The sequence below is a fragment of the Listeria sp. ILCC792 genome, from assembly GCF_900186135.1.
GTDB classification, from domain to species: domain Bacteria; phylum Bacillota; class Bacilli; order Lactobacillales; family Listeriaceae; genus Listeria; species Listeria goaensis.
The window spans coordinates 115,344-173,014 of the sequence record NZ_FYBO01000004.1 but is presented as its reverse complement, the minus strand read 5'-3'; the positions used below and the strand labels follow the sequence as shown (position 1 = coordinate 173,014).

Here is a 57,671-nt window from a genome sequence, read left to right as displayed (position 1 = left end):
AAGTACGCTTAAACAATAATCTGATGAAAATAAAACAAAATGCGAAAAAAAGTCCCATAAATACGGCGAGTATAAGCAACAAAGTTTTTTGAGGCGCAATCGGCGTTTCGTTGCCTAAAAACTGGGCTTCTGATAAAGTAGTCACATTATCGACTTTCATGATACTCGGCATTTCTTTAGTGAATACCTTAGCAGTGGAATTAGCAATTTGAGCGGCTAGTTTTGGATCTGGATTTTTAACACTTATATCAATGACCTGTGAATTAGTCGCGTTTGTTACCTGAATCATTTCTGCCAGTTCCTCTGTGTCATAAAGATTTCCCAAGTCTTGCTCAATGCCATTTAAAATCCGCGGACTTAAAATAATTGAGCTGTACGTGTCTACCAGTTGCAAGTCCGCCTGCACAGTTTGTGAATCTAAACTATCATTTGGCGAGCTTTCAGACTGATTAACTAAAATTTGTGTGCTCTTTTGATAAATAGGAGTGGCGATGTACTGGAGATAGATGAACATACAAAGAACTGTCATTGTGACAATTCCAACAATCCACCAACCATTTTTGCGAATAGCAAGCATAATTTGTTTTAAATCAATTTGTTCGTTCATAATATTCTCCTAGTTTATAAAGCTTTTGCTTCTTTTTTTGTCAGTCGGAAGATGGCCAAGTGTAAAGTGCTGTTCAAAAGCATTTTTTCTAGAAATACAATTCTTTGTATCGAATAAAATGGGGGTTCTCATACCATGAATGATGTTATCAGGCATCGCCTTAAATGCATCATGGTCAGTTAAAACGAGCGCTAAGTCACTCCCTAAAAGAGCCGATTCAAGGCTATATGTATCTGAACTTGCTACATAAGGGTCAAATGTACGAATGTCATACGCCGTTAAGGTTTGCAGCTGGTTTACAATTTGGAGGGCGGGGCTTTCACGCGTGTCGTCTATATTTCCTTTGTAGGCTAAGCCTAATACGGTTATCGTTTTTCCATTATTTTCCTCCATAATTGTGAGTGTTTTTTGGAAAATAAAATTAGGCATATTACGATTTATTTGCCTTGCTTGGCGGATAAGCCGTGCTTCGTTCGGGGCCTCTGCAATGATGAAATGTGGATCAACGGCTAGGCAGTGGCCGCCTACGCCAGGACCCGGTTGGTGAATATCTACCCTTGGGTGTTGATTGGCCAGCTCGATTACGCTTAGCGCATCAATGCCGAGTTCATCGCCGATTTGGACAAGTTCATTGGCGAGCGCAATATTGGTGTCGCGATATGTGTTTTCCATCAGCTTAGACAATTCTGCGACACTCGCAGTCGCGCTCAGCAATTTGCCTTGCACAAAAAGGCCGTATATTTCTTTAACCTTTTCGGTGCACTTCTCTGTGACCCCGCCAATAATGCGGTTATTGTAAACAAGTTCGTGCAAGATTTTCCCCGGAAGAACACGCTCCGGACAATGCGCCAGAAAAATATCTTCGCCAGTAACAAACCCTTCTTTTTGGATTAAAGGTTGGATAATGTCCTCCGTTACGCGCGGTGAGATGGTAGATTCAACGATAATCGTATTGCCCGATTTCAAATGTGGCAGAATCGACTCCATCGCCTGTTTGACGTACGTTAGGTCGCAACTCCCGAATTCATCTTCCACATTCGGCGTCGGAACGGCAATAATAAACACGTCACCGGTTTCAGCTGTTAAACTCGCTTTAAATTTCTGCTTCGCCAGCGCGTCCGTCAAATATTCCGCTAAACCATACTCTTCAATGGGCACCTGCCCAGCGTTTAAAAAGTCTACCACCCGCCTAGAAACATCCACCCCAACGACATCCGCCCCGTGTTTCGCGAACATAAGCGCAGTCGGAAGTCCAATATAGCCCAGTCCGATTATGACAATTTTCATGATTCCTCCACATCCCACTCAGCCAATTCTTTATCTAGTGGTTTATAAATAAGTTTCGTCGCCGTTTGATTTTCCGGAATTGCAAAAGAAGCTTTGCCTTCAAGTGTTTTGCCTGGCTTAATTTCATCGCCGAACATCGCCATCGAAGGATCGACCTCAATTTCCTTACCATCTTTCGTTTTTAAAACAAAATCCACCGCACCCAGTCCTTTATTGGTAGACGCCATATTCTCACCAGAAATTGTAAAAGTATATAATTTCTGCGTTTCTTTCTCCGTCACTTTTTCATTTACTTCCTGATTCTTGATTACAATTTTAAGCCCGTCTACAACCGTATCCTTTGTTTCAGCTTTTGCCTTTTGTTCAGTTTTCTCTGCTTTATATTCTTGATTCCCGTCACTTGAACACGCCGTTAGTAGTAATACACTACTTAGGCCAATGCTAATTAAAGCTTTTTTCATAAAAGTTGCACCTCATTTGTTTTAATAAACGGTTCGCTAGCCGCAACTAGCGAACCAATCACTTACTTACGGATTAACAAGCGTCACTACTTTTGTGTCTAAAATTTTGGTTTCACGTGTAGTTGTGCGATACATCGCTTGAATCTCAACTTCATCGCCTGATTTAATATAGTTTGGTGAGATGAAGAAGCTAAAAGTTCCATCTGGATTAAAAACGCCGCCCCAGCGATTTGTTGGCGTTCCATTTACAACTAATCGTGCGAAATTAATATCCCCCGTATATTCCCCGGTAATTTCTGAAGATCCTAGTGTATAGTCAGAGGGAGTAATGGTACCTTCTAAAGTCGCGATTTCTACTTGTTTCGTATCAAGGAGTTCAGTCTCCCCAGAAACTGCCAGATTGAATCCTTTGATTGTAACAACGTCCCCAAGTGTAATTTGAGTAGGATTAACGTAGAAGGCGAAAGTTCCATCTGGGTTAAAAACGCCACCCCAAGCTACAGACTCACCGTTTATGAGCAGCTGTGCAAAATTAATATCCCCAGTAAACTGCCCCGTGATATTCGAAGTACCAAGTGCATAAATGTCCGGTAAAAGAGTACCTTCTAAAGCTGAAATCTCAATTTGTTCTGTTGCAAGAATCTCAGTATCTCCAGAAGTTGCACGATTGAATCCTTCGATTATGACGATGTCGCCAAGCTTAATTTGCGTAGGATTAACATAGAAGCTGAAAGTTCCATCTTCGTTAAAAGTTCCACCCCAAGCGATAGATTCACCGTTTATGAGCAGCTGTGCAAAATTAATATCCCCAGTAAACTGCCCCGTAATATTTGTAGTACCAATTTCATATACATCAGGGGAAAGAGTGCCTTCTAAAGTCACAATTTCCACTTGTTTTGTATCAAGAATTTCAGTCGCACCAGTAGTCGTACGATTGTATCCTTCCATTGTGACGATATCACCAAGTTTAATTTGCGTAGGGTTAACATAGAAGTTGAAAGTTCCATTTTCGTTAAAAGTTCCGCCCCATGCAATAGACTCGCCATTTATAAGTAGGCGTGCAAAATTAATATCGCCAGTAAATTGCCCTGTAATGTTCGAAGCGCCAATTGCATATGCGTCTGGCAAAAGAGTACCGGCTATCGCTGCAATCTCCACCTGTTTTGTATCAATTAGTTCCGTATTTCCCGCAGAATCACGGTAAAATCCTCGAAGTGTTACGGTATCCTCAGAAGTAATACGGTTAGATTTAACATAGAAGTTAAAAGTTCCGTCAGCATTAAAAGTTCCACCCCAACCAACAGATTCACCGTTTACAAGAAGCTGTGCAAAATTAATGTCCCCAGTAAATTCACCTGTAATATTTGACGTTCCAAGTGAGTATTCATCAGGAGTAAGGGTACCTTCTAGCGCTGCAATTTCCACTTGTTTTGTATCGAGAATTTCAGTTTCCCCAGAAGCTGTGCGGTAGAACCCTTCGATGGTAATAACGTCACCAAGTTTAATTTGCGTAGGGTTAACATAGAAGCTGAAAGTTCCATCTGTGTTGAAAGTTCCGCCCCAACTAACAGGTATGCCATTTACTAAAAGTCGAGCAAAATTAATATCACCAGTGAATGAACCGCCAATATTTGATGTGCCAAGCGAGTATGGTTCAGTTGTAAGAGAACCTTGCGGAATAACTTCCACTTGTTTCGTATCAAGGACTTCTCTCTCTCCAGAATCATTTCTGTGAATGCCTCGAAGTGTTACGGTATCGCCAAGCTTAATTGTCCCAGGTGCAACATAGTAGCTAAACGTACCATCAGCGCTAAAAGTTCCGCCAAAGCTCACGTGTACATCATTTACTAGAAGCTGTGCATAGTTGATATCACCAGTGAATTCCCCAGTAATGTTTGAATTTCCATTTAAATAAGCAGCTGGGCTAAGCGTACCGCTCAAATTACTAATAATCTCAACGTTTTTACGATCCAATTCTTCACCATTTTTGTCTAAAGCTACGATTTCGACCGTATCGCCAACTTTAATCGATTCGGTTGATACAGGGAATTCAAATGTCCCGTCAGCCTTAAAGTCACCGCCATTCGTTGAAGTGTCATTCACATAAAGGCGTGCGGATGTAACATCCCCCGTAAACTCACCAGTTATAGCTTCATCCCCAATTGTAAAAGCGTTAGGAGTAATTGTTCCAGACCGAGTAATCGCCTGAACTGTAGTAGAAGCCACGTTAGATGTTAATGCATTAAAAGTCGCCTGAGCCGTTACTTCTGTATCAGCTTCTTGGGCAGGAATTGTGACGCTATAGTTGCCTTCACTATCAATTGTTCCAGAGCCAAGTACAGAGTTATTTGCTTTGATTTCAATTAGCGAATTTGGTTCGCCCGTTCCAGTAACGGTTGTCGATTCCTCCGTTAATGAATTAATCGTCGTTTCAATTAGTTCAACTTTCGCGAAACTACCACCAGTGATTTTTCCTGTAGAGCTTGTTTTGAAATCATCTTTGAAATTGATGTTGTTAGAAACTAATTTAGATTGTGATACACCTGATGAATAGCCGTTCAAATTGAAGGTGGCTACTAATGGGCCAGCATAGTTAATAGGTTCAGAAGTCAATGCGCCGCGATTCCAAACTTGGATTCCTTCTTGCGATTCAAGCGTAACATCGCTAGAACGTGAGTAAGTGCCAAAAACAGCACCCCTATCATTGTTGTTCGTAATAGAGAAATTTGAACCATCTTCAAAAACCAATTGGTCACCAGTAATAATCGTTCCTTGAGTACCCTTTGAGGTGACTTCAAAAGTTGCGCCAGACTGTACGAAAATAGAACCGCTTGTTGCTTCTAGAGCTTCTTCAACTGTATCACCAGAATTTGCTTTTAAAGTACTACCGTTATTAAACTGCATAGTGCTATAAGTACTTAAGTGAATATTTTGATATCGGTCGGATGTTAGATCCATATGTCCATTATTTATAAGTTTTGTGTTTGTTGTTCCCCAAATGTTTGCCGCAGCTGATTTAATGTTTAAATGGGCACCTTCCCCAACAATTAGTTGACTGTCAGTCTTCATTAGAGTGACGGGTGCTAATGATCTGTTTATGGTAGTTGATTCAAAATCAACAGTGGCACCCGGTAAAACGGTCATTTTATTACCTTGGTAAACTTCTTCACTAGTTGACATACTAGATACTTGCCCGTCAAGAATTAATTCTCCAGAAGGTAAGTAAACCAGTTGTCTCCCCGTATGTTCAACATCTTTGTAAGTAACTTTAACATCGTTAGCATCGCTCCAAAATAGGCCATAAACGTCTGTATTGATAATTTTTATATTATCCATTTTGGCAACTGCTCCAGAAGAAACTAATTTAATTTGTTTGAGGTTGGCATTAATTGTGAAACCATTACCATGAATGGTTTTGTTTGTACCACGAGGATATAAGGTGGAACTTAATGTAATATCGGCACCTAATGTGATATCTGTTATCTCATTATCGAGAAGCGCTGATTTTAGCTCCGTAAATGTGTTTACTGTAATGCCGTTTGCCGCGTTTAAATTTGTTTGCGCTCCGCCTTCATTTGCAGATGCGCTAACAGGTAGAATGATTGTGGCAAGTTGGCTAACAAATAAGATACTTACCACGCTTAAAATAATTCCTTTTTTCATAATATGCTCCTTTATCAATTCTCTTAATTTTTGTGGGTTAAAAATATTCTTCAACAGTTACATACGATGCACCTCCTTGTATAAAATATGTATAATTCTGAATCATTTAGTAAGAAATGTTCGATTCTAGAAGTTGTTGATTAACTTTGATACGAGGGCCTCTATTGTCAATCAAATTTTCGGTTTTCATTTTCGAAAAAAGTTTTTGGAAATACCGATACTCAACTCTCGAATAATCAGACAATATTTTCTTTGTAATTGCTTTTGGTAAAATCGTATGTTCCCCTTCGTTAATACCGATTTCCCTGGATAAGTCTAGCACGGAAGCTGCAACTCGATCTTCTCGTGATAAATTGGAAAGATACATCATACGTTTGTGAGTTTTTGTAATAGTAGTTGACATGTCTCGAATTAGTAGTTCCATAAAAGCGGGTCGGATGGCTAAGTAGTTAAGCAAGTATTCTTTATCTACGCTAATAACAGTGCATGCGGTTATGGCAATAACTCGTTCTTCTGAGTGAGCTTGATTGGTTAACCCGTTATATAGTCCAATTACATTCCCAGTTTTTAATAAATTAATAATAAATTCGCTTTGATAATCTGTATTTATTTTTTTTGCCAACCCGCTTACGACAAATAAAACAGAAGTTTGACTCTTGTTTGAGTCAAAAATAGTTTGTCCCATTTTTGCCATAAATTTAACGACATGCGCTTCACAAACTTTATTAATATTTAGTTCTTCTAGCATGCTTTGTATCGAGATATCCGAACTTATATACTCCATAAATGAATTAGAGGCCTCCTTTGTATTCTTAATTAGTATACAAAAAAAGAACAGAAATTTTTGTGTTAATAGACCCTATTACTACTGTCTAAATGTGACAACTTTTTGACAACCACCTCATCATTCTCTAATTTTTATGGAGAAAAAGGAACATATAAAAGAACAATTTAGACATTATTGTTTTGAAAAATGGATAGCGTTTACATCTATGTGTTTTCGCCGTAAGCGTGAGAGGAGTTCGTGTAATTATTAACAATTTGCCAAATTTAACCGCTTTTTTTGTAATCAAAATTTTAAATGAATTACGCTTTATTTTTGAAATATCGGGGAATAGGTAACCAAGAAGAGGTGGATAAAAATGAAAGCAGTTGGTCTATATCGCTACTTACCAATTTCTGATGAAGCAAGTTTAATAGATGTAGAAATGCCTTTGCCGGCTCCCCGAAAGCATGATTTGCTTGTTAAAATTGCAGCCGTTTCAGTCAATCCTGTGGATACAAAACTTCGCGCCCCAAAAAGTCAAGTTGAAAAAGAACCGAAAATTTTAGGATTTGATGCAGTCGGAACTGTGGAAGCAATTGGCGGCGGGGTGTCGCTTTTCCAAATTGGCGAAGAAGTTTATTTTGCTGGTGATGTGACTAGGCAGGGGAGTAACGGCGAATACGCACTAATTGATGAGCGATTAGCGGGACACAAACCTAAAAATTTGACGAACCAAGAAGCGGCCGCAATGCCGCTTACGACCATCACCGCATTTGAAGCGTTGTTCGACCGCTTACAAGTTGAAGCAGGAAAATCCATTTTAATCATAAATGGTGCAGGTGGTGTGGGTTCTGTTTCGACGCAACTAGCGAAAATAGCGGGGCTAACTGTGATTTCCACCGCAAGTCGAGAAGAAACGATAGCTTGGACGAAAGCTCACGGCGCCGACTTTGTTATTAATCACCGAGCAAATATGCTGGAAGAACTCCAAAAAGTGGGTTTTCAAATGGTGGATTACATTTTATGTTTACACGACACCTATCAACATTTTAATTTCATGGAGCAGGCGATTGCGGCGCAAGGGAAAATTTGTTCCATCGTTGAACTTACGCAGCCAGTTCAGATGAGTGTATTAAAAGATAAAAGCGCTACTTTCAGTTATGAGTTCATGTTTACACGGTCGAAATATCAAACAAAAGATCAGATTAGACAACACGAAATTCTAGAGCAAGCCGCTATTTATTTAGAAACAGGCCAATTGAAATCCACGTTGAATAAGGTACTTGCGCCAATAAATGCGAAAACACTTCGAAAAGCGCACCAAATCATTGAAGAAGGACATATGGTTGGAAAATTAGTTGTGGAAGGATTTGATTACGATGACAGATAAACGAGTATCGCTTTATATTGCGACTAGCCTAGATGGTTATATTGCTGATAAACTAGGGAGTGTAGAATGGCTTGAAAGTATTGATAGCGAAGGCGATGCAGGTTACCAAGCTTTCTTTGATAACGTTGACACAGTCGTTATGGGTCGTACCACGTACAAACAAATTTTTTCGTTAACGGACTCATTCCCTTATAGTAAGAAAGACGTATATGTTTTTTCGAATAAAAAAGCGGGTACGGCAGACGAATACGCCGATTTTGTTTCCGGAAATATTAATTCATGGCTAAACGAAATTGATGGGGAGCACGTCTGGCTTGTAGGCGGAGCCGAACTCGTCAAGCAATTCTTAAAAGAAAAAGCTATTGATAAATTTGTGATAACCATTGCGCCCATCATACTTGGCGAAGGCATTCCGCTTTTTGAAGCCGATGACCGCCATAATCTCGTCTTAGAGGATGTCAAACGCTTTGGTCAATTTGCACAATTAGTTTATAGAAACGAGGAATAAAAATGAAACTTGCAACCTTTGATGTGGATGCACAAAATGGGTTTAGTCCGGTTTGCCCAAATGAATTGCCCGTCCCAAACGCCGAGGAAATCGTCCCAGAACTCGAATACATGGCCAAATTTGGCGCTGCCCGAATTGGTAGCAAAGATGCCCACCCAAGAAACGCCGTCTGGGTTGTCCAGAACCCGTCAGATATGTTAAAACCGCTTGATTACCCGAATGCCGATTTAACATGGGTTAGACACTGCGAACCCGGCACGAAAGGATTTGAGCTCCTAGAAGGACTACCAGCGCCCACCGAATATGATTATTTCGTTTGGAAGGGTATGGAGCGAAATCTCCATCCTTACGGGGCATGTTATCACGATATCCGCGAAGAACTCTCAACCGGCGTCATCGAATACCTTCGCCAAAACGAATTTGATGCCGTCCTAATCGGCGGGCTCGCATTTGATTTTTGTGTCAAAACAACTGCTCTTCAATTGGTTAAAGCTGGATTTTCCGTGGCCATTTATTTACCCGCAACGCGTGCGCTCACAGAAGAAGGCTACAAGCAAACGAAAGCTGAATTAGAAGCCACGCCCAACGTGAAAATACTCGAAAATCGCGAAGAATTGAGTGCCTACCTAGCCTAATTTTTTAAAAGAAGGTGAGAGAAATGAAGAAAGTCGGAACTTTTCCAAGTATGATAATTTTTATCACGGTGGTCGCTTCCATCGCGTGTTATCCGCTACTCCCAACTGAAATAGCCGTACATTTCGGAAGCGATTTCTCTCCAGACATGTTTATGCAAAAATGGCTGGGACTCGTCCTAATGCCGTTTCTGATGATTATGTTTACCGGTACCGAATATTATGGGAAAGAAAAAGTAAAAGAAGAAAGTAAATTAGAATTCGAATATTGTTTTAGGCTGCTCCTTGTTTTGTTGGCCATCATTCAGCTTAGCATTATCGCGTATGGACTCGGCTATCAAATCCCTACCGGCCGCTTTGCACTTATTGCCGCAGGCTCATTCATGCTTCTTGTGGCCGCGTATTTATCCTACTCAAAAAAGGTGTTTTTGTTTTTAAGAATGTTAGGTTTCAAGAAAGTGGATGCCTATTCTAAAAACTTATGGAAAAAAATTACCATTGTGACACTTACTGTTTCTGGTGTTTCCTGTTTAATTTTAGCAATTTTCATGACAAATGACCCAAGCTTCCTGATGATAAGTATGTTTGCGGGCATGTGCGTCATCGTAGTAGGTTCCGGAGTTTATCTTAATAAGAAGTAAAAGTGATACAGTTTTTATTTACAAGTAATACAGTTCCATATATAATAAAAGGCGGAAGTTCTGTACATAGATGACAGCGCACCGTCTTTTTTTGATGTAAAGAAAAGCGCTTCCAAAAGGAGAGATACGATAAAAAGGAGGGACAAAGTTTGCGAAAAAAAGTCGTTATAAGTTTGTTGTTACTCAGTTTAGCGCTACTCGTTGCTTGTGGAGCAGAAAAGGACAATATGGGGGAATCTGCTGACAAAAAAACAAGCAAAACAGTGAATATCATGGAAACGAGTGCGATTCCAAATGCAAGCCCAATTTTAGCAGACAACAGTGTAAGTTTTCGGGCAATCAATCAAGTTTTCGAAGGACTTTATCGTTTAAATAAAGAAGGGAAGCCAGAACTCGCGCTGGCTGAAAGCGAACCAGACGTAACAAATGATGGCAAAACCCTTACTTTTAAAATAAAAAAAGAGGCCAATTGGTCAGACGGTTCCCCAGTTACAGCGGCAGATTTTGAATACGCTTGGAAAACCGTTGTGGATCCTAAAACGGCGGCAGCTTATGGGCCACAAATGGAAGAAATCGTCAAAAATGCCACGCCAATTTTAAAGGGCGAAATGGATCCAGATAAATTAGGCGTTAAAGCGCTTGATGATAAGACGCTTCAAGTCGAATTGGAAAACCCTGTGCCCATCTTCAAAGAGCTTTTAACAACGGGAACTTTCTTCCCGCAAAAACAAGCGTGGCTTGAAAAACAAGGTAACCGTTACGGCACATCAAGCGAAACATTGCTTTCAAACGGACCTTATACTCTGGAAAATTGGGACGGTACGAAGCTAAGTTGGGATTACGTGAAGAATCCGAAATATTGGGATGCTAAAAATGTGCGTACTGATAAAATTCATGTAACGGTTGTGAAAGACACTAACGCAGCTTTAAACTTATATAATACTGGCAAACTAGATCGTATTGAGCTTGATGGCGATTTTGTTAAGCAGTTTGAAAGCGATAAAAATTTCCATACATCACTTACGGGGCGCTCTGTTTACATGAAAATGAACCAAGGCAAGGACGGTGTGAAAACGGAGTTAGCTAACGTAAATATTCGCCGCGGACTTGCGGAAGCGATTGATAAAGCTAGCATGGTGGATACACTTCTTGCCAACGGTTCGAAACCGCTTGACGGAGTTGTTCCGGGTGAAATCATGTTCAGTCCTAAAAATGGCGAAGACTTCCGTAAACTTAATGGGAGCCTAATTCCTTACAACCAAGCAGAAGCGAAACGGTATTTTGAAAAAGGATTAAAAGAAATTGGCAAAAATAATCTTACGTTAACGCTAACAGCTGGCGACACATCGCTCCAAAAGAAACAATCTGAGTTCATTCAAAACCAGTTGGAAACCCATTTGCCGGGCTTAACGATCAAATTGAAAAATGTGCCTACGCAAGTGAGCTTTAAAGCAGATGTGACGCAAGATTTTGAGTTGCTATTAGGCGGCTGGGGCGGCGACTATCAAGACCCGCTCACCTACCTGAATCTATTTTTGACAGACAGCCCTGGTAATCATACAGGTTTTAGTAATGCCAAATACGATGAGCTTGTTCTAGGCGCAAAAGGAAAACTTTCCAATGATTTAAACGCACGATTTGATGCCCTGCTACAAGCCGAGCAAATCTTATTGAAAGAAAATGCCGTCTTAATCCCGCTATACCAAAGCGGTCGTGCCTATTTACAAAATCCCGATTTACAAGACTACATTACCTACCCAATCGGCGCGGAAAATTATAAATGGATAGCTAAACAATAAGTAAAACCCCCGCATTATGAGCGAGTCTCCAAAAAAATTTAACTTTTGGAGGACGCGGCATTAAATGCGGGGGTTTTTTAGGCTGAAATTGAAATCAGTCTGGCGATGTACAAATTTTCAGCCTGCAGCCTTTCGTAAAGAAATGAATTTTTAACTATAATCAATTTATCAAGTTAAACAAAAGGGGTTACAAATTATGAAAAAGGGTTGGTTTGGCGTCTTAGCCGCAATTTTTGTCATCACAATGGTGTTTGTTGAACTTGCTTCGCCCTTTGCGCAAGCAGCAGATACATATACTGTGTCCATCACAAACCCAGGCGAAAAAGTTACAAAATCCAATTTTAAAGGCTATGCTTTTAATGAAGAATGTAAAACAGCAACAGGGAAAACAATGAAACTTCGGTTTTATTCAAATAAACCTTTAAAAGAAGACAAGGCATATCGTCTTGTGATTCAAGACAACAACATGGTTACGCAAACAAAAGAATTAAACGATACGACCGTTGTATCGGCCAAATAAAATTAGAAAAGAGGAACAGATATGAATCAATTTTGGAAATATTTCTTCACAATTATTTTAGCGATTATTGCTTTAAACATTGTTTTTAAAATTATTGGAGTTACTTTACACTTCTTGCTCCCAATCCTTATTTTAGCAGGGATTGTGTTCTTGATTAACAAGATTTGGAATGGCAAACCAAAACGTAATCACTACGATTACTAAAATTTCTAAAAAGCTCCCTAAGCTTTTCATATATTGAGCGAGGCACAAGCCTCGTTCTTTTTTTGTTTTGGAACAGAAAATATGGGAACTAAAATAAAAATCGGGTTTTTGGAGGGATTTCCTTGAAAAAGCAACCTATAATGAAATTATTGGTCGGAATAACGGTGGGGATTTTTGTTTTGCTTATAAAAGCAAGAAAAGTGAAGTAAAAGAGCTATTTTCCGCCGTTCTACCCACACATTAAATTGGTTATGTTATAATGACAAAAAAGAATGTGGAGGTTTTCAGTGGGTGATGATTTTAGAAAATACTTTACTTAAGCAAGAAAAATGGCGTTTTTTAGATCAGACTACGCCAAATCCGGCTTTTGATGCACTTCAATCATATGCAACGGATGACACGCTTTGCCGTTTTATCGGGGCTGAACTAAGTCCACCGACAGTTCGCGGCTGGGTGCACGAGAAAACAGTCTCAATCGGGATACAAGATACAAAGCTTCCGAACTTGCAAGAAGGGATTCGTTTTTTGGAAAAAGAAGGCTACCGAGTAGTGCTTCGGAATTCAGGCGGTCTTGCCGTCGTCTTGGATCGAGATATTTTAAATCTCTCTCTTGTTTTACCAGATGTTCGAAAAGGCATTGCAATTAATCGTGGCTACGATACTATGCTCACATTAATCCAAGATATGTTTGCGGATTTTAATCAAGTTATTAAAGCTTATGAAATTGAAAATTCCTATTGCCCGGGGAGTTATGATTTAAGCATAGATGGAAAGAAATTTGCTGGTATTTCTCAGCGCCGCATGGCAAGAGGGGTTGCGGTACAAATTTATCTAGGCATAGACGGAAATCAAGATGAGCGCGCCGAATTAATTCGTTCTTTTTACCAAAAGAGTGGAAAAGATTTGCAAGATAAATATCATTTTCCAGATGTGGATAAACGTGTCATGAGTACACTTTCAAAGCTGTTAGATACGGAACTCAGTTTAAATGATGTCGTATTGCGTTTACTGAACAGCATGCGATTTTATGCGGACGATTTGTTTTCAAGTACGCTTTCTGCGGAAGAACTGGATATGCTTCCGACATATTATGAGCGTATTTTAGAGAGAAATAGAAAGATTATGTAAGGGGTGTGACGTAATATGGGTTATGTGAATCAGAAACTAGATGAAGGCAAGGTTTTTAAAGATCCCGTTCATGGTTTTGTACACGTATCTGACCAAATGATTTGGGATTTAATTGCAACAAAGGAATTTCAACGTTTGCGGCGAATTCGGCAACTCGGCACTACCTCATTAACGTTTCACGGGGCTGAGCATAGTCGTTTTAACCATTCTTTAGGCGTGTATGAGATTGTACGCCAAATTATTGATGTTACTTTTGCAGGTGAGTATCAGTTGTCAGACGAGGAGCGCATGACGGTTCTATGCGCAGCGCTACTTCATGATTTAGGACACGGCCCGTTTTCGCACGCTTTTGAGAAAGTTTTTCATACCGACCATGAAGCTTACACCCAAAAGATTATTATGGGAAAAACCGAGGTAAGAGAAGTTCTGCTTCGGGCTGGAGACGACTTCCCGAGCCTAGTAGCCTCTATCATAAATAAGACTCACGAAAACCAAACGCTTGTAAAATTGATTTCAAGTCAACTCGATGCCGATAGAATGGACTATTTATTGCGTGACGCTTATTATACGGGCGTTAGCTACGGAAAGTTTGACATGGAACGAATTCTACGCGTTTTACGTCCAAGCCCAGATGGAAATGGTGTCATCATTAAATATTCTGGCATGCATGCTGTGGAAGACTATTTAATGAGCCGTTATCAAATGTACCAACAAGTTTATTTCCATCCTGTAAGTAGAAGTGGTGAGGTTTTACTGTGGAAGATTTTAAATCGCGCCAAGTCGCTTTATTTAGCGGGCTATGAATTCAAAATGTCGCCCGTACAAATCATCCCTTTTTTAAAAGAACAAGTGTGTTTAGAGGAATATATTGCGCTCGACGATTCGATTTTAACGTTTTATTTTTCTGTTTGGCAGCATGAAAATGATGAGATTTTGAGTGACTTATGCAATCGCTTCTTAAACCGACGTTTGCTTCGTTACGTGGATTACGATCCATCTAAGGATGCCGATTTCTACAATCGTTTAAAAGGCTGTCTGGAAAAAGCTGAAGTTGATCCAGCCTATTATTTAGTTGTCGACTCCTCATCTGATTTACCATATGATCTCTATAAGCCAGGCGCTAGTTCAGGAAAATCGCCTATTCAACTTCTTCTACCCAACGGAGATTTAAAAGAATTATCTACGGAATCACCAATTGTTGAATCCATTGGCGGGAAAATCCGTACCGATATCAAACTATATTTTCCGCTTGATTTTATTGAAAATGGTCGTATTCCAGCCGAAATCGCAGAAGAAATGGTCACGTTAATTCATGAAAAGCAGAACAGCTAAAAAGCCCTTTAAAAAGGGCTTTCCAGACTGATGACAAACGGCGATTCCTGCGCTCTGCCTAATTTTTTACATAATCAGACAAGCTTGCAGGTGGATTATGAGTCTGATTTTCGCACGCCGGCGACGCCGTAATCTGTTTTTTTCATTTCTTCTAGAATGACGTGAATATTTTCTTTAGGTGCATTTAGATTTTTAGAAACAGCATCTGTCACGTCTTTCACTAGGTCGCGTTTTTGGTCATCATTTCGACCTTCTAAAAATTTGATAGTTATGATGGGCACGTTTAATCACCTCGATATCATCTTTATTTATCATTATTATATATCAAAAAATTCACTTTCGAAAGGAAATTTAAATGAGTAATTTTTTAGCCTATCCGTTAGAAATGCTGCCATACGTTGTGGTCACTATTTTGATTGCTTTTACTGTTCATGAATGGGCTCATGCTATTACCGCACTCGCGTTTGGAGATGACACGGCGAAAAATGAAGGGCGACTTTCTATTAATCCGCTAGTCCACGTAGATTTAATTGGTCTTTTGATGGTGGTTATTGTTGGATTTGGTTGGGCAAAGCCGACACCAGTAAATCGATTTAAGTTAAAGAAACGCCGATTAGGAAGTATTATCGTTTCTCTTGCTGGACCAATTAGTAATTTGTTACTGGCTTTTTTAGCAGTGGGCATTTTTTCTTATTTTACGGGAGGATTAGGAATTGGCGAAATCGATGCCATTTGGTCGATCTTTTTGACGATTTTTATTCAACTAAACCTCGTGTTGTTTGTGTTCAATTTAATCCCGTTTCCACCGCTAGACGGTTATCAAGTGTTAGTGGAGTTTTTGCCCAATCGATTGCGTGCGAAAATCCAACCACTTGAGCAATATGCATTTTTAATTTTTCTAATTATCGCCTTAACGCCACTTTATGCGATTACAATTGGTCCGATTTTTAATATTTTCATTCCTAAAATCTTGGAACTTATGATGACCTTTTGGACAGGCATTTTATTTTGAGTTAGGTTGATTTTCCAGTCTTTTTTAACTATAATATAGTACGTCTACACGTCTGTTTGGAAAGGTGTCATAAAAATGACGAAAACACGCACGCCCGTAAAAATTCATATTACAAATATTGTCAGACAGATGAATGCAGAAGAAAAAACGGAAATGTCTGTATCTGGTGTTTTTTATCAAGATGAAAACAGTCATTATCTTCACTATGAAGAAAAACAAGTTGCTGGTGTAATACGTTCAGTTCTTAAAATCTCTAAGGAAGAACTTTTGTTGCTCCGCAGTGGCGCTGTAAGTATGCGCATGCACTTTTTTAAAGATAAAAAGCGAAGTGTTGCTTCAGTAGATTCCGGGGCTGGAAAGCTAGTTTTTGAGTCAGAATTGATTGGCTACACGGAAGCGTTTGAAAAAAATCCGCTCAGCGGAAAAATTGCTTTTCAGTACGATTTACTTAGTGGTGGAGCCTTTATCGGCTCATACGAAGTAAACATGCGAATAGAGGAGGAAATGAACGAATGAACATCATTCAAAAAAACGAAAATGATTTAATCGCGGGGATTAAGCAAGCTGTAATCGCGGCCCTTGCGATTGATGAAGATAGCATACCTAATATTTTACTTGAAGTACCAAAAGAAAAATCACACGGAGACTACTCAACCAATATCGCAATGCAATTAGCGCGTGTGGCTAAAAAAGCGCCGCGTCAAATTGCCGAAAGTATTGTGGCTGAAATCGGCACGAATAATGCGCTGATTAAAGAGGTTGAAATTGCTGGGCCGGGATTCATTAATTTCTTTATGGATAATTCTTACCTAACCAATTTAGTGCCGGTCATTTTGAATGAGGATGAAAAGTATGGTCAATCGGACTTTGGGAAAGGGGAAAAGATTCAAATTGAATTTGTTTCCGCCAATCCAACCGGAGATCTCCATCTTGGTCATGCTCGCGGAGCGGCGATTGGCGATTCTTTGGCCAATATTTTAGACATGGCAGGGTTTACTGTTTCGCGTGAATATTATATTAACGACGCGGGAAATCAAATTAATAACCTTGTGCTGTCCGCTGAGGCGCGGTACTTTGAGGCGCTAGGGCTTGAAAAAGAGTTTCCAGAAGATGGCTATCACGGAAAAGATATTATTGCGCTCGGGAAAGAGCTTGCGGATAAATACGGCAATAAATATGTGGAAACAAGCGAGGAAGAGCGCCATGCGGTGTTTAAGAAAGATGCACTTGCATTTGAAACAGCGAAATTAAAAACGGATCTGGACGAGTTCAGGGTGCACTTCGACAACTGGTTCTCTGAAACTTCTCTTTATGAAAATAATAAAATCCTTCCTGCTCTTGAAAAGTTAAAGGCTAATGGATATGTCTTTGAAGAAGAAGGAGCAACGTGGCTACGTACCACGGACTTTGATGACGATAAAGACAGGGTGCTCATTAAGTCGGACGGCAGTTATACGTATTTCTTCCCGGATATTGCCTACCATTTAGATAAATTGAGCCGCGGATTTGATGTGCTGATTGATGTTTGGGGAGCCGACCATCACGGGTATATTCCACGTATGAGAGCTGCAATTGAAGCGTTAGGCTATAAGCCGACACAACTTGAAGTAGAAATCATCCAACTCGTTCACCTTTATGAAAATGGGGAGCAAGTTAAAATGAGTAAGCGCACAGGGAAATCAGTAACAATGCGCGATTTGATTGAAGAAGTTGGCCTTGACGCAACGCGCTACTTCTTCGCGATGAGAAGCTCAGATACGCATATGAATTTTGACATGGGCTTAGCGAAATCCACGTCCAACGAAAACCCAGTTTACTATGTGCAATATGCGCATGCCAGAATTGCTAGCATTTTAAGATCAGGTGAAGAGCAAGATCTTCGTGCGGTAGAATCCGCCGATGTAAGTTTGTTAAAAACCGAAACGGAATTTGATTTGTTAAAAGTGCTTGGTGATTTTCCAGATGTCGTTTCTGAAGCGGCAGTAAAACGCGCGCCGCACCGAATTGTACGCTATTTAAATGACTTAGCTAGTGCATTCCATCGTTTCTATAATGTCAATAAGGTTCTTGATAAAGAAGCTGTTGAGCTGACAAAAGCAAGACTAGCTTTAATTCAAGCAGTTAAAATTGCGCTTCGTAATGGCCTTAAACTACTTGGTGTTTCAGCTCCTGAAAAGATGTAATGAAATGGAAGTTCGGCATTCAGGCGGTGTATCGCTTGCCGAACTTTTTCTTCCAGCCTAGTCATTGACGAGAATAACAAAATGTTTTAAAGTTAAATCACGGAGGCATTTTGATGACGGGAGATTCTAAAATGAAGCGAATAGTAACTTTAGCGCTGCTTTTTGTATTTCTGTGCATCGCAATTTATATTTTGTATAATTTTCAACTTGGTTCGATTCCGATTTTATTAATGGCCATTTTATTTTTCTACATAGGGTATCAAATCGTAAAGAAAAGTTGACAGATGTAAAATTTATGGTTGTGCTTGCCAGTGATAACATGTAAAATGGTTAAGTTGAATAAAAAGTAAATGATGAAAGAAACAATAAATGTAGTTTAACGAAAGGGCGTGCCAGCTTTGGATTTAAGTAATTTATCTCAAGAAGAGCGGAAAGAAGTATCTTTAATTGAAGTCGCGCATTATGTTTTAGAAAATCGTCGAGAAGTTATTAATTTTAAAGAATTAGTTGAAGAAATTAAAAACTTTTTAGAGTTGACAGATGACGAAATGAAAGAGCGTTTAGTTCAATTTTATACAGATATGAACATCGACGGTAATTTTATTTCACTAGGAAACAACACTTGGGGGCTTCGCGCTTGGTATCCAATTGATGCCATTGATGAAGAAGTTCAAACACAAACGAAACCGAAGAAAAAACGTAAAAAAGATGACGACGATGATGAAGATGAAGAGGTTGAAGATATCATGGATGACGATATCGAATACGAAGAAGATGACGAAGTGGAAGAACTCGGAGAAGAAGAAATTTCACTCTCAGACGGCCTAGTTGATGAAGACGAGGACGCAGATGACCACTTGCCTGACGGGATTGAAGGTGAACTTGCTACAGTAGAAGATGACTATAGCGACGGAGATTACACGGAAGATCCAGAAGAATAAAATGAAAAATCACCCGAAAATTATTCGGGTGATTTTTTTTAGGACGTACAAAGCGATGATGTCGCTTACAAAAAATAAACACTTGACTTATTCTTGTTTCATATGTAGTATTTTATTTGGGCTCCCTTAATTGGGACGGATATGTTCAGTTAGCGCTCCCTTACTTTTTATGAAAGTAGGAGCGTTTTTTATTTGGCGGAAGCTGAATAAAATATTTCCTAATTACCAAGTGCAAGCACATTTAATTGCATTTGGTGATTTTATTTGTAGGGACGTTTTGAAGTAATAGAGTTCACCCCGAAGGTTAAGTCCATTTAACCGCTATTTTTTGGAAAAGGAAGGAGTCGGATTTTTTAATGACGAAGTATATTTTTGTAACAGGTGGCGTAGTTTCATCTATTGGTAAAGGGATTACAGCAGCATCACTTGGGCGACTGCTGAAAAACCGCGGATTAAGTGTGACAATTCAAAAATTCGATCCATATATTAACGTGGACCCGGGAACAATGAGCCCGTATCAACATGGTGAGGTTTTTGTAACAGATGATGGTGCCGAAACGGATTTAGATTTGGGGCATTATGAGCGCTTTATCGATATTAATTTAAATAAATATAGCAACGTCACAACAGGTAAAGTTTACTCAGAGGTCATTAAAAAAGAACGCCGCGGCGACTATCTTGGCGGAACCGTTCAAGTTATCCCGCATATCACAAACGAGCTGAAAGACCGCGTGTTTAGAGCGGCAAGAATGACAAATTCAGATATTATCATTACCGAGATTGGCGGAACCGTGGGGGACATCGAATCACTTCCGTTCCTTGAAGCGATTCGCCAAATCAAAAGCGATGTTGGGTCTGAAAATGTCCTATATATCCACACAACACTCATTCCTTACATTAAAGCAGCAGGCGAAATGAAAACTAAACCCACTCAGCACAGTGTTAAAGAGCTGCGTAGTTTAGGCATTCAACCAAATATTATTGTGGTACGCACAGAACAACCCGTTTCCACAGAAATGAAGGAAAAAATTGCCCTTTTCTGTGATATTAAAGCATCCGAAGTTATCGAAAGCCGCGATGAAGATACGCTTTATAACGTGCCTCTTTCGTTACAAGCACAAAAAATGGATCAAATCGTGCTCGACCATTTGAAATTAGACGCGCCACCAGCTGAAATGACTGAGTGGACGGAGCTTGTACACCGCGTGCAAAATTTATCGAAGAAAGTTCGGATTGCGCTCGTTGGGAAATACGTTTCCTTACAAGACGCGTATCTTTCTATAGCGGAAGCGTTACGGCATGCTGGGTATGCACATGATGCGGAGATTCAAATTGACTGGATTGATTCGGAAAAAGTCACAAAAGAAAATGTTACGGAACTTTTGAAAGATGCAGATGGGATTTTAGTTCCCGGAGGGTTCGGCGACCGGGCAATTGAAGGAAAGCTTCTTGCTGTTGAATATGCGCGCGTTAACAAAGTACCGTACTTTGGAATTTGCCTTGGTATGCAACTGGCAACAGTTGAGTTTGCGCGAAATGTTCTTAAGCTTGACGGGGCGCATTCCGCTGAAATCGACCCCGAAGCAAAACATAATATCATTGATTTACTCCCAGAGCAAAAAAATATCGAAAACATGGGTGGAACGCTTCGCTTGGGGCTTTATCCTGCACGAATTAAGGAAGGCACGAAAGCGGCAGAAGCTTATGGGGAAACGATTGTCGAGGAACGTCATCGTCATCGCTATGAGTTCAATAATGACTACCGTGAACAAATGGAGCAGGCAGGCATGATTGTTTCAGCAACTAGCCCTGACGGCCGTCTTGTTGAGGTGGTAGAGTTAAAAGATCACCCGTGGTTTGTTGCTTGTCAATATCACCCAGAATTCATTTCCAGACCAAATCGTCCGCAAAGCTTGTTCAAAGGCTTTATCGGCGCGGCAGTTAAATAATTATGTGAGTGCAACTCAGGTTCAGGCTGAGTTGCATTCTTTGTGTAATTACTTTATAAAAAAGAAAAAAATGTAGCTTTTGATTTATTTTTGTAATTGCTTGGTGCTATAATGTTAGATAACAACATTGTAGGAGGTATGAGAATGAATAGAGAAATCGTGAATGAACAACAAGCTCAAGCCATTGTAGATGGCATCTTACAAGGATATAAAGACTATTTAGAAATACGTAGACAAAAAAAGGAAGAATTGAAAGTTTCGGCAAGTTATGCTTTTGTTAAAGGGAACCATATTGATGATGCTGTTTCAAGAAAACTCACGGGCTTAATTGAAAAAGACCAACTCGCTAAAGCGGGTGAATCTTGGGAATATCTTCAATTTGCTTTTGGTAGAAAAGATAACAAGTGTCTATTTATTGTTAAAAATATTTTGCGGCTGAAACGAACGTTCCAAACTTCGCATAAAAAAAGCCAATATCTAGTAGACTTAGCGAAAGTAAATAATCCATGGATTCAGGAACTCCGTCAAGGACGGGTGAAAAAGGAAGGCGTTTCTATCCAATTACAGTTTTTGGATTTTGAAAAATGGGAGCAAACAGAAGAAATCCGAGAAAGAAATTTTTCGGAATTTTATATTGTGACATATGAAACGGATAGCCATACAAAAGAGATTATAAGTGTAGAAATTGTAGCACCAGATGCCGAAACTGGGGAGTTACATAGTGTACAGAAACTATCATCATATTTACAAAGCAGTGATGTCATTATCCAGGAAAATGAATATGAATCGATTTCTGGTGAAGTTGAGTTTGGTAGTGTTGAGGATTATGGATATACGACGCTACCAGAAGAAGGCGAAGAAATTGGAAACTAAATGAGGAGGAAATCGTTGTGTTTAGAGGTGATAATCTTCAAAGGGTCAGAGCCTTGTACGGCTTGTCACGAAAAGAACTAGGGGAGAAGCTTGGGGTTTCTGAACAAGCTGTTTGGCAGTTTGAAAATCAAGTAACGAACCCTAAATTTGAAATCGTTGTTGAACTTAAAAGACTTTTTGGAGTAAAAACACAGTTTTTCTTACAAGAATTAAAAGTTCCGAGTGTGTTTAAAGAAGAACAAATTATTTATCGTGCAGCCGATATGACTAGCCGAAAGCGGGCGTTTTCAGAGACGGAATATTTGAATTTTGTTCACGAGGTTATTACATCGCTAGAAAGCTTCCTGAGTTCGCCTAAGAGTACTATTTTAAGTCTAAGAGAAAAATGCTTGAAGATGTATTATCAGAGAAGCGAATCAAAAAATTGTATTGAGGAAATCGCTGCACTAGCAAAAGAATTTATTGGTGTAACAGATGATAATGCAAATTTGCTGCTTCAACTTGAGAAGTCTGGCATTCATATTGTAGAGAAGGATGTAGGCGACAAAACCGACGCCTATAGTGCTTGGTCAGCTAGTCAAATACCCATTATTGTTCTCGGTATAAAGAAATCGGCAGTGCGAAGAAATTTTGATTTGGCGCATGAACTAGGTCACTTGTTGATGCATAACAATATTGATATGCTAGCTTTAGACAAAGAAGACTATAATAAAATTGAAAATGAAGCCAACTTATTTGCCGCTTGTTTCTTATTACCGAAAAAAAATATTGTTAAAGATTTGCAAGAACTTCGGCATATTTCTAATCCAGATTCCTATATGGAACTTAAGGCGAAATACAATGTATCAATTCAAGCTTTAGAAATGCGAGCATACCGATTAGGTTTTCTTACGCCGCAGCAAAATAGTTATTTTTACAGACAGCTTGCGAAAAAAAAATATAAATTTGTGGAGCCGCTTGATTCAGAAATCCCACTTAAACGGCCTGGGAAAATCCGAAATATTTTGGAGCTCATTTTATCTAATCAAGTGATTAGTTTGGCTGAACTCGAAACGATGTTCAAAGTTGAAACACTGTTTTTAGAGCGATTGTTTACGATTGAGCCAGCTTTTTTCGAAAAATATCAGGCGAAGGAAGATTTTTCAAGTTACAATAATGTCTTGAAACCAAAGTTTCGCTAATACGTTAAATCCAGCCTTGTAGAAAAATGCCAAACACGTAAGCCAAACAAAACGTATTACGCACAATCAGGCTGATGACAAACGTTGAGATGGCGTGTATTCGAGTACATGATAACTGAAAACAGGGAGGACGTAGTTTGTCCGACCATGTGAGAAGTGAGGCGAAGCGCAGGCAAGAACTCCGAAAATGTCCGTTTTTTATTAGTCTGAAGCCTTCTATGTCTAGGAGGCTTTTAAATTTGACAATATCCCTACGTGTATTGCAAACTGAATTTAGCATAAAAGGGAGAGTAGGGGAAGGTTTGATTAAAGAAATAGTGTTAATATACAATCCAGCGGCTGGAAAAAATAAGTTCCGGAAGTGGATGCCGCTCGTTGAAGAGAAGTTGAATGAGGCGGATTTTGACGTGACGCTTGTGTCGTCTACAAGTGAGCCTAAAAGTATTTTGAAGCTTGCTAAAAAAGCAGCGGAGTCTGGTGTTTCGGCCATCATTGCGGCTGGCGGTGACGGGACGGTGAATGAGGTTGTGAACGGAATCATGCAGTCGTCTAAACGCCCCGTTTTAGGAATTTTACCGATGGGAACGACGAATGACTATGCGCGGGCTTTGGGCGTGAATAAAGATCCGCTTGAAGCGCTAAACAGCATTATTAATCGCGAGACTGTTGGCATCGATATTGGCAAGGCGAATCAGGACGAATTTTTTATTAATAATGTAGCTGCTGGAAAAATTACGGAAATTACATACGCGGTGCCGGAGGCGAAAAAGAATCGTTATGGGCGTCTGGCGTACCTTTTTGATGGCTTAAAGATGCTGCCAAATCTCAAAGCGACGCCTGTCGAAATTACATTTGACGACGAGCGCTTCAAGGGTCAGATGCTAATTTGTTTTGTGAGCAATTCCCACACGGTCGGTGGGCTTGAATCGCTTTGTCCGCCTGCCAAAATTAATGATGGCTATTTTGACTTGCTGATTCTAAAAAAGGTATCACCAGCCAAATTGTTTTCGCTATTTCTGCTATTAAAACGCGGAACGCATCTTGAAAGCCCGCACGTAATCCATCGCCAAGTGAAACGTGTCAAATTGGAATCTAAGGAAGTTTTAAATATTAGTTATGACGGCGTTTATGGCGGAAATGCGCCGTATGAATTGGAAGTTTTACCGGAAGCCTTGCGCGTTTTTGCGAATCAAGAGGTGGCGAGCGCTAGGCTTTATAGGAAGGAAGATTAGAGGGCGTTTTAAACCCTAGGGGCTAAAGCGTTTTCAGAAAATAATTCGCAACTTTTATGGTAAATGAATCACAAATCTGTTATTATAGACGTGTTAGGGAAAAATAGCTGCCACTATTTTTCGCGGCGGAAATTCAAATTTTAAATTCCTGAGGGAGGAAATTGTATTATGCCTATCGTTAACATGACAGACATGCTGAAAAAAGCATTAGCTGGGAAATATGCTGTAGGTCAATTCAACATCAACAACCTTGAATGGACTCAAGCTATTTTGAAAGCTGCGGAAGCTGAAAAATCACCAGTCATCCTAGGAGTATCTGAAGGTGCTGCTAAGTATATGGGAGGATTCAATACGGTTGTTAAGATGACACAAGGTCTTGTTGAAGATCTTAAAATCACTGTACCTGTTGCTATCCATTTAGACCATGGTTCAAGCTTTGATTCTTGTAAAGCAGCAATCGACGCAGGTTTCTCATCCGTAATGATCGACGGATCGCATCACCCAATTGACGAGAATGTAGCAATGACTAAGAAAGTTGTTGACTATGCTCACGCTAAAGGTGTTTCTGTAGAAGCTGAAGTTGGTACTGTTGGTGGTACTGAAGACGGCGTTACAGGCGGAATTAGTTACGCTAATCCTGAAGAATGTCTGCGCGTTGTTAAAGAAGCTGGTATTGATGCATTAGCAGCTGCACTTGGATCTGTTCATGGTCCATATAGTGGCGAACCAAAACTTGGCTTTGATGAAATGAAAGAAATCTCCGAACTTACAGGTGCTCCACTTGTACTTCACGGCGGTTCTGGAATTCCTGAACACCAAATTAAAAAAGCAATTGAATTAGGTCACAGCAAAATCAACGTAAACACTGAGTGCCAAATTGTTTGGACTGCAGCTGTTCGCGAAAAATTAGCTACTGACGATAAAGTTTACGATCCACGTAAAGTTATCGGACCTGGTGTTGATGCAATCATTAAAACAGTTACTGAAAAAATTCAAGAATTTGGTTCTAACGGTAAAGCGTAAATCAAAAATTGAATGGTTATGGAAGGAGCAGAAATCGTTCTGCTTCTTTTTTGTTCCTTAAAACCTGTTAAAAATTATATTTTGTGTGAAAGTAAGTAGATTATGTTATCATTAAAACAGTTATAGGGGTGGAAATTGCAAAATTTATCATTAGCTTCTAGAAATGCTTAGAAAAAAATCGTTCTAAGGGCGCATGAAAAAGCTATTAATAAACATGTATAATATATGATGATAGATTAAAGAACGTTTTGATGAATGAACCAACACGGAAAGAGAGTAGGGATAGTAATGAATATAGGAATCTTTACCGATACCTACAGTCCGCAAATCAGCGGGGTCGCTACGTCCATTTTAACAATGGAGACGGAGTTAAGAAAAAGAGGACATAACGTATATATATTTACAACAACCGACCCTAATGCTGATCGAGAAAGCGAAGAGGGACGCGTGTTTAGGTTGCCAAGTATTCCATTTGTGTTTTTCCCGGAGAGAAGAATTGCGATTGCGGGCATGAACAAGTTTATCCGCCTTGTTGGCGAATTAAAGTTAGATATTATTCATACGCATACGGAGTTTTCTTTAGGTTTACTCGGTAAAAAAATTGCTAAAAAATACTCCATTCCATCCATTCATACATACCATACAATGTATGAGGATTATTTGCATTATATTGCTAATGGTAAAATTTTAACACCAAAAATGGTGCGCAAGATGACAAAATCTTTTTGTGATAGTTATGAGGCACTTATTGCACCGACGCAAAAAGTGCGCCATCATCTAGAGGAATGCGGAATTTATAAACATATTTATACGATTCCAACTGGCACGAACATTCAAATGTGCGATCAAGCCTCTTCAGGCAAAATAGCGGCAATGAAAAAGCAGTTGGGTATTGGAGAGCAGGATGCGGTTATCCTTTCTTTGGGACGTGTGGCGCATGAAAAAAATATTGATGCGATTATTCAAGCCATGCCAGGCGTTTTAGCTGAACTCCCTTTTACCAAATTAGTAGTGGTTGGTGATGGTCCAGTTCGTAAAGAATTAGAAGAGTTGGTGGAAGAGCTTTCGCTTTCGCATGCGGTCATATTTACGGGCGCAGTGGAGTGGAGTGAAGTTGGCGACTACTACCAGCTTGGTGACTTCTTTGTGAGTGCTTCAACTTCTGAAACACAAGGATTAACCTACTTAGAGGCGATGGCTTCAATGTTGCCGGTTGTCGCGAAAAAGGATGAAAGCATCGAAGACATTTTAGTGGATAAAAAAACTGGATTTTTATTTGAAACAGACGATGAGCTTTCCGAAACATTAATTATGGCGCTTCAAAATGAAGAGCTGGCAAGAGAGTTAGCGAAAAATGCACTTAAACAAGTAGATAATTATTCCGCAGACCATTTTGGTGAGCGAATTGAAGCAACCTATGCAGAAATATATGATATTTATTATTCGGTGGAAAACAAAAAGCGGCTGAACAGGCAACGAACGCTCATTAAGAGTAAAATGGCATCGCAAGTTTTTTCGTTAACATCGAATACGCATATACGGAAAGGTAGGTCATCGCGTCGTGATTAAGCTAACTATGCTTTCATCGGCAGAAAAAGTGAAAGGGCAAGGTGTAGCCTCTGCTTACAGAGAACTTGTTAATCTGCTTGATGAACGGCTGAAAGATAAAATCGAGATGTCGATTAATAAATTTCATAAAACGGAGATTACACATTATCATACGGTAGATTTTCATTTTTATTTATCTACTTTTTTCAAGAAAAAGCGCGGGGTTCGGGTTGGCTATGTCCATTTCTTACCAGAAACGATGGAAGGTAGCTTAAAATTACCGGGAATTGCCCGTGCTGTTTTTTATAAATATTTAATTTCTTTTTATAAGAGAATGGATGAGATTGTCGTTGTAAACCCTTCTTTCATACCAAAACTAGAAGCGTATGACATTCCTTCAGAAAAAATCCACTATATCCCTAATTTTGTTTCTAAAAAAACATTTTTTTCGGATGAAAAACAAAAAGAAATGTTTCGCAAAAAATATCAAATTCCCGCTGATAAATTTGTTGTGCTTGGTGTAGGACAAGTACAGCACCGAAAAGGTGTGCTTGACTTTATTGAAGTCGCAAAATCATTGCCTGACGTGCAATTTGTTTGGGCGGGGGGCTTTTCATTTGGGAAGATTACATCGGGCTATGAGGAGCTGAAAAAAATTTATGACAACCCGCCTGAGAATGTGACATTCATTGGGATCATTGACCGCTCGGAAATGAATGGCTGCTTCAATATGGCAGATTTATTTTTTATGCCGTCGTACAATGAACTTTTCCCCATGGCGATTTTGGAGGCGATGAGTACAGGCGTTCCAGTACTGCTTCGCGACCTTGATTTATACAAAGAAATTTTGTCTGGTTATTATGAAGAAGGGCAAAATAATACGGATTTCATTACTAAAATTGCAGAATTAAAAGCGAATGACGATAAATATGCAGCGCTGCTAGAAAAAGCAGAGCGCGGCGCGGAATTTTATTCGGAGGACCGTTTGACAGCGATTTGGGATGAATTTTATCATGATTTAGTAAGGAAGTGAACCTAGGTGAAGTTAAGCAAAAATGCGCGTAAGAATTGGCTGAACATCTTTTTAATTCTCATCATTAGTAGCGCTTTTATCATTTGGCAGTTTCGCGGCGTTGATATGGAGCAATTTATCCAAGAAATTAAAAACGTCAATGTATGGTGGCTGCTCGTTGCATTTTTGTTTATGCTGATTTACTGGCTTTTTGAAGCGGTTGTGTTACATAAAAGCATTTTGCCTACTTTCCAAAAAGAAAATTTTTTTTCCTCGTTCCGCATTACGATGATTGGTCAGTTCTTCAATACAATCACCCCGATGCAAGCAGGCGGACAACCCGCGCAATTATACGCGCTCGTAAAGAAAGGGCTAGACATTGGTGTCGCAAGCTCCATCTTATTATTTAAATTCATCATTTATCAGGCGATGATTGTCATCAATTTCATCGTCGTCCTCATTTTTGGTTTTCACTATTTATTAACAGGCGCTCTCCCACAAGTTAAATATCTGGTTTTAATTGGCTTCACCGTGCATTTGGCGGTAGTCGTTGGACTTATCTTAGTAGGGAAAAGTTACCGCTTCACTGCGAAATTGGTTCACCTTATTTTGAAGCCGTTTAGTTGGTTCATGAAGAAAGAACGGATCCAAAAAATTCAAGCGGTTGTCGATGATAAAATTGCGTCTTTTCATGAAGAAAGTGGGCGTATTAGTCATGACAGGAAGCTCATTTGGAGTGCGAGCATATATACGAGTTTGCAACTTTGGGCGTATTTCGTCATTCCCTATTTTATTTTACTAGGAATAGGGGTTTCGAATTTAAATCTTTTTATGGTGATAACGTTCCATGCGTTTATTATGATGTTTGCGACAGTTGTGCCGACGCCTGGTGGAACGGGTGGTGCGGAATATACCTTTACGCTATTGTTTGGACCGCTGCTCGTTTCCGTGAAACTTTTAACGGCGCTACTTTTGTGGCGCATCATTACGTATTATAGTTGTATTGTTTTTGGTGCAATTGCAATTGCTATTCCGGATAAAAATAAAATGACGAAGAAATCCGAGCAGTAAGCGGGTTTAGTGGCGATTAGCTTGCAAACGTGTTAGGATTTAGAGATAATAGCAAGTGAGATTAAAAGAAAGAGGGATTGGCATGGAAAATCGGTTAGTAATTAATGGGGGAAAACGACTTTCTGGAAAAGTTGTCGTAGATGGGGCTAAAAATAGCGCGGTAGCTTTAATTCCAGCAGCTATTTTGGCAGATTCTGAAGTGACGATTGAAGGTCTTCCAGACATTTCTGATGTTCATACATTGTATGATATTGTTTCTGAACTAGGTGGTTCAGTGAAGTCGGATAGCCAAACCGCGATTATTGACCCTAGTACTATTGTGGATATGCCACTTCCGAATGGAAATGTGAAAAAATTACGTGCTTCTTATTATTTGATGGGCGCGCTTCTTGGTAAATTTAAAAAGGCGGTTGTTGGTTTGCCAGGCGGATGTTATTTGGGGCCGCGACCAATTGATCAGCATATTAAAGGTTTTGAGGCGCTAGGCGCAACGGTAACTAACGAGCAAGGCGCAATCTATTTGCGTGCCGACAAATTGCGTGGCGCGCGAATTTACATGGATGTTGTCAGTGTAGGTGCCACCATTAATATTATGCTTGCTGCTGTTTTAGCAGAAGGTAAGACGATTATTGAAAATGCGGCAAAAGAGCCGGAAATCATTGATGTTGCTACCTTGTTGTCTAATATGGGCGCGAACATTAAAGGGGCCGGAACGGACACTATTCGCATTACTGGCGTGCCGAAACTACACGGTTGTCACCACACAATTATTCCGGACAGAATCGAAGCGGGGACATATATGATTGCAGCGGCCGCAATAGGTGACGGCGTTGAGATTCAAAATGTCATTCCAGATCATTTGGAGGGGATTACGGCGAAATTAGCCGAAATGGGCGTTCCGTTAGAGATTTCAGAAGACTCCATTTTAGTCAAAAAAGCCATTGCCTTTAAAAAAGTGGACGTGAAAACCTACGTCTACCCTGGATTCCCAACGGATTTGCAGCAACCATTTACGACGCTTTTAACACAAGCGGACGGGGACAGCATTGTGACGGACACAATCTACCCGAGCAGGTTTAAGCATATCGCCGAGCTCATGCGCATGGGCGGGCAGTTTAAACAAAATGAACGAACGGCTGTTATTTACGGGAAAACACCCCTTTCTGGTGCACGCGTAACGGCAACCGATCTCCGCGCGGGCGCCGCCCTTGTAATCGCTGGTTTGCTTGCTGAAGGCCAAACGGAAATTTTAGGCGTTGAGCATATTGAGCGCGGTTACGGGAATATTATTCAAAAACTCTCCGATTTAGGAGCGGATATTTATAAAGAAATCGCCGAAAGCAATTTGGCATAGCCTTCTAAAACAAAAGCGGGGCAATTCCTCTGCCCCGTCTTTTCCTTCCATTTATTTCAAATCCCTAGTTTAAACAAAAATAAAAAAAGGTGGTACACATATGGCTAAACTGTCCATAGCATATTTAGAGAGCCTGACAATCAAAGAGATTTATGCGCTTGCGAAAGAACACAAAATTGCGTATTATAGCAAATTAACGAAAAAAGAACTTATTTTTGCGCTATTGAAATCGAATGCGGAGAAAGAGGGATTTTTCTTCATGGAAGGCGTTTTAGACATCATTCCCTCTGAAGGGTTCGGTTTTTTGCGCCCAATTAATTATTCGCCAAGTTCGGAGGATATTTATATTTCGGCCTCGCAAATTAGACGATTTGATTTACGAACAGGTGATAAAGTTTCTGGAAAGGTGCGTCCGCCAAAAGAAAATGAACGCTATTTTGGTTTGCTACACGTAGAAGCAGTCAATGGTGAGAATCCTGAAGTGGCGAAAGAACGTGTGCATTTTCCTGGCTTGACGCCGCTCTATCCGGATAAACAGATGGCGCTTGAAACAGGGAAATTCCCAATTTCAATGCGAATGATTGATATGGTTGCGCCCATCGGTTTTGGTCAGCGGGGGCTAATTGTTGCGCCACCTAAGGCAGGGAAGACGATTTTGCTTAAGGAAATTGCGAATGCAATTACGATGAACCACCCGGAAGCCGAACTAATCGTACTTTTAATTGATGAGCGTCCAGAAGAGGTAACGGATATTGAACGGTCGGTCTCAGCGGACGTTGCTAGTTCAACATTTGATGAAGTTCCGGAAAATCATATTAAAGTCGCCGAACTCGTTTTAGAACGTGCGATGCGTCTTGTAGAACAGAAGCGTGACGTCATTATTTTGATGGACAGCATTACTCGTCTGGCGCGTGCGTATAATTTGGTTATTCCGCCAAGTGGCCGAACGCTTTCAGGTGGGATTGATCCAGCGGCTTTCCACCGTCCGAAACGCTTTTTCGGAGCGGCGCGTAACATTGAAGAAGGCGGGAGTCTGACGATTTTGGCAACTGCTTTAGTTGATACGGGTTCGCGAATGGACGATGTGATTTACGAAGAGTTTAAAGGCACGGGTAATATGGAGCTTCATTTGGACCGTCAACTTGCTGAGCGCCGTGTTTTCCCTGCGATTGATATTCGCCGTTCAGGTACGCGTAAAGAAGAGCTGCTGCTTCCAAAAGAAAAATTAGAGCAGCTTTGGAAAATCAGAAAAACAATGCCGCTTCAAGGGGACTCGCTAGATATGTCAGAGCGATTTATTCGTTCGATGAAAAAGACAGATACGAATCAGGCCTTTTTTGAGCTGTTACAAGAACAAATGTTTAAAAAATAACTGTTGCTTGTTTTCGCTGTGCTTGTTATAATTATTGTACTGTGTGTTTTCTGCAGTTAATTACTCTGTTTCAGATGATTCAGGGCGAAGGAGTTGAAAAGAAATGAAAGCTGGAATTCATCCTGAATACCGTCCAGTTGTTTTCGTTGATACTAGTACTGATTTCAAATTCTTGTCTGGTTCTACTAAACATTCAAGTGAAACTATTCAATGGGAAGATGGTAACGAATATCCGTTACTACGTGTCGAAATCTCTTCTGATTCACACCCATTCTATACTGGTAAACAAAAACACGCGACTGCCGACGGACGTGTGGACCGCTTCAACAAAAAATACGGAATCAAATAATTCTGTATGTTGGAAGCTTAATAATCGAAATACTGCGCACACCTCATTTAATGGGGTGTGTTTTTCTTTTTGACGAAAAGTTGTCAGTTAAATTAAAAAAATGGGAAAGTTCGCAAATGAGCTTTACTTTTATGTCAGGATTTGCGTATAATAGCACTAATTACTTTTTTGAAAAGTGAACAATTTAATAAGGAGGTTTTCATGTGAAAGCAAATTTACAAGTAGGCGTGCTAGGCTTTGGGACAGTCGGCAGTGGCGTCATTCATATTTTAGAAGAACACCAAGAAAAAATTAGTCAAGTGACGGGCTACAATATTACCGTTAAAACAGTGCTTGTTCGTGATCTTGAAAAAAATCGCAGATACGAGACGAAAGGTTTTACACTTACGACCACGCCGGATGATATTTTTGAAGATCCAGAAATTGCGGTTGTTGTTGAGGTTATGGGTAGCATTGATATTGCACGTGAGTATATTTTGCGCGCATTGAAAGCCAAGAAACATGTTGTAACAGCGAATAAAGATTTAATTGCTATCCACGGAGATGAACTTGTTACGGTTGCACAGGAAAATGGTTGCGATTTATTTTATGAGGCAAGTGTGGCAGGCGGCATTCCAATTTTACGAACAATTGTAAACAGCTTAGCGGCAGATAAAATACAAAAAGTGATGGGTATTGTAAACGGGACGACCAATTACATGCTAACAAAAATGACTACTGAAAATAAAAGTTATGATGATGTTTTAAAAGAAGCACAAGACCTAGGTTTTGCAGAAGCTGATCCAACAAGTGATGTGGACGGAATTGATGCGGCGCGCAAAATGGTTATTTTAACACGACTAGCGTTCGGTATGAATGTTCGTTTAGATGATGTCGAAACAACGGGTATTCGTGGAATTTCTCCGCTAGACATTTCGACAGCCTATCAATTAGGATACAAGGTGAAACTTGTTGGCCGTGCGGAAGAAGTAGACGGTTCGGTAAGTGTTGACGTTGGACCAGTTCTGCTTCCAAGAGCACACCCGTTGTCGGGAGTGAACTATGAGAATAATGCGGTTTTTGTAACCGGTGCAGCAGTAGGCGAAACAATGTTTTACGGTCCTGGCGCTGGCGAATTGCCAACCGCGACTAGCGTTGTCAGCGATTTAATTACGGTGGCGAAAAATAGTAAGCTTGGCACAAACGGAAACGCGTTTAATAGCTTCATTCACGAAACGAAACATACGCCAAAAGAAAAAGTTTACTCCAAGTATTATTTACGTTTAGAAATGGACGACAAGACGGGGACATTTTTAAAATTAACGCAAATTTTTGCTGAAGCTGGCGTCGGATTTGATAAAATTATTCAGGAGCCACTCAATGAATTCACGGCAACGGTTGTGATCGTGACGCATTCAATTAGCAAGGCGCAACTAAGTGTGGCACTAAACCGCGCAGAAGAAGAACCAGAAATACGCATTTTGACTAAATATGCAGTTGTGGAGGGTTAAGTAATATGTATAAAGGACTTCTTGATAAATATAAAGATTTTTTACCGATTTCAGAACGTACACCGCTCATCTCGCTTGCGGAAGGCAATACGCCACTTATTCCTTTGCCTCATTTATCCAAAGAGTTGGGTGTGAACTTGTACGGCAAATACGAAGGACTAAATCCGACGGGCTCGTTTAAGGACCGTGGCATGGTCATGGCGGTTGCGAAAGCGAAAGAGGAAGGTGCTGAGGCGGTTATTTGCGCCTCGACGGGGAACACATCAGCGGCAGCGGCAGCCTACGCAACTCGTGCGGGTATGAAAGCATACATCGTTATCCCGGACGGCAAAGTGGCACTCGGGAAACTCGCACAGGCTGTTATGTACGGCGCCGACATCATCGCGATTCAGGGGAACTTTGACGAAGCCCTTGATTCGGTTAGAAAATTAGCAGAAACGGAAGCGGTGACTCTCGTAAATTCAGTCAACCCTTACCGCCTAGAGGGTCAAAAGACGGCTGCGTTTGAAATTTGCGAACAGCTTGGACAGGCACCAGATGTTTTGGCCATCCCAGTTGGCAATGCGGGAAATATTTCGGCTTACTGGAAAGGGTTCAAAGAATGGGACGACAAATTCGCGTCTGGACGTCCGGCGATGCACGGCTTTGAAGCGGAAGGGGCAGCGGCAATCGTAAAAGGCGAACCAATTGCGAATCCGGAAACGATTGCGACGGCGATTCGAATTGGGAATCCTGCGAGTTGGAGTTTGGCAGAAGCTGCACGCGACGAATCAAATGGCTATATCGACTCCGTGACAGATGATGAAATTGTAAATGCGTACAAAAAAGTGGCTAGGCAAGACGGCGTGTTTATCGAACCGGGTTCAGCCGCATCGCTTGCAGGCGTCATTCAACATGTGAAAAATGGTAAAATCAAGCCGGGTCAAACCGTTGTTTGTGTGTTTACTGGAAATGGCCTTAAAGACCCTGACACGGCGATGAGTGTGCATGATTTTAACATCATTCATGCTGAAAACGTCGATGAAATGCGCGCGCACCTGCAAAACGGAGTGAACGCCTAATGCGTATCCGTGTACCTGCAACGACTGCCAATCTAGGGCCGGGATTTGATTCGTGCGGTCTCGCGCTAACGCTTTACTTGACGCTTGAAATTGGGGAAGCTAGCTCAAAATGGCATATTGAGCATGACTTAGGCGACGGCATCCCGAATGACGAAACGAATGTCATTATCTCGACGGCGTTATCGCTTGTGCCAGATTTAACGCCGCATGCGCTTAAAATGACGTGCGATATTCCAACTGCACGCGGTTTGGGGAGTAGCTCGGCTGCTGTTGTTTCGGGAATTGAACTCGCGAATTTTCTAGGAAATCTTGGCTTGTCGAAAGAACGGAAAGTTGAAATCGCGGCTGAAATTGAAGGGCATCCAGATAACGTGGCGCCAGCCGTGCTCGGCAACTTGGTCGTAGGCGCGAAACTTAAGGACGCTGATTTTTATGTGCGTCACCTGTTTCCAAATTGCGCGATTTTAGCGTTTATTCCTAAAACGGAGCTTTTAACCAGTGAGAGTCGTAATGTTTTGCCCGAAATGCTTGCGTATAAAGAGGCGGTGTCTGCGAGCGCGATTTCGAACGTGATGATTGCGGCTGTGCTCCAAAATGACATGACGCTTGCGGGAGAGATGATGGAGCGCGATTTATGGCACGAAAAATATCGTGCAAAGCTAGTGCCTCATCTTGTTAAAATTCGCGAAATTGCGCGCGCAGAAGGTGCTTACGCGACTTGTTTAAGTGGTGCAGGTCCGACGATTTTAATTTTTGCCCCGCATGACAAGAAAACAAACCTAATGAGTGTGCTTCAAGGCTTTGATGCGGAGGCGAATGTGCTTGCGCTTGAAGTTGAGGGGAGCGGCTCGCTTGTATTTGAATAAATTCTAAAATTGAGTGCTTTTTGCACTCGATTTTTTTTGTTCATTATCCCAATTTTTCTTCGGCTGTGTTAGAATAGGAAAAGAGTTTAAGAAAAGGGGCAAAGGTGATGGCGCAGTTATTTTTTAGATACGGGGCAATGAATAGCGGTAAAACAATTGAAATTTTAAAAGTGGCTCATAATTATGAAGAGCAAAATAAACCAGTTGTGATTTTTACATCAGGAATTGATGACCGTGATAAGGTGGGCGTGATTTCTAGCCGTATTGGTTTAAAACGTGATGCGACACCGGTTTTCTCGGATACGAATATTTTTGAAGAAGTGAAAAGGATGCATCCACGACCATTTTGTGTGCTTTTAGATGAATCGCAGTTTTTAGAAAAACATCATGTGTTTGAACTGGCCAATATTGTGGATGAATTAGGGATTCCAGTTATTGCGTATGGTTTGAAGAATGATTTTCAAAATGAGCTTTTCGAAGGATCGAAATATTTACTACTCTATGCGGATAAAATCGAAGAAATGAAAACGATTTGTTGGTTTTGTGCCAAAAAAGCAACGATGGTTTTACGTGTAGACGACCAAGGGAAGCCTGTTTATACAGGAGAACAAATTTTAATTGGTGGAAATGACCAGTACTATCCAGTTTGTCGGAAATGTCACGCTCATCCGCCGATAGCAGATTAAGTGAGGTGCTAAGAATATGTATGACCGATTACAAGCGGTGGAAAACCGCTACGAGGAACTAAATGAACTTTTAAGTGATCCAGAAGTTGTATCTGATCCAAAGCGTTTGCGTGATTTGTCAAAGGAACAGTCGGGAATTGCTGAAACGGTTGAAACTTATCGTCATTATAAAGAAGTGACGAGTCAAATTGAGGAAACAAAAGAGCTTCTTTCGGAAAAGCTCGACGACGATATGCGCGAAATGGCGAAGGAAGAACTTTCTGGCTTGCAGGAAGAAAAAATAGAGCTCGAAGAAAAAATGAAACTTTTACTTGTACCCAAAGATCCAAATGATGATAAAAACGTTATCATGGAAATCCGCGGGGCGGCGGGCGGCGATGAGGCGGCTTTATTTGCTGGTGACTTATTCCGAATGTACAGTCGCTATGCAGAATCGCGTGGCTACAAAGTAGAAATTATGGACGCAAACCCAACCGGAATTGGTGGCTACAAAGAAGTTATCGCCATGATTACAGGTGACGGAGCATATTCTCGCCTAAAGTACGAAAACGGCGCTCACCGTGTTCAGCGTGTCCCAGAAACCGAATCTGGCGGGCGCATTCATACGTCCACGGCAACCGTTGCAATTTTACCAGAAGCGGAAGATGTTGAAATTGATATTCAAGATAAAGATATTCGCACAGATACATTCGCCTCAACTGGGGCTGGCGGACAAAGTGTCAATACGACGATGTCAGCCGTTCGATTAACACATATTCCGACTGGGATTGTGGTGTCCATGCAAGATGAACGTTCACAAATTAAAAATAAAGAAAAAGCGATGAAAGTTTTACGCGCACGTGTTTTTGACAAGTTTGAAAGCGAAGCGCGCGAAGAATACGATGCAACGCGTAAATCGGCTGTTGGGACAGGCGACCGCTCGGAGCGAATTCGGACATACAACTACCCGCAAAATCGTGTGACGGATCACCGCATCGGCTTAACGATTCAAAAACTCGACCAAATTATGGAAGGGAAATTGGATGAAATTATCGATGTGCTCATTTTGGAAGATCAAACGAGCAAGCTGGAGCATTTAAACGATGCAGAATAAAACAATTTCTTCGGTACTAAAAGAAGCAAAACAAATTTTAGAAGAGCGGCATTTAGATTTAAATGCCGCTGAAATTTTACTTGAAACACGCCTAGAATACACAAGGTCAGAATTGTGGACGCGCCTTTCGGATGGGCTTTCTGCTGAAAGCGAAGCGCAGTTTCAGGCGGATTTTAAACGTTATTTAGACGGTGAGCCCGTCCAGTACATTTTAAATACAGCGCCATTTTATGGTTTTGATTTTTATGTGGATCAAAACGTGCTTATTCCACGTCCGGAAACGGAAGAACTCGTTTTGCTTGCAGAACGAGTAGCCCAGAAAGAAGCGATACGCACGGTTTTAGACATTTGTACAGGAAGTGGAGCAATTGCTGTCGCGCTGAAAAAAAGCGTGCCACGCCTCACTGTAGCGGCTTCAGACATATCCAAAGAAGCTCTTTTAGTAGCAGAAAAAAATAGTCGAGTTTTAGAAGCGAAAGTGGAGTTCGTCCAGACCGATTTAGTAGCGACGTTCAAGGCGGCAGCCCGAACTTTTGATATGATTGTTGCCAACCCGCCGTATATTGCGGAAGTCGAGCGAAAAGAAATGTCCGATTATGTGTTGAAAAATGAACCAGAGCTTGCGCTATTTGCCGAAAACGAAGGCTTAGCAATGTATGAGCGCCTGGCTAATGATTTACCCCAGCTAGTCAATGAAAAGTTTTGGATTGGAGTTGAAATTGGTTATGCACAAGGCAAAGCCGTCCAAAAATTATTGCAAAAAAGTTTTCCACAAGCAGAAGTAGTTATCCACAAAGATATTAACAATAAAGATCGCATTGTGGTTTGCTCAAACATGTTGGTATAAAGACGTTCCTGCGAAGGTGCGTCTTAAATTTTATTTTTATCTGTGGATAACAATTTGTGCAAAAAAATATTTTTAACCAAATTTTAATATTAAAAATCCACTTATCAACACATTTATTAACATTATCCACAAGTTCACAAAAACTTATCCCCATTGACAAAATTATTATCCACAGAATGTGGATAACTGATTTAGTTTTATATTTGGCGTAATTTCCCAGTTTCATCGGAAATATGCCGATTTTTTTAGTTAGACGGGTGAAAAAAAGCTTTAAAACGGTTAAAATAGAGAATAGAAGTCAAAAAAGGAGTTTTTCAAAGATGGAAACGAAACTTTGGAATATTGATCAAGGCAAACAGATTTATAACGAAGCAGCAGAGCTTCTAAGAAACGGCGAAACAGTCGCATTCCCGACAGAAACCGTGTATGGCTTAGGAGCAGATGCAACAAATGAAAAAGCCGTACAGAAAATTTTTGAAGCAAAAGGACGCCCGTCTGATAATCCGCTTATTGTCCACATTGCGAGTGCGAGCCAAATGGACGAGTTCATCGAGCGAATTCCTAAAAAAGCACAAAAATTAATTGATGTGTTTTGGCCAGGGCCTCTTACGCTTATTTTGCCAATGAAAAAAGGTAGTATTGCGAAAAATGCAACCGCTGGATTAGATACAGTCGGTGTGCGGATGCCTGTTCATCCAGTAGGCTTAGAATTGCTTCGCCTAACAGGGCGCCCAGTAGCTGCCCCGAGTGCTAATCGTTCTGGACGTCCAAGTCCAACAACCGCTCGGCACGTAGAAGAAGATTTAACCGGAAAAATTGCCGCCATTATTGACGGCGGAAGCACAGGCGTAGGCTTAGAATCAACTGTTATCGATTTTGCAGAAGAAATACCAACTATTTTGCGCCCTGGTGGCGTATCAATCGAACAAATTGAAAAAGTTATCGGTCAAGTGAAATCAGCTAAAAATATTGAAACAAAAGAAGAAACCCCAAGAGCACCGGGCATGAAATATACCCATTACGCCCCTGAAGCACCAGTTTATCTCGTAAAAGGCGATATTGCTTTTTGGGAAGAGCAAATTAAACAGGCTGAGGAAAATGGCGAAAGTGTTGGCTTGCTAGTTTCAGATGAACTCGCCAGCGAAATTAATGCGTCCGTAAATATAATTAAAATCGGCAGCAAACAAAAAATGGAAGATATCGCAAGACGCTTATATGACGGCTTACGTCTTTTTGATCATACAGACGTAACGCTCATTTTAGCAGAACCATATGACAGAGATGGAATTGGTGAAGCGATTATGAACCGTTTAGAAAAAGCAGCTGGCAATAAATACTTAACTAACTGAATGAGTTGTGGAGCGGTTTTTCTGAGTGAAACGCTTCACTTTCAAAATTTACTAAAAAATCGCAAAAAATACTTGATTTTCATCCAGATTCAAGTAATATTATGGATAATACAAAAATTCACACTATAATAAAAAAAGGATGGGGGTCCTCGTATTGGTTTATCTGCAAAAGCAAGACAAGGAAGTTTTTGATGCGATTCGTTTAGAACTTGGAAGACAAAGAAATAACATTGAGTTAATTGCATCTGAAAATTTTGTTAGCGAACAAGTGATGGAAGCTATGGGATCGGTACTGACAAACAAGTATGCAGAAGGATATCCGCGTAAACGTTACTATGGTGGTTGTGAGTACGTGGATATTGTGGAGGACTTAGCAAGAGATCGTGCCAAACAATTGTTTGGTGCTGAATATGCCAACGTGCAACCGCATTCCGGAGCACAAGCGAATATGGCCGTTTATCAAGCTGTATTAACGCCTGGGGACACTGTTCTAGGGATGAATTTAGCGCACGGTGGACATTTAACGCACGGAAGCCCAGTTAATTTTAGTGGCTTATTGTACAATTTTGTTGAATATGGTGTGAGTAAAGAAACGAAGCAAATTGATTATGATATTGTAAGAGCAACAGCGTTAGAACACAAACCAAAAATGATTGTCGCAGGGGCAAGTGCTTATCCGCGCGCCATTGATTTTGCGAAATTCCGTGAAATTGCGGATGAAGTGGGCGCATACTTAATGGTAGACATGGCGCATATCGCTGGTTTAGTAGCGGCAGGCCTACATCAAAATCCTGTAGAATATGCCGATTTTGTAACGACAACCACACATAAAACGTTGCGTGGCCCACGCGGCGGTCTTATTTTGGCGAAAGCTGAATGGGAAGCAAAAATTAATAAAGCCATCTTCCCAGGCATTCAAGGTGGTCCGCTAATGCACGTCATTGCTGGTAAGGCGGTTGCTTTTGGCGAGGCACTTCAACCAGAATTTAAAACGTATGCGGCACGGATTATTGAAAATTCGAAACAGCTTGCTAAGACGCTTGAGGAAAATGGGGTTCAAGTTTTAACTGGCGGCACGGATAATCATTTATTACTCATTGATTTAAATCAGTTGGGAATTACAGGCAAGGCAGCCGAAGAGGCGCTTGATAGCGTTGGAATTACGGTCAACAAGAACGCCATTCCATTTGAAACGGAAAGTCCGTTTGTAACGAGCGGCATTCGTGTTGGGACAGCAGCAATCACGACACGTGGCTTTGACACGGCCGCAACGCAAATCGTCGGTGAGCTTATTGCCAAGGTCTTGCATAACTTAGAGGACGAAAGTGTCCTAGAGGAAGTCGGAACGCAGGTAAGCGAATTAACAAGCCAATACCCGCTCTATCCGGAGCTTTAAACAGTATAAAGAAGTGGATCTTTTCGGTCTGCTTCTTTTTTTTGTTAAAAAGTAATAGTTTTTTGTATTGCACTCGTGCGATGTTCTGATACAATAATGTAGAGGTAATTTTTGAATTTAAAGGAGAGAGAAGAAAATGGCGGAAGTACATGTTTTAAATCATCCACTTATCCAACACAAATTAACGATTATTCGAGATAAAGATACGGGGACAAAAGCGTTCCGTGAACTTGTTGACGAAGTGGCAACTTTAATGGCTTATGAAATTACGCGCGATATGGAACTGGAAGAAGTGGAAGTGGAAACGCCAATTCAAGTGACAAAAGCGAAATCACTTGTAGGGAAAAAGCTAGGCGTAGTCCCCATTTTACGCGCAGGACTAGGACTTCAAGATGGCATTCTAAAACTGATTCCAGCAGCGAAAGTCGGACACGTCGGTCTATACCGCGATCACGACACACTTGAGCCAGTTGAATATTTTGTTAAGCTACCATCTGACGTGGAGGAACGACTTTTCATCGTCGTGGATCCAATGCTTGCAACAGGTGGCTCCGCAATTATGGCCATTGATGCACTTAAAAAACGCGGGGCTAAAAACATGAAATTTATGTGTCTTGTCGCTGCACCAGAAGGCGTAAAAGCCTTGCAAAAAGCGCATCCAGATGTGGAAATCTACATTGCTGGATTAGATGAAAAACTAAACGAAGAAGGCTACATCGTACCTGGTTTGGGCGATGCAGGAGATCGTTTATTCGGAACGAAATAACCTAAGGAGTCTGTATGATGAAAAAGATTAAAGTCATGAGTGTTTTTGGAACACGACCAGAAGCGATTAAAATGGCGCCGCTCGTTTTAGCATTAGAAAGCGCACCCGAAAAATTCGAGTCGACGGTCGTTATTACCGCGCAACATCGAGAAATGTTAGATCAGGTACTTGAAATCTTCAAAGTAAAGCCAGACATAGATTTAAACATTATGCAAGCAGGCCAAACACTTAGCGACATCACGTCGCGCGTTCTATCTGGACTGGTTGAGGTTATTCGCGAGCAAAAGCCCGATATCGTGCTCGTTCACGGAGATACAACGACAAGTTTTGCGGCGGCACTAGCAGCCTTTTATGAGCAAACCGCTATCGGACACGTTGAAGCAGGCCTAAGAACATGGAACAAATATTCACCTTTTCCAGAAGAGATGAACCGCCAGCTAACGGGCGTAATGGCTGACTTGCATTTTTCACCAACAGAAACATCGAAAGAAAACCTTTTACGCGAAAATAAAGTAGAAGAAACGATTTTCATAACAGGGAATACCGCAATCGATGCACTGGAAACTACCGTTCAAGACAACTACAGTCATCCGATTCTGGATAAATTAGGCGACAACCGTCTTATTCTTATGACCGCGCACCGTCGCGAAAATTTAGGTGCCCCCATGCAAGGCATGTTTGAAGGAGTGCGCCAAATCGTCGAGGAAAGAGAAGATGTTGAGCTTGTTTATCCGATGCACAAAAACCCTGCAGTGCGCGAAAAAGCAATGGCGATTTTAGGTGGCCACGACCGAATCCACCTCATTGAACCGCTTGACGCAATTGATTTCCATAACTTCTTAAAGAAAGCCTACCTTGTATTCACAGATTCCGGCGGCGTCCAAGAAGAAGCGCCTGGCATGGGCGTTCCCGTCCTAGTCCTGCGCGATACAACTGAACGCCCCGAAGGAGTCGAAGCCGGCACGCTAAAGCTAATTGGTACCGCAAAAGAATCGCTAATCAAGGAAGCTCTTCTTTTGCTCGATTCCAAAGAAGCACATGATAAAATGAGTCAAGCGGCCAATCCGTATGGTGACGGAGAAGCCTCCAAACGGATTTTAGAAGCAATTTCGCATCATTTTAATGGGACGAAGCGCCCAACTGATTTTAAAATATAAGATTTAAGCGACTACGTTTTGTGGTCGCTTTGATGTAGAAACAAAATGAAACCGCATTATTGTTACAGATGTGTTACATGATCAGATTTGACTAGAGGTTTTGGTGAACATGTGATAAGATGTTCAATGTTATAAACTAGAGAGCCCAAAAAACTAGCTTTTCATTTAACCTAGGGATAGAACGCTGTAAAGCATTCATACGAATCCCGCCGGCACTTGTGCTGACAGAATTTAGAGGATGCTTGGGCGTTATATAATTAGGATGATGAATCATGGTTTTTTCCGTTCTTTTATTGGGAAAGAACTTTTGGTTTGCGTTGTTTGCAAAATAATGAAGTCTTTTGCCAATATAGGTGAAAGCTTTTTTTATTTTAGCGTTGTTTGTGAAAATAAACACGATACGAAATCAAATTATAGCACGGTTCTTTTCAGCGAATCGGAGGTGTTTATTTTTGGTAGATTCCTTGTAAATGAGATTTTTAGCTTTTTTTAACAAAAACGCAGTCAAATATTTTATGCCTTCGCTAGATTATGGTACTATTATCTAGTAAGAATATGATGGTTTTGTGAAAGTATATTGACTTTTCCCTTTTTTCTGTTGTATTCTTAGAACTGACACGCTGATAAGGCTTTCATGTGTCGCGAGGAAATAAAAATAGTTGTAAAATGTGTCTGTTTTCACAAAGTTTTACAACTTGCTCCGAATGATGAAGCAATTTGGGAAATACAACTGAAACAGAAAGGACTGCAACTACATGTTAGAATCGCTAATAGGAATGTACCATCGTCATCAGAAGTATCTTGTTATTTTTATTGCTCTATGCCTCATTGGATGGCTTCTCACGCCATATGTACATATTTTCTTAGGGCTAAAACTGGGACTAATCGTTGGCTGGTTTAATTACTGGCTGCTCATGAGACGGACGCAGGCAATGACAAGGGCACTGGCTGAAAACAAAAGATTTTATGGTATGGGAACAACAGCAAGAATGGGGAGTATGGTACTTGCGACAATGATCGCAACTCAAATTCCTGAATACTTTCATATCTATAGCGTGATAATTGGTCTAGGGATTGCCTATGCAGTCATCTTTTTAGATTTCATACTCTATTCCTTATATCGGAGAAAAAAAAGTTAACAAAAAGAGAGGGGTGAACCAAATTGGAAGAAAACTTTCCCGTGGTCCGTTTCTTAGGATTAGATTTCAATTTATCTAATGTCCTAATGATTTCTATTACTTGCATTATCGTTCTAGCAATTGCTATTCTCTGTACACGGAACTTAAAACGCCGGCCTACAGGAAAACAAAATTTCATCGAATGGGTGATGGATTTTGTGCGCGGTATTATCAACAGTAATATGGACTGGAAAACTGGTGGAAGATTTCATGTGTTAGGTATTACTCTAATAATGTTTATTTTCGTGGCAAATATGCTGGGGGTTATTACTTCCGTTTCTGTTCACGATGAAGTATGGTGGCGTTCACCCACAGCTGATCCAATTGTAACTTTAACACTTGCCATTATGGTATTGGCACTAACTCATTATTATGGTGTTAAAATGCGAGGATTCAAACATTATTTTGTGGGCACATACTTTAGCCCAATGAAATTTCTATTTCCATTAAAATTAGTGGAAGAATTTGCCAACACATTAACACTTGGATTGCGGCTCTACGGTAATATATTTGCTGGTGAAGTTTTGCTTACTATTATCGCAACACAACTTGCGCATATTAATGTGTTTACCGGAGTTCTTGCTATTATTCCGGCACTTGCATGGCAAGGGTTCTCAGTATTCATCGGAGCAATCCAAGCCTATATTTTCACAATGTTAACAATGGTTTATATGTCACACAAAGTTAGTGATGAACATTAAGCAATTCGTATAAATTAAAAATAAAACAAGAATTTGAGGAGGATATTAATTATGTCTTTAGGTGTTATTGCAGCTGCAATCGCAGTAGGTTTAGGTGCACTGGGTGCAGGTATTGGTAATGGTCTTATTGTTTCTAAAACAGTCGAGGGGGTTGCTCGTCAACCAGAAGCTCGTTCCATGCTACAAACAATCATGTTTATCGGTATCGGTTTGGTTGAAGCCCTTCCTATCATCGCAGTCGTAATTGCGTTCATGGTACTGAATAAATAATCAGTCATCAAAGAAAATCGGGGAATCTCACCCCGTTTCTTTGAGTAAACGAAATGCGAGGTTTTTAGCGAATGTTTGGAAAGGAGTGAAACAGACGTGTTACAACCACATTTAGTCTTAGGTAGTTTTACAGTCGGCGATAGTTTCTTTACGTTATTCACATTTGCACTTCTATTGGTTCTCATTCGTATTTTTGCATGGAAACCACTTATGAATGTGATGAAAGAACGGGAAGAACACATCGCTTCAGAAATAGATTCTGCAGAAGAAAGTCGCACACAAGCGGAAAGCTTACTTGCAGAACAACGCGAAGTACTAAAACAAGCACGTGTTGAGTCGCAAACTATGATTGAAAATGCCAAGCAACTTGGTGAAAAAGAGCGCGAAGAAATCATTAAAGCGGCACGTCAAGAATCAGAACGATTAAAAGAAGAAGCCAAAACCGAAATCGTTCGCGAAAAAGAAGATGCTATTTCTGCACTGCGTGAACAAGTTGGCTCTCTATCCGTTCTAATTGCATCGAAAGTTATCGAGAAAAATCTGGATGAAAAAGCACAAAGCGATTTGATTCAAGATTACATCGAAAGGCTAGGCGATGACAAATGAGTAAGGATTTGGAAGTTGCAAGTCGCTATGCCACGGCTATTTTTCAAGTAGCTGAAGAAAAGAATCTTGTTGCGCAGTTTAAAGAAGAACTTTCCACCGTGAAAGAAGCTTTAACGACGAATCCAGATTTTGTAAAACTACTTGAAAATCCGACACTTACGACTGAGCAAAAGAAAAGTCTTGCCAGCGCCGTTTTTAAAGATGTTAACGAAACGCTTCGAGATTTTATCTTTCTATTAATTGATCGTGGTCGTGAAGATTATTTAATGGTCATTGCCGACGTCTACGCGGCGCGTGTAAATGATTTAGAAGGTATAGCGGAAGCAGATGTTTACTCTGTTGTCCCACTTTCTGACGCAGAACAAGCAGCTATTTCGGCAGCTTTTGCGAAAAAATTAAATAAGAACAAACTTCATATTCGAAATCATGTAGATAAATCCTTATTAGGTGGCATCCGTGTGGTTATCGGAACCCGTATTTATGATGATAGTCTAAAAACGAAATTAAAGGACATGGAACGGCAAATAAAAGCCTAGTTCCCGTTTTAACGAGGGGTGAAATTGATGAGCATTAAGGCTGAAGAAATCAGCTCCATTATTAAGCAGCAAATCGAGAACTATCAAAGCGAATTAAAAGTAAGTGAAGTAGGAACTGTTACTTATATCGGTGATGGTATCGCGCGTGCTCATGGACTTGATAATGCAATGGCCGGAGAACTATTAGAATTCTCAAATGGTGTAATGGGTATGGCCCAAAACTTGGAAACAAATGATGTCGGTATCATCATTTTAGGCCCTTACACTGAAATTCGTGAAGGCGATGAAGTTCGTCGTACAGGTAAAATTATGGAAGTACCAGTTGGTGATGCGCTCATCGGGCGTGTTGTTGACTCACTAGGGCAGCCAGTTGATGGCCTAGGCCCAATTGAAACAACAGGTACCCGTCCAATTGAAGCAGTTGCACCAGGCGTTATGCAACGTCAATCAGTTTCAGAGCCACTGCAAACTGGTATTAAAGCAATTGATGCCCTTGTGCCAATTGGTCGCGGACAACGTGAACTTATTATCGGTGACCGTCAAACGGGTAAAACATCCGTTGCCATTGACACCATTTTAAACCAAGCTGACCAAGATATGATTTGTATTTATGTCGCAATCGGCCAAAAAGAATCAACAGTTCGTACAGCTGTTGAAACTTTACGTAAACATGGTGCGCTCGACTACACAATTGTAGTAACCGCGGCCGCATCACAACCAGCGCCTTTACTATATCTAGCTCCTTATGCTGGTGTAGCAATGGGTGAAGAATTCATGTATAACGGCAAGCACGTTTTAATCGTATATGATGATTTATCCAAACAAGCGGCAGCTTACCGTGAACTTTCCTTGCTACTTCGTCGTCCTCCAGGTCGTGAAGCTTATCCAGGGGATGTTTTCTACTTGCATTCCCGTTTGTTAGAGCGTGCAGCAAAACTAAGTGATGCACTTGGTGGTGGCTCCATTACAGCTCTTCCGTTTGTTGAAACACAAGCTGGGGATATTTCCGCTTATATTCCAACAAATGTTATCTCTATTACTGATGGACAAATCTTCTTGCAATCTGACCTATTCTTCTCGGGCGTAAGACCAGCGATTAATGCCGGACTTTCAGTATCCCGTGTTGGTGGATCAGCGCAAATTAAAGCTATGAAAAAAGTTGCCGGAACACTTCGCCTTGATTTAGCCGCTTATCGTGAGCTAGAATCCTTCTCACAATTCGGGTCAGATTTAGATGCAGCAACGCGTGCCAAACTAGAACGTGGTAAACGCACAGTTGAAGTGTTGAAACAAGATTTACACAAACCTTTAAAAGTAGAAAAACAAGTTTTAATTTTATATGCATTGGTGCACAACTATCTGGACGATGTTCCAGTTCATGACGTTCTCCGTTTTGAGTCCGAAATGAATACATGGTTCGACCATAATCGTTCTGAATTACTAGAAGAGATTCGTACGACAAAATCTCTTCCTGATGAAGAAAAACTAGATAGCGCACTAAATGAATTTAAAAATACTTTTGTTCCAAGTGAGGAAAAATAAATTTTTTCGAATTGGAATATAAAAGGTGGTGAAAATCTTTGGCATCTTTAATTGATATAAAACAACGAATTACATCGACGAAGAAAACCAGTCAAATTACGAAAGCGATGCAGATGGTATCGGCTTCGAAACTTGGAAAAGCGGAATCAAATGCTCGTGCTTATGCGCCTTACGTTTCCAAAATCCATGATGTTGTCACGCATATTGCTGCGACAGGAAACAGTTCCGACCATCCCATGCTAGTTTCAAGACCTGTCAAGCGAACAGGTTACATCGTGATTACTTCTGATACAGGGCTCGCTGGCTCGTACAATAGTTCTGTAATTAAAGAAGTATTCCAAGAAATTTCGACCAAGCATAGTTCTAGTGAAGAATATGCGATTATCGCGATAGGGCGTAATGCCCGTGATTTCTTCAAAACACGCCAGATGAATATTGTCCTTGAAGTTCAAGGAATCTCAGATCATCCAGCATTTGCTGAAATCAAAGATATTGCAAGTAATGCCGTTCAAATGTTTGAAGACGGTGTGTATGATGAAGTATTTGTTTACTACAATCATCACATTAACTCGATTTCAAGCGAGCTTCGCCGTGAGCAATTACTTCCGCTCACACAGTTCAAAGATGCAAGCGCAGAAACCGAAAAAGATTTAACCGTCTACGAATTTGAACCTTCCGAACAAGAAATTCTAGAAGTTCTACTACCTCAATATGTAGAAAGCTTAATTTTCGGGGCGCTACTCGATGCCAAGGCAGCTGAACACGCTGCTAGAATGACTGCAATGAGAAGCGCGACTGATAATGCACAAGATTTAATTGGTGACTTGTCACTTCAGTATAACCGTGCTCGCCAAGCTGCGATCACACAAGAAATTACCGAAATCGTTGGTGGTGCAGCCGCGCTCGAATAGTAAGCTATTTGAAACGACTTAACCTGCGAAACCGTAAGTAAGGAGGAAAAATCGCATGACGAAAGGACGAGTAATCCAAGTAATGGGTCCAGTTGTAGACGTTAAATTTGATGGCGGAAATTTGCCTGAAATCTACAATGCCCTTACAGTGGAATATCAAACTCAGTCAAAAGAACAAGCTACAAATCATCTTACTTTAGAAGTTGCTATCCAATTAGGAGATGATGTCGTTCGTACAATTGCAATGGCATCCACTGATGGAATTCAAAGAGGTATGGAAGTAGTGGATACAGGCAGCCCGATTACGGTACCTGTTGGGAATATCACGCTAGGTCGTGTATTTAATGTTTTAGGAGATACAATTGATTTAGATGCCCCAATTTCGAATGACGTTGTACGCAACAAAATTCACCATTCAGCACCAACTTTTGACCAACTATCCACAACAACAGAAATTCTTGAAACAGGAATTAAAGTTGTAGATTTATTAGCACCATACGTAAAAGGTGGTAAAATCGGCTTGTTCGGTGGAGCCGGCGTAGGTAAAACAGTACTAATCCAAGAGCTTATCCATAATATCGCTCAAGAACATGGTGGTATTTCGGTATTCGCTGGTGTTGGAGAACGTACGCGTGAAGGTAACGACCTTTACTTTGAAATGAAAGATTCTGGTGTTATTGAAAAAACAGCCATGGTATTTGGCCAAATGAATGAGCCACCTGGTGCGCGTATGCGTGTTGCTTTAACAGGTTTAACAATTGCTGAATATTTCCGTGATGTAGAACACCAAGATGTTCTATTATTCATTGATAACATTTTCCGTTTCACCCAAGCTGGTTCAGAGGTTTCTGCCTTGTTAGGTCGGATGCCATCTGCCGTAGGTTATCAACCAACTTTGGCAACTGAAATGGGTCAGCTTCAAGAACGTATCACGTCTACAAATGTAGGCTCGGTTACTTCTATTCAAGCGATTTATGTGCCAGCCGATGACTATACGGATCCGGCTCCGGCAACGACCTTTGCCCACTTAGATGCAACGACAAACCTTGAACGAAAATTAACTGAACAAGGTATTTATCCAGCGGTAGATCCGCTTGCTTCTACTTCACGTGCGCTTTCTCCAGAAATTGTTGGAGAAGAGCATTATGAGGTTGCAACTCAAGTACAACAATTATTGCAACGCTACAAAGAATTGCAAGACATTATCGCGATTCTAGGTATGGATGAATTATCTGATGAAGATAAGCAAGCTGTTGCACGTGCGCGTCGCGTTCAATTCTTCTTGTCACAAAACTTCCATGTTGCTGAACAATTTACAGGTCAATCCGGTTCCTACGTTCCTGTAAATGAAACAGTAAAAGGCTTTAAAGATATTTTAGCTGGTAAGTATGACCACATTCCTGAAGATACTTTCCGTTCAGTAGGACGTATCGAAGAAGTTTTGGAAAAAGCTAAAACTCAAGGAATCGAAGTTTAATAAAAACAGGAGGAGATACGTGTGAGTGAACTAAACGTTAGTATCGTTACTCCAGATGGCCCTGTTTATGAAGGTAAAGCAAATATGGTTATCGCCAGAACCAAGGCCGGTGAACTCGGTATCTTACATGGTCACGTACCACTTGTAGCACCACTTAAAATCGATGTTGTTCGATTGAAGCAAGAGTCAGGTGAAGAATGGATTGCTGTTAATGGTGGCTTTATGGAAGTGAACGGCGAGGAAGTCAATATTCTGGCTGATACTGCCGAGCGTGAACAAGATATTGATATTGATCGTGCAGAGCGTGCGAAAACGCGTGCGGAAGAACGATTACAACAAGCTAAAGATCAAAAAGTGGATGAAATCATGGCTCAAGTTGCTTTGCAAAAAGCCATTAACCGAATTCACGCGAAAAAACATTAAATCTGTAAAGTCCCATTATTAAATGGGGCTTTTTCGTGTCTTTTTACTGCTTTTTTTGGTAAGATGAACAAGTGTTTATTTTCTTAATAAAGGTGTGTTTAATTTGTACAACGTTGTCATGGAACAACCAGCAACTATCATTATTTCTCATCTCTTGTTCATTGTTATCGTATTTTGGGCATTGCAAGCTGTTCGGTATGAGAAATTTATCAGTAAAAATCGAGTGATTCAAGCAAGGCTCTTATTTGCAATTCTCTCTATTGTTATTGGTTATTTATTAAGCAGTTTCTTCTTAGAGTTTTTATCAGCATTTAAGCAACTTACGCAATTACTTTAATGAAATGTTTAGAAATTGTGAAATCGGTAAATAAACATAGAGTATAGATTGTTTTTTAGTTAAATTATGTTGATATTTGAGTGGCAATGATGTTAAAATGATTTAGATGTGTATTAAATTCCATATAATTAAATTAAAAATAGATTTTTTGAAGTTTGACTAACGCGGAGGGATATATTTTGGAAAAAATGATTGTACGTGGAGGGAAAAAGCTAACTGGTAGCGTAAAAGTTGAAGGCGCGAAAAACGCTGTATTGCCAGTTATTGCTGCTACACTCCTTGCGAGTAAAGGTAAAAGTGTGTTAACAAATGTTCCTAGTTTATCGGATGTATATACAATTAATGAAGTGTTGAAGTACTTACAAGCAGATGTAACGTTTGAAGGCGATGTTGTGACTGTTGATGCAACAGGTGAAATTTCATCTGATGCTCCTTTTGAATATGTCCGTAAAATGAGAGCATCCATTGTTGTTATGGGTCCTTTATTAGCGCGTACAGGTAGTGCACGAGTTGCACTTCCAGGCGGATGTGCAATTGGTTCACGCCCTGTAGATCTTCATTTGAAGGGTTTTGAAGCTATGGGAGCCACGGTGAAAATCGAAAATGGATATATTGAGGCTACTGCTGACCGCTTAAAAGGTGCAAAAGTTTATTTAGATTTCCCAAGTGTTGGTGCAACTCAAAATATTATGATGGCGGCAACGCTTGCTGAAGGAACAACAGTTATTGAAAATGTTGCGAGAGAACCTGAAATTGTTGATTTAGCCAATTTCTTAAACCAAATGGGCGCACGTGTTATCGGAGCCGGTACAGAAGTTATTCGTATTGAAGGTGTACAAGAATTGACTGCAACAGAACATTCTATTATTCCAGACCGCATTGAAGCAGGCACTTTCATGATTGCAGCAGCCATTACACAAGGCAATATTTTTATTGAAGATGCTGTTCCAGAACATATTAGCTCGCTTATTGCTAAGCTTGAAGAGATGGGTGTGCAAATTATTGAAGAAGAAACCGGCGTTCGAGTTATTGGTCCGGAAAAATTAAAAGCTGTCGATGTTAAAACAATGCCGCATCCAGGGTTTCCAACAGACATGCAGTCGCAAATGATGGTCATTCAAATGCTTAGCGAAGGAACTAGCGTGATGACGGAAACAGTTTTTGAAAATCGTTTTATGCATGTGGAAGAGATGCGTCGTATGAATGCAGATATGAAAATTGAAGGGCATTCAGTTATTATTAATGGTCCTGCAAAGCTTCAAGGAGCTGAAGTTGCGGCAACAGATTTACGTGCTGCTGCTGCCCTCATTTTAGCTGGACTTGTTGCAGAGGGCTATACACAAGTAACGGAATTAAAATATTTGGATCGTGGTTATAATGACTTCCATGGTAAGTTGAGAAGCTTAGGCGCAGACATTGAACGTGTTTCAAATGAAGTTATTAATGAAACAGGGTTAGAAGCTATTTTTGCAAAATAATTGCTGAGTGAGAACTTTCTTCTGGAAAGTTCTTTTTTTATTTTAAAAAAAGTTTTCGACTAGAAGTAAATTATGCTATAATTCAAAATGTGAGAGTAGTGACTGTTAGACAACAGAGAAAGGGGTAATAAATTTTGGCTAAAGATGTTGGAATCGATTTAGGAACAGCTAATGTATTAATTCATGTAAAAGGTAGAGGTATCGTAATTAATGAACCCGCGGTAGTAGCCGTAAATAATAAAACTGGGGAAGTCTTGGCAGTAGGAACAGAAGCCTATAATATGGTTGGTCGTACACCAGGTGATATTACCGCCATTAAGCCAATGAAAGATGGCGTTATTGCAGACTTTGATATTGTTCAAGAAATGTTACGTTTCTTTTTACAAAAATTAAATCTAAAAACATTCTTTTCCAGACCACGTATTTTAATTTGTTGCCCAACAAATATTACTTCTGTGGAGCAAAAAGCAATCAGAGAAGTTGCTGAAAAAAGTGGCGGGAAACAAGTCTTTTTAGAAGAAGAACCGAAAGTTGCGGCAATTGGCGCAGGTATGGAAATCTTTGAGCCAAGTGGAAATATGGTTGTTGACATTGGTGGTGGGACAGCGGATATAGCAGTTCTATCCATGGGTGATATCGTAACAAGTCAGTCAGTCAAAGTTGCAGGTAACCAGTGGGATCAAGATATCCTTCAGTACATAAAACGAAAATACAATTTATTAATTGGTGAGAGAACTGCAGAAACATTAAAGATGACTATTGGAACTGCAGTAAAAGATTTGAAAAAAGAAACTATGGATATTCGTGGTCGCGATTTAGTTAGTGGACTGCCTCGAACGGTCACAGTATCAAGTGACGAAGTGGAAGAAGCATTGCACGAGTCATTGCAAAATATCATCCACTCTGCTAAACAAGTATTAGAAAAAACACCACCTGAATTATCCGCGGACATTATTGATCGAGGAATCATCATGACAGGTGGGGGTTCATTGCTCCATGGCTTAGCTGATTTAATGTCAGAAGAATTAAAGGTGCCAGTTTTAATTACTGAAAGTCCACTTGATGTTGTAGCAATTGGAACAGGAGTGCTTCTAGAATCACTAGGTAAAAAGAAACGCGGTTAGAAAGGTGCTAATTATGTTAGATATAAAGCAAATAAAAGAAATTTTGCCACATCGCTATCCATTTTTACTTGTTGATCGAGTTGTTGAAATGGAAGCCGGCAAACGAGTAGTAGCAATAAAAAATGTTTCTGTGAATGAACCCTTTTTCAATGGGCATTTTCCTGAATATCCTGTAATGCCAGGAGTTCTTATTGTTGAAGCATTAGCGCAGACTTGTGGAATTGCGATTGTGCAAGGTCCTGAAAACAAAGGGAAAATCGGTTTGTTTGCAGGAATCGATAAATGCCGTTTTAAACGTCAAGTTGTTCCTGGAGATCAGTTGAAATTAGAAGCTGAAATCACGCGATTGCGCGGGGCACTTGCTAAGGCAAATGTAAAAGCCACAGTTGAAGGCGATGTCGTTTGTGAAGCCGAGATTATGGTTGCACTAAGCGACGCTGAATAATGATAGAGAAGAGTCTAACCTTAAAAAGTTAGGCTTTTCTTATGCTATAAATTTCTGTAGTTATTGTAGCACGAAATAAAAAAAATGAAAAATACCTAAAATGATAATTTAAAGGGGTAAAAAGTTTTGAAAATAAAAAAATACGTAAGAAAATCAATTGATTTTGACATTTTAGTTGCTCAAAATGTAATTTTAATGTTTTTACAAAAAAAGTGAGGTCTTGTATGATAGTTCAAAATTAGGAAATGAGGTATTTTGAGAATGATAAATCAAGTAACGATTGTAGGCAGACTTACGAAGGACCCCGAATTGCGCATAACTTCTGATGACAAAGTGGTACTAAATTTCACTTTGGCATTAAATCGATTTGGAAAAGCGAAGCGCTTTGATCAGGACGCTGATTTTGTGCCGTGTGTCGCATGGGGAAGAAGAGCAGAAGAAATGTGTAATTACTGCGAAAAGGGAATGTTAATTGGACTTGTGGGGGAGTTGCAAACAAGAAGTTATGTCAATAAAGATGAAAATCGAATTTATGTCATGGAAGTGTTAACTAGAAAAATAAGGTACTTAAATTCCAATAGACCGAATTTTCTAGAGAAATCCTCCACAGAAACAACACAATAATCTAAGCAGTTGCAATGGTTTAAAGCCACATGCAAATATGTGTGTGGTTTTTCCGCTATCAGTATAGGACTTCAACAGCTTTTATGGTAAACTAAAGTATAATCTTCAATAAAACAGGAGTTAGAAATTATGACCGCAAAAAATGTTGAAATCTTAGGAATCCCCTTTATACATACAACACAAGCTGATTTCATAAGGCAACTTTTACAAGATTCTTTAGAACATAAAAAGCGCTTTGTCGTGACGGCGAATCCTGAAATCGTGATGAACACGAGAAGTGATGCTGACTTTAAGCAAATTGTGTTAAAGGCGGATTATATTACGCCGGATGGTGTTGGAATTATTATGGCCGCTAAGCGTCAAGGAAGCCCGCTACCTGAACGGGTGACGGGATTTGATACGATGCAAGGTGTTTTAAAGGAAGCTTCACATCATGGCTTAAAAGTGTATTTTTTAGGCGCTAAGCCAGAAGTGAATGAGGCACTTAAAGAAAAATTGAAGAATAGTTTTCCTAAACTAACAGTGGCCGGTTGTAGACATGGCTATTTTAACTTGAAAGAAAGTGCGGAAATTGCTCAAGAAATTAAAGCATCCAATGCTGATTTTATTTTTGTGGCATTAGGATCGCCAGCACAAGAGAAATGGATTATGTCGCACTTCAGTATGTTTGAAAAAGGGATATTTATGGGTGTAGGAGGTTCTTTTGATATTTTGTCTGGAACAATTAAAAGGGCCCCAAAAATCATTATAAAACTCCGAATTGAGTGGATATATCGCTTTGTAACTAATCCATCAAGATGGCGTCGTTTTTTTGCAATTCCGCAATTTATGCGAGCTGTAAATCGTGAAAATAAGAGGGTGCGAAAATGAGAATTCAAGGCGCGAAACTTTTTAAAGTAAGTCTACCACTTAACGAGCCATTTCGAACAAGTTATGGCATTTTGGAGGAGAAAACATTTTTTCTTATAAAATTAGTGGATGAAAATGGAATGGCTGGATACGGAGAGCTAGACGCGTTTCTTTTGCCAGATTATACCGAGGAAACATTAGATACAGCTGCATACATTATTCGAACGATTTTACTCCCAGGGCTGAAAAGAAAAACGCTAACAAAGCCAAGTGATGTACGTGAACTTTTTTCTTGGATAAAAGGGAATGAAATGGCTAAAGCTGCGATTGATTCGGCGTGCTATGATTTGTTTGCTAAGCGTAGTCGCGTTTCGCTAGCTGCCTATTTAGGTGCGAAGCGAAGGGTAGTTCCAGTTGGCGTGAGTATTGGTATTCAAAACTCGGCGTCAGAACTGGTTTCGCTTGTTCAGAAATATGTAGACGAGGGATATAAACGTGTGAAGGTGAAAATTAAACCGGGTTCAGACTTGGAATTTTTACAAGCAGTACGATTGAATTTTCCGGACTTAATTCTGATGGCCGATGCCAATTCGGCTTATACACGTGCTGAAACGTCGCTTTTTCAAAAGATGGATGAACTTCGTCTTGCCATGATTGAGCAGCCTTTTGGCGTGCGTGATTTAGCGGATCATGCCTTTTTACAAAAACAAATTCGAACACCTATTTGTTTGGATGAAAATATTCGTTCTACAGCAGATGTATTTCAAGCGCATGAGTTTGGTAGTGCGAAAGCAATTAATCTCAAGATGGCGCGTGTCGGTGGTCATACTGAGGCGCTTGAAATCACGAAGTTTTGTAAGCAAAACGGACTAATTGTATGGTGCGGAGGGATGTTTGAGGCAGGAGTCGGACGTGCGCATAATTTGGCACTGGCAGCTCGGGAAGAATTTCAGTTTCCAGGAGATATTTCAGCTACCAAACGTTATTTTAAACATGATATAATAAAAGAGAATTTTGAACTTGTAGATGGAGAAATTGAAGTTCCGCGTGGTCCCGGGCTTGGAGTTCAAATAGACGAGAAAAACTTGCAACGATTTACACAAGCCGAATGGGAGATTTTGCTAGGTTAGAGAATGGAGCTGAAACAGATTTGTTCATATGGGGTATCGTAACTTTTTTGATGGGGGTTATTTTAATTCCAATTGTGCGTAAATTTGCAATTTGGATAGGTGCGGTCGATGCGCCGCGGGAACGACACAGCCATAAAAAGGTGACACCGACACTTGGTGGGCTTGCAATTTTTATAAGCTTTTCAATCGGTTTTTTTCTAGCGCCAATTGATAAAACGGGCTTTTTACCAGTATATATAGGGGCTTTAATCATTATTGCTACGGGAATTATTGACGATATTATTGAATTGTCACCTAAGCTGAAGCTTCTAGGGCAGCTACTTGCAGCGTTTTGTGTAACGGTTTGGGGAAATGTTGTTATTGAATTTATTAATGTTCCGTTTTATGGACAACTCGATTTTGGTTGGTTGGCGATTCCGATTTCTATGATTTGGATTATTGCTATTATAAATGCGTTAAATTTAATTGATGGTCTTGACGGGCTTTCAAGTGGGATTTCAATCATTGCATTAATGACAATCGCTGGTATGGCACTTATTTTAAACGATGCGTTTGTAGCTCCAGTTGCGTTGCTTCTCGTTGCAGCGGTTTTGGCCTTTCTACTTTTCAATTTTCCTCCAGCCTCGATTTTTATGGGGGATACTGGCGCGCTTTTTCTAGGTTATATGATAGCGGTGCTTTCGCTAATGGGGTTTAAAAATGTTACCTTTATTTCGCTATTAGTACCACTTATCATCCTAGGGGTACCGCTTTCCGACACGTTTTTTGCCATCATTCGTCGGTTGAAAAAAAGAACGCCGATTTCTGCAGCAGACCGCTCGCATATTCACCACCGACTCATGGCGCTGGGCTTCACTGAACGGCAAACAGTTCTGCTCATCTATTGTATGGCGCTTCTATTTTCGCTTACTGGATTTGTATTTTCGTTCTCAACGACATGGGGCTCTGTTATCCTCCTTGCATTACTTCTCGTATGTATTGAGATTGTTGTCGAATTTATCGGGCTTATCGGTGAGGATTATCGTCCTGTTTTAAATGTACTTCAAAAAATTCATCGAAAACGAAAATAACCCTAAGCCGTGTGAGGCTCAGGGTTATTTTTATCATTATTCGCTACTAGAAGATGAACTATCATTTGGATCTTTGTAAGGTGCAGCGTTTGGGAAAGGGGAAGTGATGCTTAGTTCATTTGCAAACTCATTTGCAACACTTTCCACAGAATTCTCATCAAGAGCGTAATAGTATACGCCGTTTTGCGGAGAATCTTGCCCTTCTAAGTTTAGAGATTTCA

Annotated in this window: 58 protein-coding genes and 1 pseudogene (2 of these 59 cut by a window edge); 52 read left to right on the top strand and 7 right to left on the bottom strand. The window is 40.4% G+C overall.

The features are described from left to right. The 5 genes from CFS60_RS06825 to CFS60_RS06805 form a co-directional block, all read right to left on the bottom strand. Nucleotides 1-607: the 5' portion of a YveK family protein gene (locus CFS60_RS06825; RefSeq protein WP_088839007.1), read on the bottom strand. It extends 113 nt beyond the left edge of the window; 607 of the gene's 720 nt are visible here — the first part of the coding sequence; the start codon lies at nt 605-607; its stop codon lies off the left edge, out of view. Between the two features lie 9 nt (nt 608-616). Continuing rightward, nucleotides 617-1,894 (bottom strand): nucleotide sugar dehydrogenase, encoded by a 1,278-nt coding sequence (locus tag CFS60_RS06820; RefSeq protein WP_088809674.1) that lies wholly within the window; start codon nt 1,892-1,894, stop codon nt 617-619. Further along, on the bottom strand, nt 1,891-2,355 hold the full coding sequence (locus CFS60_RS06815) for a DUF4352 domain-containing protein (protein ID WP_088825737.1): 465 nt from the start codon (nt 2,353-2,355) through the stop codon (nt 1,891-1,893). The genes CFS60_RS06820 and CFS60_RS06815 overlap by 4 nt, the downstream gene beginning before the upstream one ends. A gap of 66 nt (nt 2,356-2,421) precedes the next feature. Beyond that, on the bottom strand, nt 2,422-6,018 hold the full coding sequence (locus CFS60_RS06810; protein WP_159458296.1) for an immunoglobulin-like domain-containing protein: 3,597 nt from the start codon (nt 6,016-6,018) through the stop codon (nt 2,422-2,424). A 106-nt stretch (nt 6,019-6,124) separates the two neighbouring features. Beyond that, complete coding sequence (locus tag CFS60_RS06805; protein ID WP_088809676.1) at nt 6,125-6,802, bottom strand: Crp/Fnr family transcriptional regulator; 678 nt, start codon at nt 6,800-6,802, stop codon at nt 6,125-6,127. A 358-nt stretch (nt 6,803-7,160) separates the two neighbouring features. Here CFS60_RS06805 and CFS60_RS06800 point away from each other — a divergent pair, with 358 nt between their 5' ends. From CFS60_RS06800 to CFS60_RS06760, 9 genes are all read left to right on the top strand, one after another. Continuing rightward, the gene (locus tag CFS60_RS06800) at nt 7,161-8,174 is read left to right on the top strand and encodes a zinc-binding alcohol dehydrogenase family protein (protein ID WP_088839006.1); all 1,014 of its coding nucleotides are present in this window, start codon (nt 7,161-7,163) and stop codon (nt 8,172-8,174) included. Beyond that, on the top strand, nt 8,164-8,682 hold the full coding sequence (locus CFS60_RS06795) for a dihydrofolate reductase family protein (protein ID WP_088809678.1): 519 nt from the start codon (nt 8,164-8,166) through the stop codon (nt 8,680-8,682). Before CFS60_RS06800 ends, CFS60_RS06795 begins: the two co-directional genes overlap by 11 nt. 2 nt (nt 8,683-8,684) lie before the next feature. Continuing rightward, nucleotides 8,685-9,317, top strand: coding sequence for a nicotinamidase (locus CFS60_RS06790; protein WP_088825736.1), 633 nt, complete (start codon nt 8,685-8,687; stop codon nt 9,315-9,317). Nucleotides 9,318-9,340: 23 nt separating this feature from the next. Continuing rightward, entirely contained in the window at nt 9,341-9,955 is a 615-nt protein-coding gene (locus CFS60_RS06785) for an SdpI family protein (protein ID WP_088809680.1), read from the top strand. Nucleotides 9,956-10,104: 149 nt separating this feature from the next. Then, nucleotides 10,105-11,754, top strand: a complete 1,650-nt coding sequence (locus CFS60_RS06780) for a peptide ABC transporter substrate-binding protein (protein ID WP_088839005.1) — start codon at nt 10,105-10,107, stop codon at nt 11,752-11,754. Nucleotides 11,755-11,950: 196 nt separating this feature from the next. Then, entirely contained in the window at nt 11,951-12,274 is a 324-nt protein-coding gene (locus CFS60_RS06775; RefSeq protein WP_088809682.1) for a YxeA family protein, read from the top strand. Nucleotides 12,275-12,295: 21 nt separating this feature from the next. Beyond that, the gene (locus CFS60_RS06770; protein ID WP_088809683.1) at nt 12,296-12,478 is read left to right on the top strand and encodes a hypothetical protein; all 183 of its coding nucleotides are present in this window, start codon (nt 12,296-12,298) and stop codon (nt 12,476-12,478) included. 294 nt (nt 12,479-12,772) lie between these two features. After that, nucleotides 12,773-13,606, top strand: coding sequence for a biotin/lipoate A/B protein ligase family protein (locus CFS60_RS06765; protein ID WP_088809838.1), 834 nt, complete (start codon nt 12,773-12,775; stop codon nt 13,604-13,606). Between the two features lie 15 nt (nt 13,607-13,621). Further along, complete coding sequence (locus CFS60_RS06760; RefSeq protein WP_088809684.1) at nt 13,622-14,938, top strand: HD domain-containing protein; 1,317 nt, start codon at nt 13,622-13,624, stop codon at nt 14,936-14,938. 95 nt (nt 14,939-15,033) lie between these two features. Here CFS60_RS06760 and CFS60_RS06755 read toward each other — a convergent pair whose 3' ends face one another. Then, entirely contained in the window at nt 15,034-15,219 is a 186-nt protein-coding gene (locus tag CFS60_RS06755) for a 2-hydroxymuconate tautomerase (protein ID WP_088809685.1), read from the bottom strand. 74 nt (nt 15,220-15,293) lie between these two features. Here CFS60_RS06755 and CFS60_RS06750 point away from each other — a divergent pair, with 74 nt between their 5' ends. From CFS60_RS06750 to CFS60_RS06540, 43 genes and pseudogenes are all read left to right on the top strand, one after another. Further along, nucleotides 15,294-15,950 (top strand): site-2 protease family protein, encoded by a 657-nt coding sequence (locus CFS60_RS06750; RefSeq protein ID WP_088825734.1) that lies wholly within the window; start codon nt 15,294-15,296, stop codon nt 15,948-15,950. A gap of 75 nt (nt 15,951-16,025) precedes the next feature. Beyond that, complete coding sequence (locus tag CFS60_RS06745; protein ID WP_088809687.1) at nt 16,026-16,466, top strand: DUF1934 domain-containing protein; 441 nt, start codon at nt 16,026-16,028, stop codon at nt 16,464-16,466. Then, nucleotides 16,463-18,133 (top strand): arginine--tRNA ligase, encoded by a 1,671-nt coding sequence (argS, locus tag CFS60_RS06740; protein WP_088839004.1) that lies wholly within the window; start codon nt 16,463-16,465, stop codon nt 18,131-18,133. Before CFS60_RS06745 ends, argS begins: the two co-directional genes overlap by 4 nt. A gap of 113 nt (nt 18,134-18,246) precedes the next feature. Continuing rightward, on the top strand, nt 18,247-18,414 hold the full coding sequence (locus tag CFS60_RS13835; RefSeq protein ID WP_159458295.1) for a hypothetical protein: 168 nt from the start codon (nt 18,247-18,249) through the stop codon (nt 18,412-18,414). A 117-nt stretch (nt 18,415-18,531) separates the two neighbouring features. Next, on the top strand, nt 18,532-19,074 hold the full coding sequence (gene rpoE, locus CFS60_RS06735) for a DNA-directed RNA polymerase subunit delta (RefSeq protein WP_088809689.1): 543 nt from the start codon (nt 18,532-18,534) through the stop codon (nt 19,072-19,074). 356 nt (nt 19,075-19,430) lie between these two features. After that, nucleotides 19,431-21,023, top strand: coding sequence for a CTP synthase (locus CFS60_RS06730; protein WP_088809690.1), 1,593 nt, complete (start codon nt 19,431-19,433; stop codon nt 21,021-21,023). A gap of 144 nt (nt 21,024-21,167) precedes the next feature. Further along, the gene (locus tag CFS60_RS06725; RefSeq protein WP_088839003.1) at nt 21,168-21,896 is read left to right on the top strand and encodes a hypothetical protein; all 729 of its coding nucleotides are present in this window, start codon (nt 21,168-21,170) and stop codon (nt 21,894-21,896) included. 17 nt (nt 21,897-21,913) lie between these two features. Next, entirely contained in the window at nt 21,914-23,077 is a 1,164-nt protein-coding gene (locus CFS60_RS06720; protein WP_088839002.1) for an ImmA/IrrE family metallo-endopeptidase, read from the top strand. Nucleotides 23,078-23,379: 302 nt separating this feature from the next. Next, nucleotides 23,380-24,309, top strand: coding sequence for a diacylglycerol kinase (locus CFS60_RS06715; protein ID WP_088809839.1), 930 nt, complete (start codon nt 23,380-23,382; stop codon nt 24,307-24,309). 168 nt (nt 24,310-24,477) lie between these two features. Beyond that, nucleotides 24,478-25,332 carry a class II fructose-1,6-bisphosphate aldolase gene (gene fba / locus CFS60_RS06710; protein WP_088809693.1) on the top strand — a complete coding sequence of 285 codons (855 nt, stop codon included), beginning with the start codon at nt 24,478-24,480 and terminating at the stop codon, nt 25,330-25,332. 288 nt (nt 25,333-25,620) lie between these two features. Beyond that, entirely contained in the window at nt 25,621-26,901 is a 1,281-nt protein-coding gene (locus CFS60_RS06705; protein ID WP_088809694.1) for a glycosyltransferase family 4 protein, read from the top strand. Next, nucleotides 26,894-27,913, top strand: coding sequence for a glycosyltransferase family 4 protein (locus CFS60_RS06700; RefSeq protein WP_088839001.1), 1,020 nt, complete (start codon nt 26,894-26,896; stop codon nt 27,911-27,913). Before CFS60_RS06705 ends, CFS60_RS06700 begins: the two co-directional genes overlap by 8 nt. Nucleotides 27,914-27,919: 6 nt before the next feature. Continuing rightward, complete coding sequence (locus tag CFS60_RS06695; protein WP_088809696.1) at nt 27,920-28,963, top strand: lysylphosphatidylglycerol synthase transmembrane domain-containing protein; 1,044 nt, start codon at nt 27,920-27,922, stop codon at nt 28,961-28,963. An 82-nt stretch (nt 28,964-29,045) separates the two neighbouring features. Further along, entirely contained in the window at nt 29,046-30,317 is a 1,272-nt protein-coding gene (locus tag CFS60_RS06690; RefSeq protein ID WP_088809697.1) for a UDP-N-acetylglucosamine 1-carboxyvinyltransferase, read from the top strand. A gap of 100 nt (nt 30,318-30,417) precedes the next feature. Then, nucleotides 30,418-31,689: a transcription termination factor Rho gene (gene rho, locus CFS60_RS06685; protein WP_088809698.1), complete on the top strand. Its 1,272-nt coding sequence runs from the start codon at nt 30,418-30,420 to the stop codon at nt 31,687-31,689. A gap of 103 nt (nt 31,690-31,792) precedes the next feature. Then, complete coding sequence (locus CFS60_RS06680; RefSeq protein ID WP_007476851.1) at nt 31,793-32,038, top strand: type B 50S ribosomal protein L31; 246 nt, start codon at nt 31,793-31,795, stop codon at nt 32,036-32,038. Between the two features lie 203 nt (nt 32,039-32,241). After that, nucleotides 32,242-33,528 (top strand): homoserine dehydrogenase, encoded by a 1,287-nt coding sequence (locus CFS60_RS06675; RefSeq protein ID WP_088815787.1) that lies wholly within the window; start codon nt 32,242-32,244, stop codon nt 33,526-33,528. Nucleotides 33,529-33,533: 5 nt separating this feature from the next. Further along, nucleotides 33,534-34,589: a threonine synthase gene (gene thrC / locus CFS60_RS06670; RefSeq protein ID WP_088809700.1), complete on the top strand. Its 1,056-nt coding sequence runs from the start codon at nt 33,534-33,536 to the stop codon at nt 34,587-34,589. Then, a complete protein-coding gene (thrB, locus tag CFS60_RS06665; protein ID WP_088825731.1) occupies nt 34,589-35,455 on the top strand; it encodes a homoserine kinase in 867 nt (288 codons plus the stop codon). Before thrC ends, thrB begins: the two co-directional genes overlap by 1 nt. Nucleotides 35,456-35,562: 107 nt before the next feature. Next, nucleotides 35,563-36,141, top strand: coding sequence for a thymidine kinase (locus tag CFS60_RS06660; protein ID WP_088809702.1), 579 nt, complete (start codon nt 35,563-35,565; stop codon nt 36,139-36,141). Between the two features lie 16 nt (nt 36,142-36,157). Next, nucleotides 36,158-37,234 (top strand): peptide chain release factor 1, encoded by a 1,077-nt coding sequence (gene prfA / locus CFS60_RS06655; protein WP_088809703.1) that lies wholly within the window; start codon nt 36,158-36,160, stop codon nt 37,232-37,234. Continuing rightward, on the top strand, nt 37,224-38,081 hold the full coding sequence (prmC, locus tag CFS60_RS06650) for a peptide chain release factor N(5)-glutamine methyltransferase (protein WP_088825730.1): 858 nt from the start codon (nt 37,224-37,226) through the stop codon (nt 38,079-38,081). Before prfA ends, prmC begins: the two co-directional genes overlap by 11 nt. Before the next feature lie 320 nt (nt 38,082-38,401). Continuing rightward, nucleotides 38,402-39,430, top strand: a complete 1,029-nt coding sequence (locus CFS60_RS06645; protein ID WP_088825729.1) for an L-threonylcarbamoyladenylate synthase — start codon at nt 38,402-38,404, stop codon at nt 39,428-39,430. A gap of 154 nt (nt 39,431-39,584) precedes the next feature. Continuing rightward, a complete protein-coding gene (glyA, locus tag CFS60_RS06640; RefSeq protein WP_088809706.1) occupies nt 39,585-40,826 on the top strand; it encodes a serine hydroxymethyltransferase in 1,242 nt (413 codons plus the stop codon). A gap of 136 nt (nt 40,827-40,962) precedes the next feature. Further along, nucleotides 40,963-41,592 carry a uracil phosphoribosyltransferase gene (upp, locus tag CFS60_RS06635; protein ID WP_088809707.1) on the top strand — a complete coding sequence of 210 codons (630 nt, stop codon included), beginning with the start codon at nt 40,963-40,965 and terminating at the stop codon, nt 41,590-41,592. A 17-nt stretch (nt 41,593-41,609) separates the two neighbouring features. Continuing rightward, nucleotides 41,610-42,749, top strand: a complete 1,140-nt coding sequence (gene wecB / locus CFS60_RS06630) for a non-hydrolyzing UDP-N-acetylglucosamine 2-epimerase (protein ID WP_088809708.1) — start codon at nt 41,610-41,612, stop codon at nt 42,747-42,749. A gap of 755 nt (nt 42,750-43,504) precedes the next feature. Beyond that, nucleotides 43,505-43,905: pseudogene (locus CFS60_RS06620) on the top strand (ATP synthase subunit I). 6 nt (nt 43,906-43,911) lie between these two features. Then, nucleotides 43,912-44,628 carry a F0F1 ATP synthase subunit A gene (atpB, locus tag CFS60_RS06615; RefSeq protein ID WP_088809711.1) on the top strand — a complete coding sequence of 239 codons (717 nt, stop codon included), beginning with the start codon at nt 43,912-43,914 and terminating at the stop codon, nt 44,626-44,628. Between the two features lie 51 nt (nt 44,629-44,679). Next, entirely contained in the window at nt 44,680-44,898 is a 219-nt protein-coding gene (atpE, locus tag CFS60_RS06610; RefSeq protein WP_003723467.1) for a F0F1 ATP synthase subunit C, read from the top strand. 96 nt (nt 44,899-44,994) lie between these two features. Beyond that, complete coding sequence (gene atpF / locus CFS60_RS06605; protein WP_088809712.1) at nt 44,995-45,504, top strand: F0F1 ATP synthase subunit B; 510 nt, start codon at nt 44,995-44,997, stop codon at nt 45,502-45,504. Next, nucleotides 45,501-46,040, top strand: coding sequence for a F0F1 ATP synthase subunit delta (locus tag CFS60_RS06600; RefSeq protein ID WP_088809713.1), 540 nt, complete (start codon nt 45,501-45,503; stop codon nt 46,038-46,040). The genes atpF and CFS60_RS06600 overlap by 4 nt, the downstream gene beginning before the upstream one ends. Nucleotides 46,041-46,067: 27 nt before the next feature. After that, nucleotides 46,068-47,582, top strand: a complete 1,515-nt coding sequence (gene atpA / locus CFS60_RS06595; protein WP_088838999.1) for a F0F1 ATP synthase subunit alpha — start codon at nt 46,068-46,070, stop codon at nt 47,580-47,582. A 38-nt stretch (nt 47,583-47,620) separates the two neighbouring features. Beyond that, the gene (locus tag CFS60_RS06590; protein ID WP_088809715.1) at nt 47,621-48,493 is read left to right on the top strand and encodes a F0F1 ATP synthase subunit gamma; all 873 of its coding nucleotides are present in this window, start codon (nt 47,621-47,623) and stop codon (nt 48,491-48,493) included. A gap of 55 nt (nt 48,494-48,548) precedes the next feature. Then, the gene (gene atpD / locus CFS60_RS06585; RefSeq protein ID WP_088809716.1) at nt 48,549-49,970 is read left to right on the top strand and encodes a F0F1 ATP synthase subunit beta; all 1,422 of its coding nucleotides are present in this window, start codon (nt 48,549-48,551) and stop codon (nt 49,968-49,970) included. Nucleotides 49,971-49,991: 21 nt separating this feature from the next. After that, nucleotides 49,992-50,393: a F0F1 ATP synthase subunit epsilon gene (locus CFS60_RS06580; protein ID WP_088809717.1), complete on the top strand. Its 402-nt coding sequence runs from the start codon at nt 49,992-49,994 to the stop codon at nt 50,391-50,393. A gap of 103 nt (nt 50,394-50,496) precedes the next feature. Next, on the top strand, nt 50,497-50,730 hold the full coding sequence (locus CFS60_RS06575; protein WP_088809718.1) for a DUF1146 family protein: 234 nt from the start codon (nt 50,497-50,499) through the stop codon (nt 50,728-50,730). 179 nt (nt 50,731-50,909) lie between these two features. Continuing rightward, complete coding sequence (murA, locus tag CFS60_RS06570) at nt 50,910-52,208, top strand: UDP-N-acetylglucosamine 1-carboxyvinyltransferase (protein ID WP_088815781.1); 1,299 nt, start codon at nt 50,910-50,912, stop codon at nt 52,206-52,208. A 134-nt stretch (nt 52,209-52,342) separates the two neighbouring features. Next, complete coding sequence (gene mreB / locus CFS60_RS06565) at nt 52,343-53,332, top strand: rod shape-determining protein MreB (RefSeq protein WP_088809720.1); 990 nt, start codon at nt 52,343-52,345, stop codon at nt 53,330-53,332. 13 nt (nt 53,333-53,345) lie between these two features. Continuing rightward, nucleotides 53,346-53,777 (top strand): 3-hydroxyacyl-ACP dehydratase FabZ, encoded by a 432-nt coding sequence (gene fabZ, locus CFS60_RS06560; RefSeq protein WP_088815780.1) that lies wholly within the window; start codon nt 53,346-53,348, stop codon nt 53,775-53,777. A 261-nt stretch (nt 53,778-54,038) separates the two neighbouring features. Continuing rightward, complete coding sequence (locus CFS60_RS06555; RefSeq protein ID WP_088809722.1) at nt 54,039-54,401, top strand: single-stranded DNA-binding protein; 363 nt, start codon at nt 54,039-54,041, stop codon at nt 54,399-54,401. Nucleotides 54,402-54,530: 129 nt separating this feature from the next. Beyond that, complete coding sequence (locus CFS60_RS06550) at nt 54,531-55,271, top strand: WecB/TagA/CpsF family glycosyltransferase (protein WP_088838998.1); 741 nt, start codon at nt 54,531-54,533, stop codon at nt 55,269-55,271. Next, nucleotides 55,268-56,380 (top strand): o-succinylbenzoate synthase, encoded by a 1,113-nt coding sequence (menC, locus tag CFS60_RS06545; RefSeq protein ID WP_088809724.1) that lies wholly within the window; start codon nt 55,268-55,270, stop codon nt 56,378-56,380. Before CFS60_RS06550 ends, menC begins: the two co-directional genes overlap by 4 nt. A gap of 20 nt (nt 56,381-56,400) precedes the next feature. Then, on the top strand, nt 56,401-57,450 hold the full coding sequence (locus CFS60_RS06540) for a glycosyltransferase family 4 protein (RefSeq protein ID WP_088809840.1): 1,050 nt from the start codon (nt 56,401-56,403) through the stop codon (nt 57,448-57,450). A gap of 36 nt (nt 57,451-57,486) precedes the next feature. Here the strand turns inward: CFS60_RS06540 and CFS60_RS06535 are convergent, their stop codons facing one another. Next, on the bottom strand, nt 57,487-57,671 hold the end of the coding sequence (locus CFS60_RS06535) for an LCP family protein (RefSeq protein ID WP_088809725.1). The gene runs 871 nt beyond the window's last position; only the last 185 of its 1,056 coding nucleotides appear in the window; the start codon falls outside the window, past its right edge; it ends in the stop codon at nt 57,487-57,489.

Bases quoted from the DNA above. Each gene is read 5' to 3' on its own strand.
- atpD (WP_088809716.1), top strand. From the start codon at position 48,549: ATGACGAAAGGACGAGTAATCCAAGTAATGGGTCCAGTTGTAGACGTT.
- CFS60_RS06750 (WP_088825734.1), top strand. From the start codon at position 15,294: ATGAGTAATTTTTTAGCCTATCCGTTAGAAATGCTGCCATACGTTGTG.
- CFS60_RS06765 (WP_088809838.1), top strand. From the start codon at position 12,773: ATGATTTTAGAAAATACTTTACTTAAGCAAGAAAAATGGCGTTTTTTA.
- CFS60_RS06725 (WP_088839003.1), top strand. From the start codon at position 21,168: ATGAATAGAGAAATCGTGAATGAACAACAAGCTCAAGCCATTGTAGAT.
- CFS60_RS06800 (WP_088839006.1), top strand. From the start codon at position 7,161: ATGAAAGCAGTTGGTCTATATCGCTACTTACCAATTTCTGATGAAGCA.
- CFS60_RS06790 (WP_088825736.1), top strand. From the start codon at position 8,685: ATGAAACTTGCAACCTTTGATGTGGATGCACAAAATGGGTTTAGTCCG.
- CFS60_RS06730 (WP_088809690.1), top strand. From the start codon at position 19,431: ATGACGAAGTATATTTTTGTAACAGGTGGCGTAGTTTCATCTATTGGT.
- CFS60_RS06805 (WP_088809676.1), bottom strand. From the start codon at position 6,802: ATGGAGTATATAAGTTCGGATATCTCGATACAAAGCATGCTAGAAGAA.
- CFS60_RS06600 (WP_088809713.1), top strand. From the start codon at position 45,501: ATGAGTAAGGATTTGGAAGTTGCAAGTCGCTATGCCACGGCTATTTTT.
- CFS60_RS13835 (WP_159458295.1), top strand. From the start codon at position 18,247: ATGACGGGAGATTCTAAAATGAAGCGAATAGTAACTTTAGCGCTGCTT.
- rho (WP_088809698.1), top strand. From the start codon at position 30,418: ATGGCTAAACTGTCCATAGCATATTTAGAGAGCCTGACAATCAAAGAG.
- atpA (WP_088838999.1), top strand. From the start codon at position 46,068: ATGAGCATTAAGGCTGAAGAAATCAGCTCCATTATTAAGCAGCAAATC.
- CFS60_RS06680 (WP_007476851.1), top strand. From the start codon at position 31,793: ATGAAAGCTGGAATTCATCCTGAATACCGTCCAGTTGTTTTCGTTGAT.
- CFS60_RS06660 (WP_088809702.1), top strand. From the start codon at position 35,563: ATGGCGCAGTTATTTTTTAGATACGGGGCAATGAATAGCGGTAAAACA.
- CFS60_RS06815 (WP_088825737.1), bottom strand. From the start codon at position 2,355: ATGAAAAAAGCTTTAATTAGCATTGGCCTAAGTAGTGTATTACTACTA.
- CFS60_RS06820 (WP_088809674.1), bottom strand. From the start codon at position 1,894: ATGAAAATTGTCATAATCGGACTGGGCTATATTGGACTTCCGACTGCG.
- CFS60_RS06775 (WP_088809682.1), top strand. From the start codon at position 11,951: ATGAAAAAGGGTTGGTTTGGCGTCTTAGCCGCAATTTTTGTCATCACA.
- CFS60_RS06810 (WP_159458296.1), bottom strand. From the start codon at position 6,018: ATGAAAAAAGGAATTATTTTAAGCGTGGTAAGTATCTTATTTGTTAGC.
- fabZ (WP_088815780.1), top strand. From the start codon at position 53,346: ATGTTAGATATAAAGCAAATAAAAGAAATTTTGCCACATCGCTATCCA.
- CFS60_RS06550 (WP_088838998.1), top strand. From the start codon at position 54,531: ATGACCGCAAAAAATGTTGAAATCTTAGGAATCCCCTTTATACATACA.
- CFS60_RS06705 (WP_088809694.1), top strand. From the start codon at position 25,621: ATGAATATAGGAATCTTTACCGATACCTACAGTCCGCAAATCAGCGGG.
- CFS60_RS06785 (WP_088809680.1), top strand. From the start codon at position 9,341: ATGAAGAAAGTCGGAACTTTTCCAAGTATGATAATTTTTATCACGGTG.
- prmC (WP_088825730.1), top strand. From the start codon at position 37,224: ATGCAGAATAAAACAATTTCTTCGGTACTAAAAGAAGCAAAACAAATT.
- CFS60_RS06770 (WP_088809683.1), top strand. From the start codon at position 12,296: ATGAATCAATTTTGGAAATATTTCTTCACAATTATTTTAGCGATTATT.
- CFS60_RS06760 (WP_088809684.1), top strand. From the start codon at position 13,622: ATGGGTTATGTGAATCAGAAACTAGATGAAGGCAAGGTTTTTAAAGAT.
- wecB (WP_088809708.1), top strand. From the start codon at position 41,610: ATGAAAAAGATTAAAGTCATGAGTGTTTTTGGAACACGACCAGAAGCG.
- menC (WP_088809724.1), top strand. From the start codon at position 55,268: ATGAGAATTCAAGGCGCGAAACTTTTTAAAGTAAGTCTACCACTTAAC.
- CFS60_RS06745 (WP_088809687.1), top strand. From the start codon at position 16,026: ATGACGAAAACACGCACGCCCGTAAAAATTCATATTACAAATATTGTC.
- thrB (WP_088825731.1), top strand. From the start codon at position 34,589: ATGCGTATCCGTGTACCTGCAACGACTGCCAATCTAGGGCCGGGATTT.
- CFS60_RS06795 (WP_088809678.1), top strand. From the start codon at position 8,164: ATGACAGATAAACGAGTATCGCTTTATATTGCGACTAGCCTAGATGGT.
- argS (WP_088839004.1), top strand. From the start codon at position 16,463: ATGAACATCATTCAAAAAAACGAAAATGATTTAATCGCGGGGATTAAG.
- upp (WP_088809707.1), top strand. From the start codon at position 40,963: ATGGCGGAAGTACATGTTTTAAATCATCCACTTATCCAACACAAATTA.
- CFS60_RS06555 (WP_088809722.1), top strand. From the start codon at position 54,039: ATGATAAATCAAGTAACGATTGTAGGCAGACTTACGAAGGACCCCGAA.
- fba (WP_088809693.1), top strand. From the start codon at position 24,478: ATGCCTATCGTTAACATGACAGACATGCTGAAAAAAGCATTAGCTGGG.
- thrC (WP_088809700.1), top strand. From the start codon at position 33,534: ATGTATAAAGGACTTCTTGATAAATATAAAGATTTTTTACCGATTTCA.
- atpE (WP_003723467.1), top strand. From the start codon at position 44,680: ATGTCTTTAGGTGTTATTGCAGCTGCAATCGCAGTAGGTTTAGGTGCA.
- CFS60_RS06645 (WP_088825729.1), top strand. From the start codon at position 38,402: ATGGAAACGAAACTTTGGAATATTGATCAAGGCAAACAGATTTATAAC.
- CFS60_RS06690 (WP_088809697.1), top strand. From the start codon at position 29,046: ATGGAAAATCGGTTAGTAATTAATGGGGGAAAACGACTTTCTGGAAAA.
- prfA (WP_088809703.1), top strand. From the start codon at position 36,158: ATGTATGACCGATTACAAGCGGTGGAAAACCGCTACGAGGAACTAAAT.